Origin of the sequence: Agrobacterium sp. P15N1-A (assembly GCF_044626815.1) — a bacterium.
Taxonomy (GTDB): domain Bacteria; phylum Pseudomonadota; class Alphaproteobacteria; order Rhizobiales; family Rhizobiaceae; genus Agrobacterium; species Agrobacterium leguminum.
The window spans coordinates 7501-65171 of sequence record NZ_JBIUPF010000006.1; the positions used below are offsets into that span (position 1 = coordinate 7501).

Genomic DNA, 57671 nt, shown 5'->3' on the forward strand with positions numbered 1-57671 from the left:
TCAGCCTGAAGACTGTCGCCTTTCCCGTCCAGCACTCCAAATATGCCTTCGCCGGCTCCTTGAGCTTCGACGAGGTCGAGGAGGCGGTGCGCTCGAACGGTTCGATCCTGACGGATGGCAACGAGCAGCTGGCCGCGCTCTATTACATCGACCCACGCCGTTTCGATAATGACGACGGCGATGTCGACATTACCGCGGGCCTTGCCGCCCGTGTCGTCGAACAGAACATGTCGGTCTCGACCCCGCAGTCCGCCTCGGTGCCTGTCAAGGAATATGCCGACGACGTGATCCCTGCCCGCCAGACCGAGACCATCGAAGCCGCCCTTTTCGGCGCCGGCTATTCCAAGGTGCAGTCCTCGGAAATTGCCGGGTTGTTGTCGCCGCAAATCCAGTCGAACAATGTCGAAAGCGGCGATGTGCTGCGCGTCGGCATTATTCAGGAAGACGAGAAAAGCGATATCGTTCGCGTCAGCCTTTACCGCAAGGGCCGCCACATGGTCACCATGGCCATCGATGACAGCAAGCGCTTCATCAAGGCCAGCGAACCGCCGAAGCTCGATGCCGTGGCGACCGCTTTCGACAGCACGCCGGCGCCTGCCGCCGGACGCGATCTGCCGAGCGTTTATGACGGGGTCTACCGTGCGGCCCTTGCCTACGGCATGAACCAGGGCATGGTTTCGCAGCTCATCAAGCTTCTGGCCAGCAGCGTCGATTTTCAGGCGCAGCTCAAGCCGGCGGATACGCTGGAAGCCTTCTTCTCCGTGGAAGACGCGGATGGCAAGGCAACGGACAAGTCGGAACTGCTCTACGTCAACGCCAAATTCGGCGACAACGAGACACGTTTTTACCGGTTCCAGAACCCGGACGACAACAGCATCGATTATTTCGATGAAAACGGCAAAAGCATCCGGCAGTTCCTGTTGCGCAACCCGGTTCCGAACGGCCGGATGACATCCGGTTTCGGCATGCGCCGCCATCCGGTTTTGAAATTCAGCCGCATGCATACCGGCACCGACTGGGCCGCCGCCCGCGGCACGCCGATCATCGCGACGGGCAACGGCACTGTCGAGAAGGCCGGATGGGCCTCCGGTTACGGCAACCAGACGCTGATCCGCCACGCCAATGGCTATGTCTCTTCCTATAACCACCAGAGCGCCATCGCCAAGGGCGTCACCGAAGGCGCAAAGGTCCGGCAGGGCCAGGTCATCGGTTACGTAGGATCGACCGGTCTTTCGACCGGCGCGCATCTGCATTACGAGCTGATCGTCAACGGCACCAAGGTGGATGCGATGAAGGTGCGCCTGCCGGGCGGCAAGTCACTTTCCGGCGAGGCGCTGGCGCGTTTCTCCGACGAGAGAAAGCGCATCGACAATCTGCTGAATATTGACGAAAAGCCCAATCAGGTGGCGAGCCGCTGATCTGCGGGCAGACCCGAACGACAATCCCGGTCATGTGAAAAGGGCCCGGTCATATGAAAAGGGCTCCGTTTCCGGAGCCCTTTCATTTTATGCCGCATCGGCCGTTTCAGCTTCGGCCTCACTCTTGGCGGGCTTGACCTTGAACAGCAACCGGTCCGTGCCCGAGGTCACCTTGACCCGCGATCCATCCGGGACTTCGCCGCCGAGGATCATTTCGGCAAGCCTGTCCTGAACCGCCTTCTGGATAACCCGCTTCAGCGGACGCGCGCCGTAAGCCGGATCGTAACCCTTATTGGCAAGCCAGTTGCGGGCATCCTCATCCAGTTCGAGCGAAATCTTGCGATCGCCGAGCAGCGAGATGAGACGCTTCAGCTGGATTTCGACAATTGCACCCATTTCGTCGCGCCGCAGGCGGTGGAAGAGGATGATATCGTCGATACGGTTGAGGAATTCCGGCCGGAAATGCGACCGGACCCGCTCCATCACCAGATCGCGAACCGAATCCACATCGTCATTGTCGCCCATCTGCGTCATGAATTCCGAACCGAGGTTCGAAGTCATGATGATGATGGTGTTCTTGAAATCGACGGTGCGGCCCTGGCCATCCGTGAGGCGGCCGTCATCCAGCACCTGCAAGAGGACGTTGAACACATCCGGATGCGCTTTCTCGATCTCGTCAAACAGTACGACCTGATAGGGCCGGCGGCGAACCGCTTCCGTGAGCGCGCCGCCCTCTTCGTAACCGACATAGCCGGGAGGCGCACCGATGAGCCGGGCAACGGAGTGTTTCTCCATATATTCCGACATGTCGAGGCGAACCATCGCGGTTTCGTCGTCGAACAGGAAGCGGGCCAGCGACTTGGTCAGCTCGGTCTTGCCCACACCCGTCGGGCCAAGGAAGATGAACGAACCGATCGGGCGGTTGGGATCCTGAAGGCCGGCGCGCGAACGGCGAACCGCCTTGGAAACCGCCTGAACGGCCTCGCCCTGCCCGACAACGGACTTGGCGAGCTCGTCTTCCATGCGCAGCAGCTTTTCGCGCTGGCCTTCCAGCATCTTGTCGACAGGAATACCGGTCCAGCGGGAAACGACATGGGCGATATTGTCCGCCGTCACCACTTCCTGAACCATCGAGCCGGCACCGCTGCTATCGCGGGCTTCCGCCGCAGCCAGTTCCTTTTCGAGACCGGGAATGATGCCATAGGTCAGCTCGCCGGCGCGCTGGAACTGGCCATTGCGTTGGGCAATCGCCAATTCGTTGCGGGCTTCGTCCAGCCGCTTCTTGAGGTCGGCGGCATGGCCGAGCTTCTGCTTTTCCGCCTGCCAGCGGGCCGTCAGCGCATCCGCCTTTTCTTCCGTATCGGCCAGTTCGTCCTCGAGCTTCTTCAGCCGGTCGGCGGACGACTGGTCGGTCTCCTGCTTCAGGGCTTCGCGCTCGATCTTGAGCTGAATGATGCGGCGATCCAGTTCGTCCAGTTCTTCCGGCTTGGAATCCACCTGCATGCGAAGACGCGAAGCGGCCTCATCCATCAGGTCGATTGCCTTGTCGGGGAGGAAGCGGTCGGTGATATAACGGTTGGAAAGCGTCGCAGCCGCAACCAGGGCCGAATCCGAGATACGGACCTTGTGGTGCTGTTCGTATTTTTCCTTCAGCCCGCGCAGGATCGAGATCGTGTCCTCAACGGTCGGCTCATCGACGAGCACCGGCTGGAAACGGCGGGCAAGGGCCGGGTCCTTTTCCACATGCTTGCGGTACTCATCGAGCGTGGTGGCGCCGACGCAGTGCAGCTCGCCACGGGCAAGCGCGGGCTTCAAGAGGTTGGACGCATCCATCGCGCCATCGGCCTTGCCGGCACCGACCAGCGTGTGCATCTCATCGATGAACAGGATGATGCCGCCATTTTCGGCCTGCACTTCATTGAGCACAGCCTTCAGACGCTCTTCGAACTCACCGCGATATTTCGCACCGGCGATCAGCGCGCCCATATCGAGCGCCATCAGCTTCTTGTCCTTCAGGCTTTCCGGCACGTCGCCATTCACGATGCGCAGCGCAAGGCCCTCGGCAATCGCCGTTTTACCGACGCCTGGTTCACCGATCAGCACGGGATTGTTCTTGGTGCGGCGCGAGAGCACCTGGATGGTGCGGCGGATTTCGTCGTCGCGGCCGATCACCGGATCGAGCTTGCCTTCGCGGGCCTCTTCCGTCAGGTCGCGAGCGAACTTCTTCAGCGCATCGAAGCCCTGTTCGGCATTGGCGCTGTCAGCCGTGCGGCCCTTGCGGATATCGTTGATGACCTGATTGAGCGCCTGCGCCGTTGCGCCGGCCTTCTTCAGGGAAGCCGAAGTGGTGGCGGAGCTTTCAATCGCAAGCGCCTGCAGCAGACGCTCGACAGTGACAAAACTGTCGCCGGCCTTCTTGGCGAGATCTTCCGCAGTCGAGAACACTTTTGCGAGCGGCGCGGTGAGCGAAAGCCCGCCATTGCCGCCGGAAACCTTGGGCAATTTCGCAAGCGCCGCATCATTGGCAAGACGCGCTTCCTTGGCGTTGCCGCCGGCGCGCTCGATCAGCGATGCCGCCATGCCCTGTTCGTCATCGAGCAGAACCTTCAGAACGTGTTCGGGCGAAAACTGCTGATGGTTCTCCGCCAGCGCAAAGGTCTGCGCCGATTGCAGAAAACCGCGAACGCGCTCGGAGTATTTTTCAATATTCATAGTCGAACCTCCATAAACCGGCCCGCCCGCTTTCGGCACGGCTCCGGGTGTTAGGGTTGAGGCTCCCTCAAAGGCAAGCCCCGCTACGACAGTCGCGTTTTAAAAGGATTTCACGATCGCCGCCTCTAGAAGATCGGTTGCCGGCGAATGCGGCTTCCGTCCTTCCTGCACGAATATGGGAGGCATTTTCATCGGTTTAAAGGGGAGAAAATCCACCGTCCGGGAAATTTTCACATGATTTGACAGGCATCAATTCGACATCTGAAATCACGTGGATTGCTGGCGGAATGTTCATAACCAAGCGCCAAAAACAAAAAACTCCGGCAAGCCGGAGTTTTTCGATCACAGAGTGATTTGCGGAAGCTGCTTATTCGGCAGCATTCTCGAGCGTGGCAGGTGCAGCGTCTTCACCGGCCGGCGCATCTTCGCCTTCGGCGCCTTCCGCAGCGGCGGTGCGGCGCGGGCGGCGCTGGCGCGGTCCGGTTGCACGGCGCGTCTTCGGTGCGCGTTCGCCCGCCGGAGCTTCCGCCTGCTGCTGCTCTTCCTCGACGGCGACTTCCATGGGCGTGCCTTCGATGACGGGCTGCGGCGCCTGGCTGGCGTCATAAACCGGCGGCTGCTGTTCGGCGGCTACCTGCGGCTGGCGCGGCTGGCGCTCCTGCCTCTCGCGGCGGTCCGAACGCTCACGACGCTCCTGGCGCTGTTCGTTCCGCTCAGTACGCTCCTGACGTTCCGGCTGCTGCGCGCGCTCGGCCTGCTCGGCCTGCTGCTGCGGTGCAACGACGCCTTCATCGCCGTCGTTCACATCCATATCGTCGCCATCGGCAGCATTGTACTCGCCGCGGTCGTCGCGCTGGAAGCGTTCCTGCATCTGGGCCTGAGCCGAAGCGATGATGCGGTTATAGTGTTCAGCGTGCTGCAGATAGTTCTCAGCGATCACGCGGTCGCCGGAACTCTGCGCGTCGCGCGCCAGAGCCGCGTATTTTTCCGCTATGTGCTGGGCTGTGCCACGGATTTTAACATCGGGGCCGGAACTGTCATAAGTCCTGGTGAGCGGGTTGCCGCCCTTGCGGTTGAAGTTGTTATTGTTACCGCCACCATTGTTATTGTTGTTGTTTCCACGCCCCCGGCCGCGCTTGTTTTGCTGTCCTGGCCTCATCAATTGCTCACCTGAATTCTGTTTTGCTGACAATCTGGTTGTTTTCATGCAATTCCGGGCGGAAAACCGCTGGAAATTTTTCCTGAAATTGCTCCATCACGCGCCTTGCCGAAGATAACCCCAGGGCAAGACCTCGCGTATGACGACCGGCTGCGCAAATGCTGCACCGAGCCGCCTGCGAACAAAGTTTACTGATTCACATGCCGGAAACGCCCAGCCTTTCAGGGCTCTTTAAAGAACCCGCTTCGGGACTGACCCATACCCTGACGAATCTGCGTTCGTCCTCAGCCACCCGGCATGTGGCCGCAAACTATCCCGCTTCCCGCGGAAATCCAAGCCTTTTCTTTTGCTGTGCAAAATATCCTTGCAAAAATCCGCAGACATATCGCGAACAACTATCTCCGGAAGGTCAAAACTCTGTCGTTACCGCCATAATCCTTCACGGCGTCCAGAAGAGAGAAGCCGTGGGAAGCAAATATAGCGGAAACATCAAGCCTTTGATCGAAACCGATCTCCACACCGACAATCCCGTTTTCCACAAGAAAGCGGCCTGCATCGGCAGCGATGAGGCGGTACGGTGCAAGGCCGTCCTGACCTCCATCCAGCGCCGCCATCGGGTCGTGGATACGAACCTCCTGGTCAAGCGTTGCGACGATATCAGTCTTTATATAAGGCGGATTCGACACAATTATGTCAAAGCGGCCAGAGATTTTTTCAAACCAGTCGCTGCGGATAGCCTCGAAGCGCGCGCCGAGATCGTTTCGGGCCGCATTCCGGGCCGCCGTTTCCAGCGCATCGTCGGAAATGTCGCTGCCGATACCGGTTGCTTCGGGGCATTCCTTCAACAGCGCCAGACAGATCGCGCCGGTCCCGGTGCCCATATCCAGAATGCGGGCGCTGCCCTTGGCGGAAACGGTTTTTTTCAGCGCCGGCAACAGGGTATCGACAAGAACCTCCGTATCCGGCCGGGGTTCGAGCGTCTCCTTCGACAAAAGAAGGTCGAGGCTATGAAATTCCCGGTGGCCGAGAATACGGTGAACGGGTTCGCCATTCGCCCGTCTTTCGATCATGGCCGCGATACGGGCGCTTTCTTCCGGCGTAACGGCACGATCAGGCTTCATCACGAAATCGGTCAATGAAAAACCGACGACCTCCGCAATCAAAAGCCGCGCATCGAGAAACGGATCGGCGATCCCCGCCGCCTGCAGCCTTTTGCGGGCTGCGGCAAGCGCGCTTGCAACACTCGCTTCGGCCGCCGTGCTCAAAGCTGTTCGCCGAGCTGTGCAAGCTGTCCGGCCTGATAGTCGGCGATCAGCGCATCCACAAGTTCATCGATCTCGCCTTCGATCATCCGGTCCAGCTTGTAGAGCGTGAGGTTGATGCGGTGATCGGTAACGCGGCCCTGCGGGAAGTTATAGGTACGGATGCGCTCGGAACGGTCGCCGGAACCGACCTGGCTCTTGCGGTCGGCTGAACGTTCGCTCTCCACCTTCTGGCGTTCGATATCGTAAAGCCGCGAGCGCAGAACCTGCATGGCCTTGGCGCGGTTCTGATGCTGCGATTTCTCCGAGCTGGTAACGATCAGGCCCGTCGGCAGATGGGTGATGCGAACGGCGGAGTCGGTGGTGTTGACGTGCTGGCCGCCCGCACCCGAAGCACGCATCGTGTCGATGCGAATGTCTTCCGGGCGGATTTCGATATCGATATCTTCCGCTTCCGGCAGCACCGCAACGGTGGCAGCAGACGTGTGGATGCGGCCGCTCGCTTCCGTTTCCGGCACACGCTGTACCCGGTGCACGCCGGATTCGAATTTCAGCTTGGAGAACACCCCTCGCCCGCTGATCGTGGCGATAATTTCCTTGTAACCGCCCGCTTCGCCCTCGCTTGCGGAAAGTACTTCCACCTTCCAGCCCTTGGTCGAGGCGAAGCGCTCATACATGCGGAACAGATCGCCGGCGAAAAGGGCTGCCTCGGACCCGCCGGTACCGGCGCGAATTTCGAGAATCGCGCTTTTTTCGTCCGCCGCATCCTTCGGCAGCAGCAGAACCTGCATGTCCTTTTCAAGTTCGCCGATGCGGACCTCGACATCCGGCAGCTCCATTTCCGCCAGGTCGCGCATGTCCTTGTCGGTCGACTTGTCGGCCAGCAGCGCCTCGAGATCGGCGGCCTCGGAAACCGCTTTCTCGTAGTCGCGGATTTTCTTCACCACCGGCTCGAGTTCGGAATATTCCGAAGCCAGCTTCACATAGACATCCGCGGCAGGCCCGGCCGACATACGCGCTTCGATCTCACCGAAGCGCCTTTCCAACTCGCGCATTTTTTCGACGGGAAGCTTCGCCACCAGTCACTCCAATAATGAAACAGGTCTTTTAGAGCGTTTTCGCTTTTCTTCGAAACGCGAAAACGCTCTAACTTTTTGCTTTAACGCATTTCCGGACGGAAAACCGGGGTCCACTTTTCCTGGAAATGCTCTAAATGGGAATGGAATGCGTCGCGGCAAAGCGTAACAACACCTCGCGCGCGCTTTCCAGCGAATTATGGTCGTCCAGCGCCGCGTTCAGCTCTTCGGCCAGGCGCGCGGCATCGAGCCCGAGCAGCATGGCCTTGACCGGACCGATGGCCGTCGGCGACATGGAAACAGAACGGAAGCCGAGGCCGATCAAAGCCATGGCCGAAAGCGGCTTGCCCGCCATTTCGCCGCACAGCGTGACCGATGTATGGTGCCTTTCGCCGGCGCGGACGATATCGCGCAGAATACGCAGGAACGGCTTGCCGAGATTGTCGAAACGATCCGAAACACGCGCATTGCCGCGATCGACCGCCATCGAGAACTGGAACAGGTCGTTCGAACCGACGGAGACGAAATCCACCTCCTGCATCAGCTCATCGAGCTGCCACATCAGCGATGGCACTTCCAGCATGGCGCCGAATTGCAGCTTTTTCGGCAGCGCATGGCTGAATTTCGAAAGATGCTGCACTTCCTTTTGCAGAAGATCGCGCGCGGCGCGGATTTCCGAGACTTCTGTCACCATCGGCAGCATCATGCGCAGTTCGGCACCCGAGGCGGCGCGCAGCAGCGCGCGCATCTGCGTGCGCATCAGGCCCGGCCGGTCGAGCGACAGGCGGATCGCCCGCCAGCCCAGTGCCGGGTTTTCCTCTTCCTGACCGCGCATATAAGAAACGACCTTGTCGCCGCCGATATCGAGCGTGCGGAAGGTGACGCTCTTGCCCTTCGCCTGCCGCAGAACGGACCGGTAGAACGCCTCCTGCTCCTCGCCCTTCGGCATGTTGGAGGCGATCATGAATTGCAGCTCGGTGCGGAACAGGCCAATGCCGTCGGCGCCGGATTCGTCGAGCTGCGGCAGGTCCACCAGAAGACCCGCATTCATCTTCAGATTGACCTTCTGGCCATCCCTGGTGATCGGCTCGACATTGCGCAGCGCGCGGAACTGCTCCTGCCGACGGGCGCGCAGGCGCACCTTTTCTTCATAGGCACGCTGCAAATCCGACATCGGGCGCAGATGCACCTGGCCGTCATCGCCATCGATAATGATGGGATCGTTGTTTTCCGCCAGAGCGACGATACCGGTCGCCTGGCCGATGATCGGAATGCCCATGGCGCGCGCGACGATGACGACATGGCTCGTCACCGCGCCGTCTTCGAGCACCAGACCACGCAGTTTTTCACGCGGGTAATCGAGCAGTTCGGCAGCACCCATGGCGCGCGCCAGAACGATGGCGTCGAGCGGGAAATCCTGCTCCGGCCCACGACCGCCAAAACCGATCAACTGACGCAGCAGCCGGTTGGCGAGATCGTCGAAATCATGCATGCGCTCGCGCAGATAAGGATCGGTCAGGCGCATCATGCGCGCCTTGGTGTCGCTCTGCACCTTCTCGACCGCCGCTTCCGCCGTCAGGCCGTTGCGGATCGCCTCTTCCATGCGCCGCACCCAGCCCTGGTCGTGGGCGAACATGCGATAGGTTTCCAGAACCTCGCGATGCTCTCCCTCGGTCGGCACATCGCGGCGCTGCAACATATCGTCGATGGACAAACGCAGCGAACCGATGGCATCGGCAAGACGCCGGATTTCCGTATCGGCATCTTCATTGAGCAGATTGGTGACGACGATGCGCGGATCGTGCAGCACGACGTGGCCAAGACCGATGCCTTCGCCATAGCCGTCGCCATCGATGGAAACGGCGCGCGTCAGATCCAGCTCCACCCCGGGGCGGGTGATCTTCTTCAACTCGCCGCTCGCCACTATTTCGGCAATGAGCATCGCGGTTGTCTCAAGCGCTTCCACTTCATCCTCCCGGTATGTTCGGCTGGCCTTGTTCTGGACCACAAGAACGCCAAGAGTGCGACCGGAACGCAAAATCGGCACGCCGAGGAAGGAATGATAAATTTCCTCACCGGTTTCAGGAAGATAGCGGAAAGCGGGATGCGCCTGCGCATCGGAAAGATTGAGAGGTTGGGCGGAAGCGGCGATGGTGCCGACAAGACCTTGCCCCATTTTCAGCTGGGCAAGATGCACGGCATCCTTGTTCAGACCTTCGGTAGCGTAAAGCTCGAGCACGCTGTCGGAGCGCAGCACATAGACCGAGCAAACCTCCGCCACCATGTTGCTGGCAATCTGACGGACGATCTGGTCCAGACGGTCCTGCGGTTCAAGGTGCTCCGCCATCATTTCGCGCAGCCGCTTGAGCAGGACGCGCGGACCTGCGGAAAGGTCTCTCATCGCGTTTGCTCCCCGACACTTCCGATCCGAATGTCATAATATTCGAGAATCAAAAGGTCATTTAAAAATTTATAGCGCGAGAAGCGCGTCCCGCAAGGGACACGCTTTCATGAAACGCCACATCGGAAGAACGCAACTCCGAAGAATCGGAGCATCGGGAACCGATGTCTCGGCTTAGCTCTTATCGAGACCGTAGGCGGAATGCAAAGTGCGAACCGCAAGTTCGGCATAGGCGCCGTCGATCAGGATCGAAATCTTGATCTCGGAGGTGGTGATCGCCTTGATGTTGATGTTCTTCTCGGCAAGCGCCTTGAACGCGCTGGCGGCAACGCCGGCGTGGCTGCGCATGCCGATACCGATGACCGAAACCTTGGCGAGACCGGTCTCGTTCTGCGCGACGTCGAAGCCGATCTGGGCCTTGTTGTCTTCCAGAAGCTTGATCGCCTTGGCAACGTCGCCCGAAGGAACGGTGAAGGTCATGTCGGTGCGCGAACCGTCTTCGGAGATGTTCTGCACGATCATGTCGACGTTGATATGCGCTTCGGCGAGCGGTCCGAAGATCGCGGCGGAAACGCCCGGACGGTCGGCCACGCGGCGCAGCGAGATCTGTGCTTCATCCTTGGCATAGGCGATGCCGGTTACGACTTCCTGTTCCACGATTTCATCCTCGTCACAAATCAAAGTACCGGGCGGGTTGATGAGGTCGCCCATGCCCGGCGCATCGGGATCCTCGAAACTGGAGCGAACGAAGGTTCGCACCTTGTGTACCATGGCAAGTTCGACCGAGCGAACCTGCAGAACCTTCGCGCCGAGAGACGCCATTTCGAGCATTTCCTCGAAGGCGATCTTCTTCATGCGGCGAGCCTTGGGCTCGATGCGCGGATCGGTCGTATAAACGCCGTCGACATCGGTATAGATGTCGCAACGATCCGCCTTGACAGCAGCGGCAATCGCAACTGCGGACGTATCCGAACCGCCGCGGCCAAGCGTCGCGATGCGGTTGTCAGGACCGATGCCCTGGAAACCGGCGACAACGGCCACCTGGCCTTCACCCATGCGATGGATGATATCCGAACCGTCGATTTCGAGAATGCGGGCGGCGCCATGCGCATTGTCGGTGCGGATCGGGATCTGCCAGCCCTGCCAGGAGCGCGCATTGATGCCCATGGATTGCAGCGTGATCGCCAGCAGACCTGACGTCACCTGCTCACCGGATGCGACGACCGCGTCATATTCACGCGCATCGAAAAAGGAGGCGGCGTTGGCGCCGGCCACCTTCGCGGCGTTCTGCACCCAGTCCACCAGCTCGTTGGTTTTGCCGGACATGGCGGAAACGACCACGGCCACTTCATGGCCGGCATCCACTTCGCGTTTCACATGCCGTGCGACATTGTGAATGCGTTCGAGGTTCGCGACGGACGTGCCGCCGAATTTCATGACAATGCGAGCCATAGCCTTGACCAGTACCATCCCATTTTCCCGCCGGCTCCTTCAAAGAGCGGACGGACAAGAACAAACCCAGTCGGCTCTTCCTGACAAAGAGCCTCAAGTTGCGGGTCTCTTAGCGAAAAGGCGGGGGGCACGCAATGCCGTTTATGAACCATGCGGTACGCCTTTTTCGCGGCATCGCTCCGGAACAATGGCGGGATGAAAACGTCGACGGGATAAAGCACCCGCAAAAGAGCGTACCGCAGTGCACTGTACAAATGGGCCCATTCGCAGTATGAGCGCGGCAATGCAACCGGCCAGATGGCCGAAATGGCCTGTATCGGCTGCCCCGGAGACTTTAGGATCTATTGGTTTCGGGCGGATGCGGGCGGCTTCATATCCGAAAGACGGTAGATGACAGACACCCAGGGTATCGCCCCGGCGATCGCGCAGGCGTTGGAAAAACGCGGCTATAAAGATTTGACCCCCGTGCAGCAGGCGATGCTTGCGCCGGAACTCGCCGACAAGGATGCGCTGGTTTCCGCGCAGACCGGTTCCGGCAAGACGGTCGCCTTCGGCATTGCGCTTGCGCCAACGCTGCTGCCGGAAAATGGCCGCTTCGGTCAGGCTTCCGCACCCTTGGCGCTCGCCATCGCGCCGACCCGCGAACTGGCCATGCAGGTCAAGCGCGAGCTGGAGTGGCTCTATGAATTCGCCGGTGTCTCTATTGCCTCCTGCGTCGGCGGCATGGATGTGCGCAACGAGCGCCGGGCGCTGGAGCGCGGCGCTCACATCGTCGTCGGCACGCCGGGGCGTCTTTGCGACCACATCAAGCGCGGCGCGCTCGATCTGTCGTCCATCCGCGCCGTGGTGCTGGATGAGGCGGACGAGATGCTCGACCTCGGCTTCCGTGAAGATCTGGAATTCATTCTGGAAGAATCGCCGGAAACCCGCCGCACGCTGATGTTCTCGGCCACCGTTCCGCGCAGCATCGCCAAGCTTGCGGAAAGCTACCAGAAGAACGCCGTGCGCATCGCCACCGCTTCCGAACAGAAGCAGCATGTCGATATCGAATACCGCGCCATGCTGGTGACGCCGGCCGACCGCGAGAACGCCATCATCAATGCGCTGCGCTTTTATGAAGCCCGCAACGCCATCGTCTTCTGCTCCACCCGTGCGGCTGTGAACCATCTGACGGCGCGGCTCAACAATCGCGGCTTTGCCGTCGTGGCCCTTTCCGGCGAACTGACCCAGAACGAGCGCACCCATGCGCTGCAGGCCATGCGCGACGGCCGCGCCCGCGTCTGCGTGGCGACCGACGTTGCCGCCCGCGGTATCGACCTGCCGGGTCTCGAACTCGTCATCCACGCCGACCTGCCGACCAATTCCGAAACGCTTCTGCACCGCTCCGGCCGTACCGGCCGCGCCGGTCAGAAGGGCGTCAGCGCCATCGTGGTGCCGATCAACCAGCGCCGCAAGGCGGAGCGCCTTCTGGAAGGGGCCAAGGTCAGCCCGGCATGGGTACGTCCGCCTTCCGCCGAAGAGATCGTCGAGCGCGATGGCGCCCGGCTTCTGGCCGACCCGTCGCTGACCGAGGCCGTGGCCGAGGACGAACGCGATTTCGTCAACAAGCTGCTCGAACAGCACGGCGCGGAAAAGGTCGCCGCCGCTTTCGTTCGCCTGTACCACGCCGGACGTTCCGCGCCGGAGGACATCGCCGAAGTCTCGCTCGACAACAACCGCAAGCCGCGCCGCGACAGTTTCGAAACGGTCGAGAACAACGCGCCGCGCCGCGAACGCTCCGATTTCGCCGACAGCGCCTGGTTTTCGCTTTCGGTCGGCCGCAAGCAGAGCGCCGAACCGCGCTGGCTGATCCCCATGCTCTGCCGTTTCGGCAAGATCACCCGCCAGGATATCGGCGCGATCCGCATGCAGCAGACGGAGACCTTCGTGGAACTGGCGGCCGATGCCGTCGACCGTTTCACCTCCGCCATCGGCAAGGACATGACGCTCGAAAAGGGCATTCGTCTGAAGGCGCTGGAAGGCAAGCCGGAAATGACCGGCGGCTTCCGCGAAGACACGCGCCCGGCCAAGGCACAGCGGAAATTCAGCAAATCGGACAATGCAAGCGGCCCCCGCGACGACCGCAAGGGCGACGACAAGCCCTGGAAGAAGAAAAAGCCCTTTGGCGACAAACCGAAATACGAGGGCAAGAAGGACAAGCCTTTCGAGAAGCGCGGGCCGAAGCCGACGAAGGGCTGAGGACGCCCCGGCTTTCAGGCTTATCGAGATAAAGGTCCCGTTTGCGCGGGACCTTTTTTATTGCACCATTCTGCGACATGTCCGCTGCTACCGCTCCTGCGGTCAGTCTTTGGTCGTCACTTCGACAAGCGCCGTGACCGGCTTGCCGTCGACCAGAACAGGCCGATGGTGGTCATCTGCCAGCAGAATGCCGATAACGTGCCTGCCGTCCGGGTTTGGGCAATGTCCGAACCGTGCCTTGATGAGATCACCGCCGAAGTCGCTGTTCATGCTGTTATAGGCGCGGCCGGGAATGTTGCATGTGTCGCCCGAAGGGTCGATTTTCATATGCACATGGCCGCATTGGCCGTCTCCTCCACACTGCCCGGCGGGAAGCAGCTTGAAGCTGCTCTTGACGACGACGCCAATAGCCCGTTCGGGATCATTGCCCAATTCGATGACGTCACCAGCCTTCGGCCACACGATTTCCAGCTTTGGGCTGTCCTGCGCATGAGCGGCGACGATCGGGAAAAATGCAAATGCGAGAGTGATTTTTAGAACCGGGTGCAACATTGAAATCTCCATATCTCAATGTAATCGATGATTACATAAAGCTTCATTTCGACGCAATAAAATAATCAGTGATTACATCCCAGTTTGGTGCTACCCGATGGCCTATGGAAAAAGCTCAGGACAAGAAGACGGGACGCGACAGGCCCTACCACCACGGCAACCTTGTCGATGAACTTGTCGCGGCAACAATCGCAATCATCGAGGAACGGGGTGCTGAAAATGTTTCCGTCCGTGAGGCCGCCAAACGTGCCGGCGTCTCGCCGGGAGCGCCTTTCAGGCATTTCCGTTCAAAAACGGCCCTGATGACTGCTGTCGCGGAGCAGGCGATGAACCGGCTGACCGAATCCGTCGAAATCGCGAGAGCGCAGGCTGAGGGCGACGACCCGCTTGCCGCCTTCGAAGCCATCGGCCACGGTTATCTGCGCTGGGCGCTGGCCAACCCGACGCATTTCGAGGTCATAAGCTCGCGAACGCTGATCGACTTCAATTCGTCCGATATTTTACGGGAGCAGAACGACGCCATAAGGCGCTCGATGATAAATCTGCTAATGCAGGCGCGTGAAAACGGCCAGCTCCCCCACGGCCTCGATCTGGATCAGCTGGTGCTGGGCGCCCGCGCTCTGGTCTATGGCCTTGCCCGCATGGCGATAGACGGACATTTTCCGGAATGGCACGTCGCCGAGCCTCCTTCGGAGGCGATGCATAAAACGCTGCATCTGTTCATAGGGCAACTCACCAAAAGCTGAGGCCGCCATTAAAAAAGCCCCGCTTTGGCGGGGCTCCATTGTCTCTATCGATCAGAACACCATCACTCAGAATGTGAGCGCGCGGTCGCCGTTTTCGTCCTTGATGCGGTTCGGAAGGCCGATCTTGTTCAGGATGTTCAGGAACGGCTTCGGCGGAAGTTCTTCAACATTCGCCATCTGCTTCACGTCCCATTCGCCAGTCGCGATGAGCATGGCAGCGGCGACCGGCGGAACGCCGGCGGTGTAGGAAATGCCCTGCGAGCCGACTTCTTCATAGGCTTCCTTGTGGTCGGCCACGTTGTAGATGAAGACTTCGCGCTCCTTGCCGTCCTTGATGCCCTTGACGATATCCCCGATGCAGGTCTTGCCGACATAATCGGGCGCCAGCGAAGACGGATCGGGCAGCACGGCCTTGACGACCTTCAGCGGCACGACTTCAAGGCCTTCAGCCGTCTTGACCGGCTTTTCGGACAGGAGGCCGAGGTTCTTCAGCACGGTGAAGACGTTGATATAGTGATCGCCGAAGCCCATCCAGAAGCGCACATCGGCGCCGTCCATGTTCTTGGACAGCGAATGCACCTCGTCGTGGCCGGTCATATAGGCCTTCTGCTTGCCGACGACAGGCAGGTCGAATTCCTGGCCGACTTCGAACATCTGGTTCGTCTGCCACTCGCCATTCTGCCAGGAGTAGACGACGCCCGTGAATTCGCGGAAGTTGATTTCCGGATCGAAGTTGGTCGAGAACCAGCGGCCGTGGCTGCCGGCATTGATATCGACGATATCGACCGAAGTGACCTTGTCGAAATAATCATCCTTGGCGAGACGCGCATAGGCGTTCACCACGCCCGGATCGAAGCCGACGCCGAGAATGGCGGTAATGCCCTTTTCCTTGCACTCTTCCGCGCGCTTCCACTCGTAGTTTCCGTACCACGGCGGCGTCTCGCAAATCTTGGTCGGATCCTCGTGGATCGCCGTATCCATATAGGCAACACCCGTGTCCATGCAGGCACGAAGAACGGACATGTTGACGAAAGCCGAACCGACGTTGATGACGATTTCCACGCCGGTTTTCCTGATCAAGGCTTTCGTCGCCTCGATATCCATCGCGTCAAGCGCATGGGCCTCAAGTTTCACATCTGTCTTGAGGCTCTTCTTTTCGCGTACGGACTCGACAATCTTGCGGCACTTTCCCAAAGTCCGTGACGCAATATGAATGTCTCCCAATACATCGCTGTTCTGGGCGCATTTATGCGCCACGACCTGTGCTACGCCACCGGCGCCGATGATCAGAACGTTCTTCTTCATTTCAGGTGATGCCTCCTTTTCCCCGCAGGGATGAGCTTCGTTTCATGTTAAAAACAGGGTTTAAGACAGGCTTTGCTCGAAATCGGCAAAGTCGAATTCACGAACGGCGCGAACGGTGCCGTCCAGTTCCTTGATGGCGATGGTCGGCATCTTCACGCCGTTGAACCAGTTCTTCTTGACCATGGTGTAGCCGGCCGCGTCCTGGAAGGAGATGCGGTCACCGACCTTCAGCTCCTTGTCGAAGCGGAAGTCGCCGAAAATATCGCCCGCAAGGCAGGATTTGCCGCAGACCATGTAGGGATGCTCGCCTTCGTTCGGCGAAACCTTGGCGGTTTCGCGGTAGATCAGCAGATCGAGCATATGCGCTTCGATGGAGCTGTCGACGATGGCGAGGTTCTTGCCGTTGAACAAAGTGTCGAGAACCGTCACCTCAAGCGTCGTGCTTCTGGTGATCGAGGCTTCGCCCGGCTCCAGATAGACCTGCACGCCGTATTTTTCCGAGAACGCCCGGAGGCGATCGCAGAACTGGTCGAGCGGATAATTGTCGCCGGTAAAGTGAATGCCGCCGCCGAGGCTCACCCATTCCGCACGCGACAGCAGCGATCCGAATTTCTCCTCGATCTGCGTCAACATGCGGTCGAACAGGGAAAAATCGCTGTTTTCGCAATTATTGTGGATCATGAAGCCGGAAATACGGTCCATGACCTTGTCGACCTTGGCGACATCCCACTCGCCAAGGCGGCTGAAGGGGCGCGCAGGATCGGCAAGATCGAAGCTCGAAGAGCTGACCTGCGGGTTGAGGCGCAGACCGCGCGTGATGCCGGAGGCCTTGTCGGCGAAACGCTCGAGCTGACCGATGGAATTGAAGATGATCTTGTCCGCATTGGCAATCACCTCGTCGATTTCATAATCGGCATAGGCAACGGAATAGGCATGGGTCTCGCCGCCGAATTTCTCACGGCCGAGACGCACTTCATAGAGCGAGGACGAGGTGGTGCCGTCCATATATTGCGACATGAAATCGAACACCGACCATGTGGCGAAGCACTTCAGCGCCAGGAGCGCCTTGGCGCCGGATTTTTCCCGCACATAGGCAATCTTCTCCATGTTGCGGAGAAGTTTTGTCTTGTCGATGAGGTAATAGGGCGTCTGGAGCATGTCGTTTCACATATTGATTGAAGTCAAGGTACGTCTCGATGATGGGCCTTATAGGATGCTTGTGACAGGAAAACAAATGTCCGGCACCGAATTCCTCGAAAATCGCCCCGAGCCGAAGTGCCATCAAGAAAACCCGTCCCGTTGCGGAACCAAGCCGGCATCGGCGCGTTTGACTGACGGACAGGCGGGTGTTTCGGCCGCCTAAACGAAGCTTCACGGACGGCGGTGACGTGTCGTCGTCCTCATCAATGATGTTCAGGAAGGACCTCCCTATGGCAAGCGTGCGTAGCAACGTCAGCGACAAGATCCAGCAATCCCTCGAAAACGGCGACGCGGCCGATGTGGCAGCGCAGCTCGCCCAGCTTCGCGAAGATCTGGCTAGTCTTGCCAAGAGCGTGAAGGCGCTCGGCGTCGGCGCTTCGCATGAGCTGAAGGCGCAGGCTGCCCGTGTGGCCGATGACGCCCTTACCGCATCCGGAGAAATGGCCGACAGCGTCCGCAATGAAATCTCCACGCTCAACGATAACCTCACCGACCACGTCCAGAAGAACCCGCTCCAGTCCCTCGGCATCGCCGTCGGCGTCGGTTTCGTGCTCGCCCTTCTGACGCGTCGATAAGGCCGCGCTCATGCTTGAGGCATTGCTGGTCTATCTGGGGGAGACCCAGCGCGAGGGGCGCGTCGTTACACGGCGATTGCGCGCGACCATAATCCTGTCGGTTCTGACCGGGATATTTTTCCTGATCGCCTTCATCGCCGCTGTGGTGGCTGGGTCCATCTATCTTGCCCGGCATGTGGGTGCAGGCCCTGCGGCGCTCGTCGTCGCCGGGACCGCCTTCCTGCTCGGCGTCATCATGCTGGTGGCGCTGGCGATCGTCAAACGTCCGAGGGTCTATGCCGCACGGCCCGCTGTCGCGCCTTTGACGGCGGCGCCGGTTGCCGCAGCGCCGCTCGCCCTGCAATCGCTGCTGACGCTAGCGATCCAGGCGCGTCCCTATGCGACGCTCGCCGTGGCTGTCGCGGCCGGTTTCCTGGCCACCAGGGTCAATACGAAAAAGTCCAAGTAATTTCTTGGCGACACGACAAGGCAAACCGCGCGTCCAGACGATGGATGCGCGGTTTTTTTTATGTTACCCGCGAAGGATAGACTGGTTGATGGCGTTACCCGCCACGCCGCCCTTATTTGAACAAAGTCACATACAGTCTCGGGCAGTCTCGGCGCGTCCGTAATTTTCTGAAAGGCAATTGATGAAGAAGAAAGTCCTTGTCGTCGGCGGTGCCGGCTATATCGGTTCGCACACCTGCCTTCTCCTGTCTGAACGAGGATATGAACCGGTCGTTTTCGACAATCTGTCCAACGGGCATGAGGAATTCGTCCGCTGGGGGCCCTTCGAACAGGGCGATATTCGCGACCGGGCGCGGCTGGACGAGGTCTTCGCCAAACACCGGCCGGAAGCCGTTCTGCATTTCGCCGCGCTGATCGAAGTCGGTGAATCGGTCAAGCAGCCCGTGGCTTTCTACGACAACAACGTCATCGGCTCGCTCAACCTGCTCTCCGCCGCCATCGATGCCGGCGTCACGGCCTTCGTTTTCTCCTCCACCTGCGCAACTTACGGCTTGCCGGAACAGGTGCCGATCGACGAGACGCACCGGCAGGCGCCGATCAACCCCTATGGCCGCACAAAATGGGTGGTGGAGCAGGCGCTGAAGGATTACAGCACCTATAAGGGGCTGCGCTCCGTGATGCTGCGCTACTTCAATGCCGCCGGTGCTGATTTCGAAGGCCGCATCGGCGAATGGCACAAGCCGGAAACCCACGCGATCCCGCTTGCCATCGAAGCCGCGCTCGGCCGGCGTCAGGGTTTCAAGGTATTCGGCACGGATTACGACACGCGTGACGGCACCTGCGTGCGCGACTATATCCACATTCTCGATCTCGCCGATGCGCATGTGCGGGCGGTGGACTATCTGCTGGATGGGGGAGAAACCGTCGAACTCAACCTCGGCACCGGCACCGGCACCACGGTAAAGGAATTGCTGGCGGCGATTTCGGAAGTCTCCGGCCGCCCCTTCCCCGTTGAATATACCGGGCGGCGCGACGGCGATTCCACGACGCTGGTCGCCAATAACGACAGGGCGAAAGAGGTTCTGGGCTGGGAGCCGCGCTATTCCCTGTCGGATATCATCAAATCCGCCTGGGCGTGGCATTCGTCCCGCAATGCCGGGGATTGAACAGCCGGCGAACAATCATAAAAAAAGACACCGGCCTGTTGGCCGGTGCCTCCCGCGGGACAGCTGATTGAAGCCGGTCCCGCTCCTGCCTCCCAGGGATGGGAATTAGGGCTTGGTGGCGGACGTCGTCGTGCTGTCGGGAGCCGCAGGTGTTGCCGCATTCTTCTCGCTGGCCTTCTGTTCCAGCGTCTTGAATTCGGGAGCGGCCTTCAGCGTTTCCGCCGTTTCCGTCGTTGTCAGGCGGATGGTGCCGTCCTGCGCGTTGCGCGTCATCGTCACCTTGTCCATCGGAACGGCAACGTCCTTTGCGCCGATACCCAGGAAGCCGCCCACACCGATCACGGCCGCAACCAGACCACCGTCTTCTTCCATGATCAGGTTGGTGACGTTACCGATGCTTTCATCGGCCGCAGTATAGACCGACTTGCCGATATAATCGTTAGCGCTGACCTGCGTTTCGCCCTGTTCGGTCAGATAGGCGCCGCCCGTCGTCGTGGCCGCGCTGTCATTGGTCGAAGGAGCGGCAGGCGTCATCGGGGTGGCAGGCGGGGTTGCCGGCTCCGTCTGCGTACTCGGATTTGCCGGCGCAGGCTGGGTGGTGCCCTGAGCGATGGCCAGCGGCGCGAAAGCCGTCGTTCCCATCAGAGCGGCAGTGACGAGGATCGTAAGTTTCTTAGCCATTTCGTACCTTCCTTTCATCGTTCTCAACTGGCCGGCGGCGATGAATTTCATGTCCGCTCCTCGGCCGGTTCGTCTGGCAAACGGGTTGGTCGTTGAAATAGTTCCGATTTTTTCAATTACGCCGACGCAATTATGGCCTGCCGCAACAACCGAAGGTAAAAATCAGGCATTGCTAAAGGGGGACGGCACGGTATTATCCGTGTCGTAACAATGCCATAACTGCCGGAGTTTTTTGTATGCCTCGACCCGGCGACAGACTGAAAGACATGATCTCGGCTTTGCGTCGGCGCAGTGCGAATTTTTTCCCAACCGCCTCCATCGGTACTTATCTGGTGGTGATGGCTACCGTCATTACCCTGCCGCTCATTCTTTTCGGCGGCTATCTGATGCTGCGCCTCGAGGCGGAAAAACGCGACGACCTGCAACGGGAAACCATTGAGGATGTGCGGGTGGTCTCCCGCAATATCGACCGCCGCCTGCAGGAAATCGCCACCTCGCTCAATCTCCTGTCGCAATTCCCGGAACTTGAGAGCGGCAACCTCGCCGCGTTTCAGGGGCGCGTCGCCGACAGTCTGAAACGGGAGGGCCTTTACGCCATTCTCGCCACCAAAGATGGCCAGCAGCGTCTCAATACGCGCGTGCCCTATGGCCAGCCGCTCGGCAAAGTGCCGGCGGAAGCCAATCTGACCAGGGCGATCGACTCCCGCCGCATCACCGTCTCGGACATGTTTTTCGGCTCGACCAGCAAGGAATGGGTGTTCAACGTCACCATGCCGCTCGGCCCGGACCTGGACCCCGCGGGAGACGCCCTGATCCTGACGCAGAATACCAGCGACCTGAGCCGGCTTATCCCCACGGAAAACCTGCCGCGCAACTGGGCGGTCGCCATCATTGACGGCAACAACCGCGTTGTCGTCTCAAGCGCGCCCGAAGAGGCGGAAGTGGGCAAGCCGTTTGTCACGCCCGATGTCCTTTCGGAAATGCAGGCCTTCAGCGGCAATTTTTTCGACGGCAAGGGTAATCTCTATGCCTATGCTCAATTGCCCGGCTGGCAATGGAAGACGGTGATGTGGGGGCCGCTCGCCGCAAGCCAGGCCGCCCTGATAGACACCTGGCGGCAGATGATGATCGGCAGCCTGATGCTGGTGCTGATTGCCATTGGCGGCGCCTATCTGGTCGGCCGACAATTGCGCAGCTCCATTCGTGACCTGACCCTGATGGCCGAGCGCATCGGCGAGGGCGAGATCGTCGCACCCGTCGATACCAAGATAAAGGAGGCCAACCAGGTCGCCATCGCGCTCTCCAACGCATCCTTCGACAGAAGCCAGTCGGAAGAGCGGCTGCAATTGCTGCTGCACGAGCTGGTTCACCGTTCCAAGAACATTCTGACGCTGGTTCAGGCGATGATACGGCAATTGGGACGCGAAAATAAAAGCATTCCGGAATTCCAGAAGGAGGTCGATCACCGCCTGCGCGGCCTTGGAATGTCGATCCGGGCGCTGGCGGAGGTACAATGGCAGGGTCTGCCGATCCGCAAGCTGATCGAGACCCACCTCGATGTTTTCGGAACCGTGGCACAGCGCATCGTGCTGGTGGGAGACGATTTCATGCTTTCCCCGGAAGCGGCACAGAATTTCGGTCTGGTGATCCATGAGCTGACGACGAATTCAATCAAATATGGCGCATTGTCGGTTCCGCCAGGAAAAATCACAGTGCGCTGGCAGTCGCTTGAGAAAGACGGGCGGCAGATGATCCATCTCGTCTGGACCGAAACGGGCGGACCGCCGGCGAGAGAGCCGAGCCGCAAAGGCTTCGGCACCACGGTCATCAAAAGGCATGCGGAAGGCGCCTTCGGCGGGCAGGTGCTGACGGAATATCGTGAATCCGGCTTCGAGTGGTCGCTGGAAGCGCCGATGCGTTATTTCACGCCCAAACGGTCGGAACAGACAGGCACGCATTGAGGCCGACACTTGCGGACCTATCCGCCGTGCAGACGGCAAAAAAACCGGGCAAAAATGGCTGGTATTTTGCGCAAAGTTAAAAAAACGCATTTTTTGGGAACCGAATCCGGCCAGGCGTGTTTTTAATGCAGGCCAAGCAATTCCCCCGTCCCCGCCTGAAGCTTGGCTGAAAATAAACAGGTTTCGCCCCTGAAAACCTGTCATAAAAATAGCACGGCTCTTTCATGAGCCGTGCTTTTTGTTTTGGTTTTCATGAAATGAAAAGATGAGCCCGGCGCTGCGCGCGATCTTGAGATTTCAGGCATCCGCGCCGTCGCCGGAAGGAAATTTCAGCCGGTATACGATCCGCTCCGGCGTCAACTCGTATTCCGCGCTTCCCCCCAATGCGGACGGAACCACCTTTTCCAGCACCACACTGCCGAAGCTGCCGCGCCGGGTCTCCGCCGGCTCTTTCGACGGCACCATCGGCTCAATCCATTCAACGATGTAAAAATCGCCCTCCTGACGACATTGCAGGGATATGGGCGGGTGATAGGCAAGATTGCCGCTGTGGCTGACGGTGTTGACGACGAGCTCATGGAAGGCGAGCCCGATATAAAGCGCGCCATTCGGGTTGAGCAGCAGGTTTTCGCCTTCCATATGGATGAGGTTCGGATATTCCGGCACGTAAAGATCGAATTGCTGGCGCAGCAACTCGAATATGCGTGCACCCCGCCAGTCCGAATCCGTGATGAGATCCTGACTCTGGGCGAGAGCATGCAGCCGGCCGCGGAACTTGCGCAGAAAATCATCCTTGGTCAGGCTGAAACGGGCCGTCTGGCCGGCAAGGCTCTGGATGATCGCCAGGAGATTCTTGGAGCGGTGGCTGACCTCGCGCAGCAACGAGCGCAGAAGCTGCTCGCGCCGCCTTTCCGCCGTCACCTCGCGAATGGTGGTCTTCATCACCACCTGGTTCGTCTGGTTAAGGGTGGAATGAACCTGAAACTGGAAGACGCGGTCGTTGCCGGCATTGACTTCCAGCATGCCGCGGCTGCCCGCCGTGTTCATGTCCTTCTTGAGATCGGCCAGCCGGGCGGAGAGATCGTTGCCGAACAGAGTTTCATCAGTCGGGCGGGAGTCTGCCGGAATTTTCCATACATCCGGCAGATTGGCCACGAATATATAGTCGCGGTTCCAGTCCTGCAGCATGACTGTCTCGCCCGAATCGAGCAAGGCGAGGACGAGCGAATCGTGAAGTTCGCTTTCGTCCCTCTCCGCGTTATGCCATGCCAGCCGATGCAAATTCGTCTCCTTGCAGAAAGCCGCGGGGCAGCCCCACGACCGTAACCGCCAACGCCCGGGCACCAGACTGGTTCCCGGTCAGCCTGCGGTTTCGGCAAAATTCACGCCGCGACGCGTGAGCTTTCGTTGAAAAACAGGGCCTGGCTGATAAGCGCTTTCACCATGTCCGGATTAAACGGCTTCGTCACAAGGAAGGTCGGCTCCGGCCGCTCGCCCGTCAGAAGACGCTCGGGAAAAGCCGTGATGAAGATCACCGGCAGCGTGGTCATCTGCAGGATGTCCTTCATCGCATCGAGACCGGAACTGCCATCGGCGAGCTGAATATCGGCAAGGATCATCTTCGGCTGGGTGCGATGGAAGAGATCGAGCGCTTCCGTGTGGGTGCGGGCGATGCCCGTGACGCGGTGGCCGAGATCGGTGACCATCTGCTCGATATCCATGGCGATCAGAGGTTCGTCCTCGATGATCATGATATCGGTCGCCACCTGCCGGGCGATTTCAGACGCTGCCTCGTCGATCAGCTTGCCGACCTGATCCTCGGAGACCTTCAGAACCTGTGCGGTTTCCGAAGGTGTGAATTCTTCGACCGTGGTCAAAAGAAACGCCTGACGGGCCAGCGCCGGCACGGCGGAGAGGTTGGCCGAGGCGCGTTTTTCCCATCCCGACAGGTTTTCGTCGGTCTTAATATTGATCGTGACGGAACTAAAGATCGATACGAACAATTGATAGAGCGAAACGCGATCGCTGCTTGTCTGCGGAAAAATGCTGATATCGGCGATCAGAGCTTCGAGTGTTGCCGCAACATAGGCATCGCCCGTGGATTGTGAGCCGCAAACGGCACGCGCGAACCTGCGCAGATATGGCAGGTGCGGTGCGATGCGTGTAGAAACTGACATGGAATTCTCCCCTTTCATGCGGTCTGCAACGCAAACCCACGATAGCAACGTGCGCATCGCAAAAAAAGTTCCGGACCGCCGGAACTATTTTTTTCACCGCGCATTCTTTGCCACGACGAAAAAGGAATACCGGACGTTATGAGCATATTTCAATCGGACCAAGATCAGCCGGACAATTCGGCCGCCCCCCAGGTTCCACACTCCGGGCGGGCGGTGATTTCCCGTAAGCTCAGGGAGCTTTATGATGCCGTTCAGGATGAAGGCATCCCTGACAAATTCCTCGACCTTCTCGAAAAACTCGATGAAGCCGAAAGCAAAGCCAAAATAAAGGCTTCGGAGGAATGATGGCGAAAGAGCCGGAGCAGACAGAATACAACTTCAAACGGGAAATGCTGGCGGCGCTGCCGAACCTGCGCGCCTTCGCGATCTCGCTCATCCGCTCGCGGGACCGTGCCGACGACCTCGTGCAGGACACGATCATGAAGGCATGGGCGAAACAGGACAGCTACCAGCCGGGCACCAATATGCGGGCATGGCTGGTGACGATCCTGCGCAACGAGTTCTACAGCCAAATCCGCAAATCCGGCCGTGAGGTGCAGGATACGGATGGGGTCTATACCTCGCGCTTGTCGGTGCCGCCGGAACAGCATGGTTCGGTCGACCTTCAGGATTTCCGCGCAGCACTGGCTAAACTGCCGGACGACCAGCGTGAAGCGATCCTGCTGATAGGCGCCTCGGGTTTTGCTTACGAGGAAGCCGCCGAGATTTGCGGTTGCCCCGTCGGCACCATCAAGAGCCGTGTCAGCCGCGCAAGGCTGCGCCTGCAGGAATTGCTCGGCATCGAAAACGAAAACGAATTCGGCCCGGACGCGCAGATGAGCGCGGTCACCGCCGCCGCCACCGCGCGCTGAGAGCGCTGAATTCGGACAGTGGCGAACGGGCAGGCCTGCGTCTGCCCGTTAAAACGATGACAAAGGCCGCAAACCTCTCCTCCGTCGTGCCGGACTTGATCCGGCATCCAGCCACGGCGCCTCTGCGCCGTGAAAGGACTCTCTCGCGATCAAGGACTTGATCGCACTGGACCCCGGATCTAGTCCGGGGTCACGGTGTGCGGATGATCCGGCGAGCGCGCGCCTGCCACTGTCTCCGTGTTACCCCTTCAGATGCCGGTTTCCTTGACCGATTGCATGACCACGAAGGTCGAGGTGTTGGCGACGGATGGCAGGCTTGAGATTTTCTCGCCGAGTACCCTTCGATATTTGCGGATATCGCTGGTGCGCACCTTCAGAAGATAATCGAAGGCGCCGGCGATCATGTGGCACTCCTCCACTTCCTTGATCTTGCGCACCGCCGCGTTGAACTCCTCCAGCGCCTTTTCGCGCGTATCGGAAAGCTTTACCTCGGCGAAGGCGATGTGATCGACACCGAGCTTCTGCGGATTGAGCATGGCGCGGAAGCCGAGAATATAGCCCTCATCCACCAGCCGCTTCAGCCGTGTCTGGCACGGCGTCTTGGAGAGACCGACCCTTTTCGAGAGCTGCAGCACGGACATGCGCCCGTCTTCGCTCAGCGCCTCGAGAATCTTGAGATCGAAGTGATCCAGATCGTCTGTTTTTTGACTATTTGCCATGTGATTTAACGCCATATCTCAAAAATAAAAGTTCATATTGCCTGTTTTATCCTGAAAATAGGGCCATAGCAATTTCTGCGGTGATGATATTGTCTGCGACAGGATGACAAGCGGCGGGCGGAGGACACGCTGCCGCCGACGGTCTGTCTTCAACAGCGTTTTCAGGATTTTCAGAATGGCCGATGGTGCAAGCAACGCCGGTGTAGTGGCGAACGGTATCTTCCAGAATTTTGCGCCGCCGGTGCGTGAGCAAAGCCTGCTGCGCAAGGCGATCACCGCCGCCTATCGTCGCCCGGAGGAAGAATGCATGGCGCCGCTGATCGAGGCGGCGACGGTAACGGCTGAAGAGACGAAAGCCATTCGCGACACCGCCCGCAAACTGATCGAGGCATTACGCGCCAAGACCAGGGGCACCGGCGTCGAGGGGCTGGTGCAGGAATATTCGCTCTCCAGCCATGAGGGCGTGGCGCTGATGTGCCTTGCTGAAGCGCTGCTGCGCATTCCCGACACTGCAACGCGCGACGCGCTGATCCGCGACAAGATCGCGCGCGGTGACTGGAAGTCCCATATTGGCGGCGGGCGCTCGCTCTTCGTCAATGCCGCCACCTGGGGTCTCGTCATCACCGGCAAGCTGACCTCGACGGTAAACGATAGCGGCCTTTCGGCAGCGCTGACCAAGCTGATCGCCCGCGCTGGCGAACCCGTCATCCGCCGTGGCGTCGATATGGCCATGCGCATGATGGGCGAGCAATTCGTCACCGGTGAGACCATCGGCGAAGCCATCAAGCGTTCGAAACCGCTGGAAGAACAGGGCTTCCAATATTCCTACGACATGCTCGGCGAAGCCGCGACAACCGCCAAGGATGCGGAACGTTATTACAAGGACTACGAAAACGCCATCCACGCCATCGGCAAGGCCTCTGCCGGCCGTGGCATCTATGGCGGTCCGGGCATTTCCATCAAGCTTTCGGCTCTGCATCCGCGTTACGCCCGTGCGCAGGCGGAGCGCGTGATGGCAGAGCTTCTGCCGCGCGTTAAATCCCTGATGCTGCTCAGCAAGAAATACGATATCGGCCTCAATATCGATGCTGAGGAGGCCGACCGGCTGGAACTATCGCTCGATCTTCTGGAAGAGCTGGCGCTCGACAGGGATCTCGCCGGCTGGAACGGCCTCGGTTTCGTGGTGCAGGCTTATGGCCGCCGCTGCCCCTTCGTTCTGGACTACATCATTGATCTCGCCCGCCGCTCGGGCCGCCGCATCATGGTGCGTCTCGTCAAGGGCGCCTATTGGGATGCGGAAATCAAGCGCGCGCAGGTGGAGGGGCTGGAGGACTTTCCGGTCTTCACCCGCAAGGTGCATACGGATGTCTCCTACATCGCCTGCGCCCGCAAGCTGCTCGCCGCGCGCGATCTGGTGTTCCCGCAATTTGCGACCCACAACGCGCAGTCCATGGCGACGATCTACCATCTCGCTGGCCCCGGCTTCAAACTCGGCGACTATGAGTTCCAGTGCCTGCATGGCATGGGCGAACCGCTTTACAGCGAAGTCGTCGGCAAGAAGAAGCTCGACCGGCCCTGCCGTTTCTATGCCCCCGTCGGCACCCATGAGACGCTGCTGGCCTATCTCGTCCGCCGCCTGCTGGAAAACGGCGCGAACTCTTCCTTCGTCAACCGCATCGCTGACCCCGCCGTGCCCGTGGATTCCCTGCTGGAAGACCCGGTCGCGGTGGTCAAGGCCTATGCCGTTCCCGGCGCACGCCACGACCGCATCGCCGCCCCTGCCGGCCTGTTCGGCCCGGAACGCAAAAATTCCGCCGGCCTCGATCTTTCCAGTGAAACGACGCTCGCCGCGCTGGACAAAACCCTGAAGGCAGGTGCTGCGACGGAATGGAAAGCGTCGGCACCGCAGGCAGGTGGCAACACGCGCCCGGTTCTCAATCCCGGCGACCACAATGATATCGTCGGCCATGTGACGGAGCCGACCGAAGCCGATGTCGAAGCGGCCATGCAGCGGGCGGCAGCCTCAAGCTGGCCCTCCACCCCGGTGGACGAACGCGCCGCCTGCCTGGAGCGCGCCGCCGATGCGATGCAGGCAGAAATGCCCACCCTGCTCGGCCTCATCATGCGCGAGGCGGGGAAATCCATGCCGAACGCCATTGCCGAGGTGCGCGAGGCCATCGACTTCCTGCGTTATTACGCCGCGGAAGCCCGCAGAAACTTGAAGACTGGCGAAATGCCGCTCGGCCCGGTCGTCTGCATCAGCCCGTGGAACTTCCCGCTCGCCATCTTCATCGGTCAGGTGACGGCGGCGCTGGTTGCCGGCAATCCGGTGCTGGCGAAGCCCGCCGAAGAAACGCCGCTGATCGCGGCGCAGGGCGTGCGCCTGCTGCATGAGGCCGGCGTTCCGCAGGATGCCGTGCAGCTTCTGCCGGGCGACGGCAAGACGGGGGCCGCACTTGTTGGCTCACCCCTTACAGCCGGCGTGATGTTCACGGGTTCGACGGAAGTGGCTCGGCTCATTCAGGGCCAGCTTGCCGGCCGGGTTCTGGCCAGCGGCCAGCCGGTGCCGCTGATTGCCGAAACCGGCGGCCAGAACGCCATGATCGTCGATTCCTCCGCACTTGCCGAGCAGGTCGTCGCCGATGTCATCGCATCTGCCTTCGACAGCGCCGGCCAGCGCTGCTCGGCATTGCGCATCCTCTGCCTGCAGGAAGATGTGGCGGACCGCACGCTGACCATGCTGAAAGGCGCGCTGCATGAATTGCGCATCGGCCGCACCGACAGGCTTTCCGTCGATGTGGGCCCCGTCATTACCGCCGAGGCGAAAGGCATCATCGAAAAGCACATCGAGGGTATGCGCGGGCTCGGCCATCGCATCGAACAGATCACGCTTGCGGGCGAAACCGGCAAGGGCACCTTCGTGCCGCCGACCATCATCGAGATGAAATCGCTCGCCGATCTGAAACGCGAAGTCTTCGGCCCGGTGCTGCACGTCATCCGCTTCAAGCGCGACAATCTCGACCGGCTGATCGATGAGATCAACGCCACCGGTTACGGCCTGACCTTCGGCCTGCATACCCGTCTCGATGATACGATCCAGCATGTGCTGTCCCGCGTCGCGGCCGGCAATCTTTATGTGAACCGCAACATCATCGGCGCGGTGGTTGGCGTGCAGCCCTTTGGCGGGCGCGGCCTTTCCGGCACCGGTCCCAAGGCGGGCGGGCCGCTTTATCTCGGCCGCATGACGCAGACCGCCCCGAAGATCGATCGCATCGCCAGCCAGCAGGATCAAGCCGCCGTCGATCTCGCCCGCTGGTTGGATGAAAACGGCGAGACAGTCGCCGCCGAAGCCGCACGGCAGGCGGCAGCTCTTTCCGGCCTCGGTTTTGAGACCGAACTGGCGGGGCCCGTCGGCGAGCGCAACGTCTATGCACTGCATCCGCGTGGAAAGGTTCTGCTGGTTCCGGCAACCGAACAGGGGCTTTACCGCCAGCTTGCGGCAGCGCTCGCGACCGGAAACGCGGTTGTCATCGACAATGCTTCGGAACTGGAGAAATCCATTTACGGACTGCCGGCAACCGTGACCTCGCGCATCGTCTGGGCCGATGACTGGGCGAAGTCCGGTCCCTTCGCCGGCGCGCTGGTCGAGGGCGATGCGGAGCGTATCGTGGCGGTCAATAAAAAGATCGCCGCCCTGCCCGGCCCGCTGGTTCTCGTTCAGGCCGCGGCAACGGAAGCGCTTTCCGGGGAAAGCCAGCCCTATAACCTCGACTGGCTGGTCGAAGAAGTCTCCGTCAGCGTCAACACCACGGCCGCCGGCGGCAATGCCAGCCTGATGAGCATTGGCTGATAATATCGTCCGGCGGGGTCTCGGCCCTGCCGGTTCATGCCTTATCCGTTGGTCTCGCCACGGCCGAAGAGCTGGTTCAGAACCTGTTCTTCCAGCCTTGCGAATTCCGCCGTGCCATGACGGCGCGGACGCGGCAGCTTCACATCGAGATCGAGCGCGATGCGCCCTTCATCGATGACGACAATGCGATCCGCAAGCGCCACGGCCTCCGAGACGTCATGGGTGACGAGAACGGCGGTGAATTTCTGCTTGCGCCAGATGCGCTCCAGCAGAAGCTGCATTTCAATGCGGGTAAGCGCATCGAGCGCGCCGAGCGGCTCATCCAGCGCCAGGATTTGCGGATGGGCCACAAGCGCGCGCGCCAGCGCTACGCGCTGCTTCTGGCCGCCAGAAAGCACATAGGGCCATTCGCCAGCCCGGTCCTTCAGCCCGACCTCTTCGAGAATTGCAAGCGCCTGCTCCTGCGCCGCCTCACCCTTGGCGATGCCGGTCAGCCCCACGGAGACGTTGCTCGCGATACGCTCCCACGGCAGAAGACGCGGCTCCTGAAACATCATGCGGGTGCGGCTCGATGCATCTTTCGAGACGGTTCCGGTCGTCGGCGTGTCGAGGCCGGCCAGAATACGTAAAAGCGTGCTCTTGCCGCAGCCGCTCTTGCCGATGATGGCCAGAAACTCGCCTTCCCGCACATCGAGATCGATGCCGCGCAGAACCGGTTTGTCGCCAAAGCTTTTCGCCACATTGCGGAAGCTGAAGGCGACCTTGCCTTCTGTCGTCTTCTCGCGTTGTTCGATTTTCCCCTGCGACGGGAGGGATGGCGGAGCATCCGGGCGTCTCAGCGTCGTAACATTGCCGGTCGACATGGGTTACCTCAGACTTTCTTGAAGGCTGGATGCCATTGCAGGAAGATGCTTTCGAGGAAGCGGGCGAAACTGTCGGCCAGCTTGCCGAGAAGCGCATAGATGAGGATCGACAGAACCACGACGTCGATCAGCAGGAACTCGCGCGCCTGCATGGCCATATAGCCGAGGCCGGACGAGGAAGAGATGGTTTCAGCCACGATGAGCGTCAGCCACATGATGCCGAGCGCATAACGCAGGCCGGTGAAAATGGCGGGCAGCGCGCCGGGCAGGATGACCCGCCGGAACAGCGTGAAGGGCGACATGCCATAGGTGCGGCCCATTTCCACCAGTTGCGGATCGACACCCTGAATGCCGAGCAGCGTGTTGATGTAGATCGGGAAAAACACCCCGAGCGCGACGAGGAACAGCTTCGCCTCCTCATCGATACCGTACCAGAGGATGACCAGCGGAATGAGCGCCAGATGCGGAATGTTGCGGATCATCTGCAACGTCGTATCGGTGAAGCTGCGGGAAAATTTCGAGAGGCCATTGGCCAGCCCGAAGATGAAACCGATGGAGCCGCCAATGGCGAAACCGGCGAGTGCGCGGGCGGAACTGACGCCGATATTGGCGATAAGCTCACCCGAGAGCAGAAGCCGCCAGAAGGCTTCCGCGACAGCCGAAGGGGCCGGCAGCACATTGGCGGAAATCAGACCGCCACGCGCCGCCGCCTCCCAGCCTGCAAGAATGAGTGCGGGAAGCAGCCAGCCTGTGATGCCGCCAATCTCGATACGTTTTCCGGTGCTCATGGCATGCCCTCCGGCTCTTGCTCAGTTCGTCGCGCCCGACCAGACGGCATCCTTGATGCTGATCTGTTTCGGGATCAGGCCGAGACGATAAAAGCGGTCGGCGGTTTCCTGCTGGCTGGCGACGATCTTGTCATCGATCCTGGTAATGCCGAATTCCGAGCGGTTCGCGGCCAGCGTCTGCGCCTCCAGCGGCACGCCCGTCACCTCATGGAGCGCTGCGGCGACCTTTTCGCGGTTGGCGGCGGACCATTTCGCCGCCTCGCCCAGCGCATTAATCGTCGTGTTGATCGTGTCCGCATTGGATTTGGCATAGTCGCGATTGGCAAGGAAATAGGTGCTGACATTAAGAACATCGCTGGTGCGGGCAAGCGTCACCGGCTTGTAGCGAGTCTCCGCAATCGCATAGAACGGATCCCAGACAGCCCAGGCGTCGATCTTGTCGCTGGCGAAGGCGGCCGAGGCATCGGCGGGGCTAAGATACACCACCTCGATATCGCTGAATTTCAGGCCGTTCTTCTCCAGCGCCGCCACCAGCAGATTGTGCGCGCTGGTGCCCTTGCCGACGCCGACCTTCTTGCCCTTGAGATCGGCAACCGATTTGATGCCGCTTTCAGGCTTGGTGAAGATCGCTTCCCCCTTGCCGTTCGAAGGAAGGGCCGCGACATAGACAATGGCGGAACCAGCCGCCTGACCGAAGATCGGCGGTGCATCCCCCGTCCAGCCGACATTGATGGAGCCGACATTCAGGGCCTCCACCAGCGGCGGGCCCGCCGTGAATTCGACCCAGGAAACCTTCACGCCCTTGGCCTCGAGCGCCTTTTCGATGACGCCCTGCTGGCGGGCTATCACCGGCAGGCCGGTTTTCTGATAACCGATCTTCAGCTCTTCCGCCGCCTGCGCCTGCAGCGGCAGGACCGAGAATGCGGCGGCAACAAAAAGGCTGGCGGAAAGAGCGCGGCGGGTGATGGCTGGCATTTCATCTCCTTGTCACCAGCCCCTCTGGCCGGTTCACGATATGGAGCAATGCTAGGGTTTTCCATTAAAACGATAGAGAGACGATAATTCAATATGAGCAATATTGCGGGAATAAAATTCCGCGCAAATGCCTCTTTTCCGCAAATCGTCGCGGACGTCCTCGTCCGACCCATCGAATAGAAATGCCGGCGCGGTGGGAGCCGCGCCGGCATGGTGGATCAATTTGTCTAAAGGACGCGATTATTCGATATCGAAGGAAACGCCCTGCGCCAGCGGCAGCGCCTTGGAGTAGTTGATGGTGTTGGTGGCGCGGCGCATATAGGCCTTCCACGCATCCGAACCGGATTCACGGCCGCCGCCGGTTTCCTTCTCACCACCGAAGGCGCCGCCGATTTCCGCACCCGAGGTGCCGATATTGACGTTGGCAATGCCACAATCGGAACCTTCCGACGACAGGAACCGTTCCGATTCCTGCATGTCGCGGGTGAAGATCGACGACGAAAGACCGGCAGCGACCGCGTTATGGTCGTCTATCGCCTGATCGAGATCGCTGTATTTCATGACGTAGAGGATCGGTGCGAAGGTTTCTTCCAGCACAGGCCCCGCCTGCTTCGGCATTTCAACAAGCGCCGGCTTGACGTAATAGGCATCCGGCGCACCCGTATCCACGCGGCCGCCGCCATTCACCACGCCATCATGGGCTTTCGCCGCTTCGAGGGCCTTCTGCATGCCGTCGAAAGCCGCCTTGTCGACCAGCGGGCCGACGAGGGCCGATGTTTCCAGCGGGTTGCCGACGGAAACGGAGGCATAGGCCTTTTTCAGACGCGGCACGAGCTGGTCATAAACGCTGTCATGCACGAAGAGACGGCGAAGCGTGGTGCAGCGCTGGCCGGCCGTGCCCATGGCGCCGAAGGCGATGGCGCGCAGCGCCATATCGAGATCGGCGGAAGGGCAGACGATACCGGCATTGTTGCCGCCAAGTTCCAGAATGGCGCGGGCAAAACGTTTCGCCAGACGCGGGCCGACATCGCGGCCCATGCGGGTGGAGCCGGTGGCCGAGACGAGCGGCACCTTGGGATTGTCCACCAGAGCCTCACCCACGGCGCGGTCGCCGATCAGCAGCTGCGAGAGACCTTCCGGCGCATCGCCGAAGCGGGCGGCCGCGCGCTCGAAGATGCCCTGAACGGCAAGCGCCGTGAGCGGCGTCTTTTCCGAAGGCTTCCAGACAACCGAATTGCCGCAGACGATGGCGAGCGCCGCATTCCACGACCACACTGCGACCGGGAAGTTGAAGGCGGAGATGACACCGACGACGCCGAGCGGATGCCAGGTTTCCATCATGCGGTGGCCAGGGCGTTCGGTGGCGATGGTGAGACCATAAAGCTGGCGGGAAAGGCCGACCGCGAAATCGCAGATATCGATCATCTCCTGCACTTCGCCGAGGCCCTCGGAGGGAACCTTGCCCGCTTCCAGCGAGACGAGACGGCCGAGATCGGCCTTGAAGGCGCGCAGCTCTTCGCCGAGCAGCCGGATCAGTTCACCGCGACGGGGTGCCGGCACATTGCGCCATGTCTTGAAGGCGGCATCGGCCCGGTCGACCACGGCGGCGACACCTTCGACCGAGATGGTCTTGAGGCTCGCGACCTGTTCACCCGTCACCGGGCTGAAGGAGGCCATATCGCCGCCGGTATAGAGATCGCGGGCAACGCCCATCCTGTCGAGCAGGGCCGCGGCTTCCTGTTTCACGTCGAGCTTCGTGGTCGCATCCATGTCCATCGTCCTTTTGGCTTAAAAGGGGAGGAAAGGCCGTTTCGATACGGCGCTTTCAACTCCCGTCACTCTTCTTTCCCCGAATTTGCCATTCGTTCTGTGAAACTGGCGTTTTGCACCGTTCCATTCTTTCCCGTAATCATATATGGCCATAATGACCCTTTTCCAATGAGGAAAGCGGGTAAGTTGATGCGAGAATGGAATGGATCCGCGCAGAAGACTGGTCCCTGACATCGTTACCCTGCAGGCGTTCGAATGCGCGGCACGGCACGGCAATTTTACGCGTGCGGCGGAAGAACTCAACCTCACGCAGAGCGCGGTGAGCCGGCAGATCGGCGAACTGGAAGCACAGACGGGAATGCAGCTTTTCGAGCGCATCCGCAGACGGGTCGTGCTTTCGGAGGCAGGGCGTAAATTCCTGCCCGATGTGCGGCGCCTGTTGCAGCAATCCGAACAATTGATGGTGCGCGCGGTCTCAGCCGGAACGGCGCACGCGTCCCTGTCAGTCGCGACCCTGCCGACCTTCGGCAGCCGCTGGCTGATGCCGCGTCTCCATCGCTTCATCGATGCCAATCCGGAGATGACGATCACCATCGGCTCGCGCTCGCATCCCTTTGATTTCGACGAAGAAGGGTTCGATCTCGCCATTCACTATGGTCAGCCGGTCTGGGCGCATGGCACCTGCACATTCCTGTGCAACGAGGTGATCGTGCCGGTCGCAAGCCCCGCCCTTATGCGCCGCGCCGGCGTGAACCAGCCGCAGGATCTGACCGGCCAGCCGCTCCTGCATGTGACGACGCGGCCGAAACTATGGACGGAATGGCTGGAAATGAACGGGGTGACGGCGGAGAATGCCTATCAGGGCAGCCGTTTCGACCAGTTCTCGATGATCATCGAGGCCGCCGCAAGCGGCATCGGCTTTGCCCTTCTGCCGAAATATCTCATCGAGGCGGAACTTGCCTCCGGCCGCCTCGAAATCGTCTTCGACATTCCCCTGCAGACTGACAAGAGCTATTACGTCGCCCTGCCGGAAGGACGGCAGGACAACGCGCTGGCCCGCGCCTTTCAGGCCTGGCTGCTCGATCAGGTCGGCAAACCGGTATAATCCATCATCCGCTCAGTTCGAAGGGTGGAGGGAAACATCGTCAAGTCCCGGAAGATCGGGGCCGACCGGCACGATCCGGGTCGGGTTGAGCGCCTTGATGGAATAATAACCGCGCTTGATATGGTCGATATTCACCGTGTCGCGCACGCCCGGAATGGTCAGCACCCGCATCATATAGGCCTGCAGCGCAGGATAATCGGCGATACGGCGAAGATTGCATTTGAACAGGCCGTAATAGGCGGCATCGAACCGCACCAACGTCACGAAAAGCCGGACATCCGTTTCGGTCAGCAGATCGCCGAAAAGGAAAGGTCCGCCTGAGACGAGGCGTTTTTCGAGTTCCTGAAGTGTTTCGAACACATCGGCGAAGGCCTCTTCATAAGCAACCTGCGTAGTGGCGAAACCGGTTCTGTAAACGCCGTTGTTGAGGCGCGGATAGATGCGATCATTGAGAGCATCGATCTCATTTCGCAGCGCTTCCGGATAGAGGTCCAGGCTATTGTCGGCCAGATCGCCGAAACCGGAATTCTGCATGCGCAGAATATCGGCGGATTCGTTGTTGACGATGGTTTTCGTCTTTTTGTCCCAAAGCACGGGCACAGTGGCGCGGCCGGTATAGTGCGGATTCGCGCTGGTATAGACCTCATGCATATAGGTGAAGCCGTTGAGCGTATCGCGATCCGACCCCGGATAGTCGCCGAATTTCCAGCCCTCGTCGGAAAGCGCCGGCTCCACCACGGAAACGGAGATCACCTCTTCCAGCTTCTTCAGCTTTCGGCCGATCAGCGTGCGCGATGCCCAGGGGCAAATCAGCGCGACGTAAAGATGATAGCGACCGGGCTCGGCGGCAAAACCGCCCTCGCCCGTCGGCCCCGCCGAACCGTCAGGTGTCACCCAGTTGCGGAAGCCGGAGGTCTGGCGAACGAAGCCGCCTTTCTTGTCGGTCGCCTGCACCGGATGCCATTCAGCGGTCCATTTTCCATCCACGAGCATTTGCGGCTCTCCGTTCATCTAAAGATGAAAGCCTTATGGGCCGGGTTGCTGCCGCTTCACAAGCCGCTCTTCGGTTGACGCACTGTTTCCGATCAAGGGTGAATTCAGAGGCGATTGCGGAAAAACGGGTTCCAGCGCACGGTGCCAAGCCTCACCTTTTCGCGGATCATCGTCAGCAGTCCCGATGCGGCGATGACGGCCAGACCAAGCACGGCGACCGCATCCGGATATTCGTGGAAGAAGGCCATGCCGATCGCCACGGCCCAGAGGATTTGCGAATAATGCGACGGCGCGATCTGGCTTGCCGGCGCGATGCGGGTTGCGACCAGAAGGGTAATCTGCCCCGTCGCCGTGCAAAGGCCGATGAAGGCGAAGGCCAGGAGCTGGTGCAGGTTTGGCATGACGAAATCGGGAATGGCGGCAATACCGTTGAAGGTGAGGCCGTAGATCAGCAGCACGCCCATGATCGAGGTGCGCTTTTCCTTTCCCGCAAGCGAGCGCAGCAAAACGATGGTCATCGCCGCGAGGAACGCAACGCCGATGGCGGCGAAATGCCCCAGTTCCAGCGTCTTGAAGCCCGGCCGCACGACGAGGATGACACCGACGATGCCCGCCAGAACCGCCGCCCAGCGCCATGGGCCGATACTCTCCTTCAGCACGACGGCGGAAAGCACGGTGACGAAGAGCGGCGACAGGAAGATCAACGCATAGGCCTCCGCCAGCGGAATGGTGGTGAAGGCATAGATGCCGAAAATACCGGCGAAAAGGCCGGAGATGGCGCGCCCGTGCACGGCGAAGGGCCGGCTCATGCGCCAGAATTCACGCCACCTTTCCTCGCGCGGCTTGCTGAAGAAAATGAAGATGCCGGAAAACAGAATGCTGAAGAAGCCGATTTCGAAAACGCTGATCTGCGATCCAAGCGACTTGATGGTGGCATCGCCCATGGAAAAGGTCGCATAAGCGAACAGACCGAGCAGAAAACCCTTTTGCATTTGACTTCCCCGAACACCGACCGCAACGCAAAGCTTCTCCCGGCCGCGTGGAACGCGACCCGGACGCCCCTTTGAAGGGACAGACAGTCTGGCAGATTTGATCCTCACCCTATGGCTAGACCCGGCTACCTATGAGTGCAAGCCGGAAAAACCGCAAAATGACCCGATTGAACGCGACCGGTGCAAATGGCGGCAAGGTGCGGCAAATTTGTCCCGCCATGGCCATCACATCCCCGTCATGGAAAGAGGTTAGCCGGTGTTGATCGTGGCGCTTGGCGACGGGCATGAAGGCGGCTAAATATTATCATGCGATTTTCACCCGCCGGTTTCCCCGGCCGGTATTGCCGCGTTAACATGGCCTCGCTAACCGAAAGGAAAAAGAATGCGGATTGTGATGATCGGTTCGGGTTATGTCGGCCTCGTGTCCGGCGCGTGTTTTGCGGATTTCGGCCATGACGTGGTCTGCGTCGACAAGATGCCGGAGAAGATCGAAGCCCTGAAAAACGGCCATATCCCGATCTTCGAGCCGGGTCTCGATGTCATCGTCGCCAACAATGCCAAGGCCGGGCGGTTGAGCTTCACCACCGATCTTTCCGCAGCCGTCGCCAATGCCGATGTCGTCTTCATCGCGGTCGGCACGCCGTCGCGGCGCGGCGATGGCCATGCCGATCTCGGTTATGTCTATGCGGCGGCGAAAGAGATCGCCCATGCGCTTGACGGTTTCACGGTCATCGTCACCAAATCCACGGTTCCCGTCGGCACCGGCGACGAGGTGGAACGCATCATCCACGAGGAAAACCCCTCGGCCGATTTCGCCGTGGTCTCCAACCCCGAATTCCTGCGCGAAGGTGCGGCCATCGAGGATTTCAAGCGGCCGGACCGCATCGTTGTCGGCCTTTCGGATGAGCGCGCCCGCCCCGTCATGACCGAGGTTTACCGCCCGCTTTACCTCAACCAGTCGCCGCTGCTCTTCACCACAAGGCGCGCTTCCGAACTCATCAAATATGCCGCCAACGCCTTTCTGGCGATGAAGATCACCTTCATCAACGAGATGGCTGACCTCTGCGAAAAGGTCGGCGCCAATGTGCAGGACGTGTCGCGCGGCATCGGTCTCGATGGCCGCATCGGTTCGAAGTTCCTGCATGCCGGCCCCGGTTATGGCGGATCCTGTTTCCCGAAGGACACGCTGGCGCTCGCGAAAACCGCGCAGGATTATGACGCGCCGGTGCGGCTGATCGAAACCACCATCGCCATTAACGACAACCGCAAACGCGCCATGGGCCGCAAGGTCATCAACGCCGTGGGCGGCGATGTGCGCGGCAAGAAGATCGCCGTGCTTGGGCTGACCTTCAAGCCGAATACCGACGACATGCGCGACAGCCCGGCAATCGCCATCATCCAGACCCTGCAGGACGGCGGCGCGAAAGTGGTGGGTTACGACCCGGAAGGCATGGCGAATGCCCGCCATCTGATGGAGGATATCGAATACGCGGCCGGCCCCTACGAGGCGGCGGAAGATGCCGACGCCGTGGTGATCGTGACGGAATGGAACCAGTTCCGCGCGCTCGACCTGCCTCGCCTGAAGGCGATAATGAAAACCCCTGTTCTGGTGGACCTGCGCAATATCTACCGCACGGATGAGGTCGCCGCGCATGGTTTCATCTATGCCGCAGTCGGCCGTCCGCACGAAGGCGGTTCCGACAAGGGCGCATAGAGGTTTCATTTTCGCCATTTCATTAAAAGGTTTTCTGCGCTTCGGTCAGACCGCAAACGCACCAACGGATTCGGGATATAATCATCATGCGTTATCTGGTTACCGGCACGGCTGGCTTCATCGGCTTTTATGTTGCCAAGCGGCTCTTGGACGCCGGCCATTTCGTGACCGGCTTCGATGGCATGACGAAATATTACGATGTCAGCCTCAAGGAAAAACGCCACGCCATTCTTTCCCGCTCCAACGGCTTCCGGGCCGAAATCGGCATGCTGGAAGATACCGATGCGCTGAAGCGCGCGGCTGAGGCCGCCGAACCTGAGATCATCATCCACCTCGCCGCACAGGCGGGCGTCCGTTACAGCCTTGAAAATCCGCGCGCCTATATCGATTCCAATCTCATCGGCTCGTTCAACATGCTGGAGCTTGCCAGGAGCCTTGAGGTCAAGCACCTGATGCTGGCGTCTACCTCCTCCATCTACGGCGCCAACGAGAAAATACCCTTCGCGGAAAGCGACAAGGCGGACGAGCCGATGACGCTTTATGCCGCCACCAAAAAGTCGATGGAGCTGATGGCGCACAGCTATGCCCATCTGCACAAGCTGCCCACCACCGCCTTCCGCTTCTTCACGGTCTACGGTCCGTGGGGGCGGCCGGACATGGCGCCGATCAAATTCGTCGATGCCGTTTCCAACGGCCGGCCGATCGATATTTACGGGCAAGGCAATATGAGCCGCGATTTCACCTATATCGACGATCTGGTGGAGGGCATCGTCCGGCTGAGCACGGTTATCCCTTCCGAGGAAAACCGTGTCACGCAGGAAGGTGTCACCGACACGCTGTCGCACCACGCGCCCTTCCGCGTGGTCAATATCGGCGGCGGCCAGCCGGTGGAACTGATGCATTTCGTCGAGACGGTCGAAAAGGCGGTCGGGAAACCCGCAATCCGCAACATGTTGCCGATGCAGCAGGGCGATGTTCCGCGCACCTTCGCCTCGCCCGATCTGCTGAGGGCATTGACCGGTTACGTGCCGCAAACCCCGGTCGAAGAGGGCATCAAGGCCCTCGTCGCCTGGTATCGCGAGATGCACCCGGCCGAATTACGGGAGTAACCTCACAACGTCGCCAGCAGGCGGTTGGAGATGGTGCCGCCGGAAGCGCTCTGCATGGTGATCTTGGTTTCCACGGCCTCGATAATCGTGTCGCTGAAATCCATCTCGGTGAGATCGCGGATATTGGAAAGTCCCCCGGGCGAAAACACGTTCACTTCCAGTATCTTGTCACCGACGATATCGAGCCCGACGAGGAACATGCCGTCCTCCACCAGCTTCGGCCGCACCATTTCGGCAAGCGCCACGATTTCATCCGTCACCTTCACGGCTTCCGCCGTGCCATGGGCATGGATATTGGAGCGCAGATCGCCCTTGGCCGGCACGCGGCGAAGGGCGGCATATTTGCCTTCACGCATCAACGGGCGGCCATTCATCATGAAGAAGCGGATATCGCCATCCTTGGCGGCCGGCAGATAGGCCTGCGCGATCAGATATCCCTCAAGGCTCACCGCCTCAAAAATCTGGTTGAGATTGGTCTCCTTGCTGGAGCCGATCTTGAAGACGTTCTTGCCGCCGGAACCCTGCAGCGGCTTGACGATGACGCCCTTGGGGTGCGCGTCGGCAAAGGCGCGGATTTCATCGACATTGCGCGAAATGATCGTGGTCGGGCGGACGATTTCCGGAAAGCTCTGGAAATAGAGCTTGTTCTGCGCGAGTGCCAGACCTTCTGGATCGTTCAGCACCACGACGCCCCGCTGTTCGGCAAGCCGCCCGAACAGGATGCCGGCATGCACCGCCCATGGTCGCGTCGTCTGGTCGAGCGAGGGATCGTTGCGCAGCATCAGCGCATCGATTTCCTCCACATCCATGGTCCGCCGCTCCAGCGCCTTGTCCTGAAGCGTGGAATGGAACGTCTCACCTTTCTTGATTTTACCCTTCGGCAGCACGGTGGCGTGAATGGTCAGGCTGTCGTCCGAGCGTAATGTGAAATCGCCGGGCGTCAGATAGACCACCTCATGGCCACGATTGAGCGCCGCCATGGCAAGCAGGCCGGTCGCGTAGTTCGGTCCTTCTGTTTCGATGGAATTGACGAAAAATGCGATACGCATGAAGCCCCTCCTATAATGTCGCCAGTTCGGCAATGGATAATCCCGCCCGTATTTTTTCCAGCCGTTCATTGGCCCTGGCGGGCAGCAGGAATGCGGGCCTGACGCCCGGCGGGCGAAGCAGGCCGCGCAGGGCAAGCTCCTGCATCACCGGAAAATGGGCGGCGGCGATCTTGCCCATCCAGAACGGATCGAGCGCCCCGCCCCTGCGCAGATGGTCCAGCACTTCAGCAAGCCCGCGCAGATAGATCGCATCCTTGGAAAGACCGCCGCCGCGATAGATGCGCAGCACCATGTTGAAGGCCCCGGCCTCGTCGAAACCGTGATCGCGGGTCATGGTGCGGAAGGTCTCCACGAAGCTTGCCCCATCCAGCATGGCGGCGCAGCCGATAACGCGGCCGGCGATCAGCCGCAGGCGCTCGCGCGTCATGCCGCCAGCCAGATGTTCCGCCAGCACCGCCAGCCCCTCCTGCACGCCCTCGTAACCGGAAAGGCCGGTGCGGAAGAGGCGCAGCCCCTGAAACGAACCGTTGAAATAGGTAAGAAGATGCACGCCGATCTCATGCGACAGCAGCGCCTCGACACGGCGCTGTTCCATGACGGTGTGGCGGGAGATCAAAAGCTTCTCGCCCGTCACCATCAGGCCCGGCGGCAGGTCGTCGCGGATTTCGACGCGCGCCTTGAATTCCGGGTCTTCCGCAAGATAGGTCTCGACCATCTCCCGCGACTTCTTGGCAACCGCGTAACAATCGACCATGGCGATTTCACTGGTCTCCTCCCTGCGCGGGCAATCCGCAAGCACGCGCAGCGCCAGCTGAAGGAGGGCCGGTTCGACAGCGCCATAAAGGGCGCGGGAAAAATCGGTGAAGGTGCGATGGTGCAGATTGGCGAGCATCGTCAGTTGCAGATCGATCTCCTGCTGTTTCTCCCGGTAGAGATTATAAAGCACCGGGTCTTCCAGATGATCGAAAACGACGGAATAAAGCTTGCGTTTCTGCTCCTCCACATCGACGCCGAGCGGCCGGTAAAGCAGGCGCGGCGCGAACTGAAAGCCGCCATCGCGAAACTCCTCGAAGGCCCGCCGGGCATTGATGGGCGTGACGGAAAGCAGAAAATCGAAGGATGAAACAATATCGTCGACGGACCGGTCGGCACGCCTGACCGCATCGACGAAGGCCTTGCGCCCCAGCGCCCGATGGCTGGTAACCTTGAGCGCGTCCTTGCCCGAAGCGAAGGATGAAAAAGCCTGCAGGCCGGCATCGAAAAGATCGGCGATCATCGTCACCCGCAGGCCCGGATAATCCGCACCGGATTCCGGCTGGCGGTAGATCGGCGCAAAACGCACGCTGATACAGGGAAAATCGAGGCCCGCATTCTTGAACCGCAGAACCGGATCGGCATCCGGCTCCGGCCGGGTGATGCGCGGCGTGCGAAAACGCACTTCGGCATCGCAAACCGCCTTGATGAAGACCCTGCGGGCATTCTGCGTCTCTGGCTCAGCCGTCGCCGAAACGGAAACCTCATAATGCGGGAGGAAAGGCGAATCGTCGGCCAGCAGGATGTCATGCTCCAGCTCGCCGATATCGAGGATCATGAAAGCGCCGAAACGCTGCCGCATGACCGTGCCAACGGCCTCGATCAGCGGCGCAGCCTCCTGAATGGTCGACGCGATCAGATAGGAGGCATGGGCGGCGGCGATATCGCGGGCAGCGAGATTTTTCGTGCCGCCCGTCAGATGCAGGCAGAGGAACGGCAGCGGCCGGTCGATATGCAGGCGGCCGTCTTTGCCGACATCGCGGCGGATGGCCTTGCCAGCCTCGAGGCAGGACACGACGTCATCGACCAGATCGGCGATGGGAGACGGTGCGCTGCGGGCGGAGGAGAGGTTCATCGCCGCGACCTCAGGCATTCTTCGAGCACCGGCTGAAGTGCTGCTATCGCTTGGCGAATATCCGCCACCACACGCGCATCCGGCTTTCCCGTCCACTCGTCCATGAAAAATTTCTTGAACTCGACCGCAATGGCGCAGCCATTTTCGGCGAACCTTTCGTGGATGAAACGGGTCTGTTCCCCCTTGCCCTGAAACGCCACGTTCTCGCGAACATCGAGGCGGCGTCCGCCGATGGTCGCTGACGCGAAATGATGCCCGACCGCGCTCACGATATCGCCCCAGCGGCTGCGATCCATGGAAAAGGTGCCGATATTGATATCGGGCGCCTCCGCCTGCGCCGTCGGCGGCGCGGCGGCGCCCTGCCGGCGATGATTATAGCTGTGCACATCGAGCACCACGAAAGCGCCATGCCGCCTTTCGATTGCAGGGAGCACGGTCTCCAGCATCGCATAATAGTCGGCGTGAAAAGCGAGCGATTGCCGGATGGCTTCCTGCGCCGGCTCCTCTTTCCAGACCTCAAGCCCCCAGGATTGTTCCGGCTTCAGATAGATCGCCTGATCGGCCGCACGGTTGAGATCGATTTCAAAACGCGAATGGTGAACGACGATGCGGTTCGTCAGTCCCGCGACCATCTCACCGGTGAAAGGGTCTTCCTCCCTCAACCGCTGTTCCGGGGAAAGGGCGATGAGCCCGGATATGTCCGGTCTAATGCGATGACCGTCATGAATGGCCGTGCCGATAACCGGTGAATTGCCGAAATCGATCGACCAGAAACCCTTGTTGTCGTTGTTACCGTGGTATTCGCCGTCGCTTTGTCTGGCTGCCATGCTGCCTCCCCTGCATCGGGGATAAAACAGCGGGACATGCCCGTTTGTTCCGGTAAAAAATTGCGCGCGATACATTCGGCACCGGCAACGAGGCCGCCAAAAAAACTGCGGAACCTTACCGGAAAGCTCACGTTGTTCCAGCAGGAGGGGCCGCCGTGTCAAACGGACGCGATGGCGCTGAAGAACATCGGGATTTTTCCGTTTTCTCCCGGTGGCCAACGAAATGGCAGCCGAGATTCTTACCCATCCGGCACCCCTCCGTTCCCGCTTTCCACGCACAAGGAGCCGCGACATGGAAAAGACCGAAACTCGCAAACTTGCGGAAGAATATTTGCGTCTCGGCGGCACGCGTCAGGTGATGATCGATGACAACAAGACCTTCGTGCGCCAATGGCAGCACGAACCGGCGGAAGCCGAACGGTTCTGGCAAACGCATATCGAAAATCTCGACGCGAAGCGCCTCAAGGACGTGGAATTTTTCCTGCCCTCCATGAATTCCGACAAGGACAAGTGAACCCAGAAGGAGACAGACATGACTGCCATCAACGCTGCAAAAATCCTCATTCTCGCAACCGACGGCTATGAGCGTTCCGAATTGCGCGTGCCCTATGACCGGCTGAAGGCCAAAGGTGCGAACGTCAGGATCGCCTCCATCAAGGAGGGCGAGATCAGGAGCTGGGACAAGAAGAACTGGGGCGACAGTATCGCCGTCGACCTTCCCGCCAAGGCCGTAAAAACGGAAGATTTTGACGCGCTGGTTCTTCCCGGCGGCCAGATCAATCCGGACGTTCTGCGCCATGACGAGGATGCGATGCGGGTGGTCCGCGATTTTGTCAAATCCGGCAAGGTGGTTGCCGCCATCTGCCATGCGCCGTGGCTGCTGGTCGAAGCGGACGCCCTGCGTGGCCGCGACGCCACCTCCTATTGGTCGATCAAGACCGACCTCAAGAATGCCGGCGCCAACTGGAAGGATGAAAAAGTGGTGACCGACAAGGGGATCATTACCTCCCGCAGCCCTGACGATCTCGATGCCTTCGTCGCCAAGATCGTGGAAGAGGTCGAGGAAGGCCGCCACGAACGCCGCGCCGCTTAAGGCACGTACCATATTCGTGCCGCCGGCTTCCCGGCGGCACTTCTATTTGGGAGGAAGACATGAAAAGCAGATTGCTGGCAAGCGGCGCGGAGCGCACCTTCATCCTCGTCATCGATCCCGAGGAAGAAGCCTTCGAGGCCATCAGGCGCTTTGCCAGGGCCGAGAACATCAACGCCGCCTCGGTTACCGCAATCGGTGCCTTCGCCACGGCGACACTCGCCTTTTTCGATCTTTCGACAAAGGACTATAAGGAAATACCGGTCACCGACCAGAGCGAGGTTCTGAGCCTGCTCGGCGATATCACCCTTGACGAGAACGATACGCCCAATCCGCACCTGCATGTGGTTCTGGGCTTTGCCGATGGCTCCACGAAGGGCGGCCATTTTCTGAAGGGCATGGTGCGGCCGACGCTGGAAGTCGTCATCCGCGAAACACCTGCGGAATTGCGGCGCAGCTATCGCCGGGAATTCGGCATCGCTCTCATCGATCCCGCGAAATAAACGCACGGAACCGGAAAAACGCCATTGCGTTATCGCTTTGGACAGGGGGCGGCATGGTGACGGCGATCAATCGAAGAGATGCGGATGATGATGAGGTCGGGCAATTTCTGATCGGTCTCGCGCGCGGCACGGCGGGTGCATTGCTGTTTGCCCTGCCCATGCTGATGACCATGGAAATGTGGTTTCTCGGCCTTTACGCCAATTCCTGGCGGCTTCTGCTGCTCTGCATCCTCAACCTGCCGCTGCTGCTTCTTCTCGCCCGCCGCATCGGTTTCGAGAATATTCACTCCTGGAGCCAGGCGCTGCGCGATGCGATAACGGCCTATGGGCTGGGCATCGCCGTCAGCGCGGCCGTGCTCTTGCTGTTCGGCATTCTGAACGACCAGATCACCGCCTCCAACATCGTCGCCAAGATTGCCCTGCAATCCGTTCCAGCCAGCATCGGCGCGCTGCTCGGACGCAGCCAGCTCGGTCAGCATTCCGACGCGGAGGATGAAGAGGAAGGCGAATATTCCGGCGAGACGGGTTATCTGCACGAACTGTTCATGATGGTTGTCGGCGCGCTTTTCCTCAGCCTCAATGTCGCGCCGACGGAAGAAATGATCCTGATCGCCTATAAGGTGACGCCCTATCACATTCTGGCGCTTTGCCTGCTGTCGATCGCCATCATGCATGGCTTTGTCTACGCGCTTCACTTCAAGGGCTCGCACCAGCTGCACGAGGGACAGAAGTGGTGGCAATCCTTCATCCGCTTCACCCTGCCCGGCTATGTCATCGCCATCGCCATCAGCATCTATACGCTCTGGACCTTCGAGCGCCTCGACCACACCTCGCTGTCGCAGATCATGAGTGCCGCCGTCATTCTCGGCGTTCCCGCCTCGATCGGCGCGGCCTCCGCCCGGCTGATCCTGTGAGGACAAGATGACGATATCCAAGGGCCGCAAACATACGGAAAGCTCCGAGCCCCACTGGGTGGAATGGCTGACGGGCATCATCTGCACGCTTCTTGTCGCCGCCATGCTGGGCTGGATCGGTTATGACATTTATCGCTACAGGCCGGAGGATGCCCGCTTCGAAATCGCCGTTACCGGTGTGGAGGCGCAGGCGGGGCAATACCGGGTGCGGTTCGATATCCGCAACCTGTCCATGACGACGGCGGCGCAGGTGCAGGTGCGTGGCGACCTGCAGCAAAACGACGCGACACTGGAGAGCGCCGATGTGACATTCGATTACGTCGCCTCGGAGTCTCTCGACACCGGCACGCTTTTCTTCCGCAACGACCCCCGCAGCGCAACGCTCACCATCAATGTCGCCGGTTATACAGAGCCGTGACACCTTTCAGGATGATTTCATGCCGACATCGGAACTGACGAAAGAACGCGACCTCAGGGATTCAAAGCCCGTGTGGGCGGATACGCCGCGCATCGGCGTCCGCAGCAGGCATACGCCGGAAGCCGACCACTACGACACGATCGTCGTCGGCGCCGGTATCAGCGGCGCGCTGGTGTCCCATGCCCTGCAACGGCCGGGTCAATCCATGCTGATCGTCGACCGGCGCGAGCCGGTAATGGGCAGCAGCGTCGCCAGCACCGCGATGATCCAGCACGAAATCGACACGCCGCTGACACAGCTTCGAAAGATGATCGGCAGGCACGCGGCTGACCGGGCATGGCAGCGTTCCGCCCGCGCCGTCCTGCGGCTGGAGGAAATCGTTTCTTCGCTCGACATCTCCTGCAGCATGAGGCGCAAACAGGCCCTTTATCTGGCTGGAGACGAAATGGGATCGCGGGCGTTGAAGGCCGAAACGGCAGCCCGCAAAGAAGCGGGCATCGAGGCCCGTCTTCTCACGGCTGCGGAACTGAGAGAGCAATACGGCTTGCACCGGACCGGGGCCATCCTCAGCGATATTTCGGCCTCCGCCAATCCCGCGCAGCTGACGGCCGGCCTGCTGCGCCACACCGCGGGCGCCGGTGCCGAAATCGTCTCCCAGCTTGAGATCACCGATCTCAGAAACCTCGGCGACGAGGTTGTCCTTGCCACCGCCGGCGGCAAAATCCTTTCAGCACGCAATGTCGTTTTCTGCACCGGCTATGAATTCCTGAAAATGCTGGAGAGCCCGAAACACCAGATCATTTCCACCTGGGCGCTGGCGAGCAGAAAGGGGCTCGACCTACCCGACTGGCTGGAGAACCATATCGTCTGGGAGGCCTCCGATCCCTATCTCTACCTGCGCACCGACCGGGAGGGGCGGATGATCGCCGGAGGCGAGGACGAGGAAAACCCCACCGCCTACCAGTCGGAGCGCAAGCTCGCCGCCAAGGCGGAGACGATCCGCCGCAAGATCGAGAAGCTTCTCGGTATCGATATGGGAAAGCCGGAATATCGCTGGGCGGCGGCCTTCGGCTCGACCACCACCGGCCTGCCGCTGATTGGCGCGGTGCCCGGAATGAACAACGTCTATGCCGTGATGGGTTTCGGCGGTAACGGCATCACCTTCAGCCAGATCGCCGCTGAAATCGTGACCGCCGCCATCAATGGCGGCAAGGATCCCGACGCCGATCTTTTCCGCTTCGGCTGATCTCGTTCATTCCTCCTTGATGCCCGCCGCCACCTGTATGCGGCGCAGCGTCCACAGGACGACAATGCCCATTCCCGAGGCAAGAAAAGCAAGCGGCCACATGCCAAGACCGGCAGAGAGGCCGATTGCCGCCGAAAGCCACATACTGGCGCCCGTCGTCAGGCCTTTGACATCGCCCCGGGTATATACAACCACACCCGCCGCGAGAAAGGCGATGCCCGCCGTCACCGCCTCAACCAGGCGGATGGGATCGAGCCGCGCGGCCTCATGACCTTCCGCCATCGTCTCCATCATGTGAATGGTGATGACGCAGAAGGTAACGGCGGCAAGGCCGATCAGCATGTTGGTGCGCAGGCCGGCGGTGTTCTTGTGAAACTCCCGCTCCAGACCGATCAGGCCACACAGGATGACCGCGCCGAACACACGCACCAGCAGCACCTCGAAGGGGATGGAAATATTCATGGAAAATTCTTCTGCAAGGCTCTGGGGCACTGTCGCGTCTCCTCCCGAAATTTCTTCACACTAAGTTCGCAGAGGCGTGTTGGTTCCGCGCGGCAATATAAACGTTGCGCGCAACCGAGCCGGAACCATGGGCGCAGCAAAGGGTTTGTCTCCCGTGCGCGTGGGCGCACGTCATGTATTTTCACACATGGGAGAAGGACCAATGGCCGAGAAGAAACTCGATGATCTGTTCTACGACACGCTGAAAGATATCTATTACGCCGAACGGCAAATCCTGAAAGCCCTGCCGAAGATGGCACGGGCGGCGACCGATCCGAAGTTGAAACAGGCTTTTGAAAAACACAAGGAAGAAACCCAGGGGCACGTCGAACGCCTGCAGGAGGTGTTCGAGATCATCGGCAAGCGGGCGCAGGGCAAGACCTGCGAAGCCATTCAGGGCATCATCGCCGAGGGCGAGGAAATCATGGAGGACTTCAAGGGCACGCCCGCCCTCGACGCCGGTCTGGTTTCCTCGGCACAGGCGGTCGAGCACTATGAGATCGCCCGTTACGGCACGCTGAAGGCATGGGCGGAAAAGCTGGGCCACACGAAAGCAGTTTCGTTGCTGGATGCCACGCTCAAGGAAGAAGCGAAAACCGATGATGCGCTGACCGCGCTCGCCAAGACTTCGGTTAACGCCGCCGCCGAGAAAAAGGCGGCTTGATACCCTCTTTTGCAGCAAAAACCGGAATGGTCGCCCATTCCGGTTTTTTTGTATCTTGAAACCTGCAGAGATTACGGCAGGGTATAAGCGATCACATAGTCACCCGGTTTGGTTCCGACGGAGCCGTGGCCACCCGCAACCATCACCACATATTGCTTGCCGTCATCCAGCGCATAGGTCATCGGCGTTGCCTGGCCGCCGGCCGGCAGGCGCGCTTCCCAAAGCTGTTTGCCGGTCGTCAGGTCATAGGCGCGCAGATAGTTGTCGACGGCCGCACCGAGGAAGGCGACGCCCCCCTTGGTGATCATCGGCCCGCCAATGCCCGGCACACCCACCTTGAAGGGCAGCGGCAGCGGCGTCATGTCATGGACCGTGCCGTTCTTGTGCTTGTAGGCGATATCGCCGGTGCGCAGGTCAGCACCCGCGACATAACCCCATGGCGGGGCCTGGCAGGGAATCTGCAGCGGACCGAGGAACGGACCCATGAACACGCCGTAGGGCGCGCCGTCATTGCGGTTGAGGCCCTGTTCGCTACCCTTTTCGTCCTGACCCTTCGGCGGAATGTCGGCGCGCGGCACGAGCTGCGAGGTGAAGGCGAGATAGGTCGGCATGCCGAACATCACCTGGCGTTCGGGATCGACCGCCACGCTGCCCCAGTTGAAGGTGCCGAAATTGCCGGGATAGATGATCGAGCCGGTGAGCGAAGGCGGCGTGTAGCGGCCCTTGTAGTTCAGCTGATGGAAGCGGATGCGGCAGGCGAGCTGATCGAACATGGAGACGCCCCACATGTCCTTTTCCTGCAACGGCTCCGGTTTGAAGGACAAGGCCGTCGTCGGCTGCGTCGGGGAGGTGAAATCCTCCGGGATGGCGCCGCCCGGCGCGGGCTCTTCGGTGATCGGCAGAAGCGGCTCGCCGGTGCGCCGGTCGAGAACGTAGATATCGCCCTGCTTGGTGGGGCCGACGAGGGCCGGCACGGTCTGGCCGTCCTTGGTGATGTCGAGCAGCACCGGCTGGGCCGGCACGTCCATGTCCCAGAGATCGTGATGAACCGTCTGGCGCACCCAGCGATCCTTGCCGGTGTTTATATCCAGCGCGACGATGGAGGAGGAATATTTCTCCACATTCTCGCTGCGGCCCATGCCGAGCTGATCCGGCACCTGATTGCCAAGCGGGATATAAACGAGGCCGAGGCCCTCATCATAGCTGAAGACCGACCAGCTGTTGGGCGAATTGGTGGTGTAGGTTTCACCCGCCGCAATCGGTTCGGTTTTCGCCGGGTTGCCGGAATCCCAGTTCCAGACGAGCGCGCCGCTGTTCACATCGAAAGCGCGGATGACGCCGGACTGTTCCTGCGTGGAATAGTTGTCGTTCACCGCGCCGCCGATGATGATCTTGCCCGCCACGATGACGGGCGGCGAGGTCGAATAATAATAACCGGCAGGATTGTATTTCATGCCCTGCTCAAGATGCAGCACACCCTGATCGGCAAAGGACGTGCAAACCTGACCGGTGGCGGCGTCAAGCGCGATCAGCCGCGCATCCGAGGTCGGCAGGTAGACGCGCTCGGCGCAGGCCGTGCCCTGAGCGGCATTCGGCTCGGCATAATAGGAAACGCCGCGGCATGTCTGGTGCTGGCGATCCGGATTGAGACCGACATTGGGGTCGTATTTCCACTTTTCCTTGCCGGTGGCGGCATCGATGGCAATCGCCCAATTATGCGGCGTGCAGATATAAAGCGTATTGCCGATCTTGAGCGGCGTCACCTGATAGGTGGTTTCACCCACATCATCGGGCAGCTTCACATCGCCCGTCTGGTAACGCCAGGCTTCCTTGAGCTGCGAGACATTGTCGACATTGACCTGGGTCAGCGGCGAATAACGCTGGCCATAGGGCGTGCGGCCATATTGATGCCAGTCACCGTCAGGCACATTGCCGCCATAGGCGGGCGTGGCCGAGACCGTTTCCTGAGGCAGGGAACCTGCCGTATCGTGCGGATCCTGCGCCATGGAATATCCGGCGACGACGATGGAGGCGAGGACGGAAAGGGCAAGCGGCCAGGCGTTCGGCCCGTAGCTAAGCCCGGTCGGGCTCGAAAAACCAAGCGGCTTTCTGACCCATGGAACCAGAAGCCAGAGGCCGATGAGAATGATGATGCCGCCGCGCGGGCCAAGCTGCCACCAGTCGAAACCGACTTCCCAGATGGCCCAGGCGAGTGTGGCGACAATGAAGACGGCATAGACGTGAAGAGCTGCGCGATTGCGCCTGAACAGCAGAATGGCCGTCAACAGAAAGGCCAGTCCGGAAAGCACGTAATAAAAGCTCCCGCCCAGCATGACGAGCTGAGAGCCGAAACCGAACAGCGCAAGACCGATCAGCGTGAGAACAACTGCAGTGACGGTGACTGCCATCAATGAAACCCCCGATTCCTGTCACTTTGCGTGAAATGAAATCGGGCGCGATCTGGTTCCATGAAAATCATCATCATCGCGAAAAAACTTCACGCCATGGTGGTCATGGGTTTTGCGGCGCTCCGGTCGAATCCTGCGGCGTGGGATTTGTTTCTGTCGAGGACGGCGGTTGGGGACGGCCATTTGCCGGATTGTTGTCGAAGCTTCCCGCTCCGGATGGCTGCTGCGGCACGGGCGCTGTCTCGGTCTGGGGGTTCTGCGGCAGGTTCTCGTCGGGTTCGAAAACCGAATATTCGACAACGGCCCAGACCACCAATGCAAGAAACACGCTGACGATCAGAATGACAAGGACGGGACGTCCGCGCGATCCCTGCCGCGCGCGCGTTGCCGTTTCGCTTTTTGGAGCATCCCGACTGTCGGGATAGCTGGCATTTTCTCTGGCCATGTCTTTCACTCCCTGTAACCCTGTTGATCTAATCCCCGGGGTCAGGGTTTTGTTCCAGATCGCCGGAGAACGGCTCACCTCACTCGGCCGGCAAACGCGCCCTGTCACAGTCCGCTACATCCACCGCGCTGAAGCTTTGCCCGAGGCCGAGCCAGGAGACCGGCAAACGTGCTCCGCCCTCATCCGTTTCCCATGGGTCGTCTGGAAGGTCGTCAAAATTCGCCGACGGCAGGGGTGATGGCCGCCTGTGAAATCCGGCGCCGGAAAAGGAGAGGTGTTGTTTCAGCTCATGGCGCCATTGGCGACAAAGGTTCAGAAAAGCGAGGATTCTCAACATCATGATTGTCAGGCAATATATTGATAAAAATAACCAGCCCTGTTTGGCACGTCTGAAAGACATGCGCATCCCCATCGCGCCGCAACCGCAGCGAATGGTCGGATTGTGCCAACAAACCGTCATAAAGTGTCAGAAGGGCACCCCTAAAAGCGTGGTCAGCGGCCGAGTTGCACGATCCAGCGGGTCCATTCCGCGCTATCCGGCTTCAGAATATCCGACGTGAGGTCACGGTTTTCCGAAGCGAAATGCCGCATCTGACGCGGCGAAAGGCCGAAGGCCTTCTTGAAGACGCGGCTGAAATTTTCCGGATTGGTGAAACCATAGGACGCCGCCACCTCGGCAATCGTCATATGCGCCGACTGCGGTGCCCGCAGGAAATCCATCGCGCGCTCGAGACGCCGATGGGTGATGCAGGCTGAAAACCCTCCCAGCGGCTCGAAGAGCCGGTAGACGGTGCGTCGCGACACGCCAAATTCGTCCATGACCTTTTCCACCGACAGGGCCGGATCGAGAAGGTGATTGTCGATATAACGCCGGATGGATGCCCTGAGCGCCCGCTGCACGCCCTGCGCATTGTCGTGCCCGACATGGTTGTTGATGGCTGCCGCAGCCAGTTCCAGAAGCGGCGAGACCGTCGCTGCGCCCTCGCTGGCGTTCATGACATCGAAATGGCGATAGATGCTCGTCATTGTTTCGCGCAGCAGCGATACCAGCGGCAAACCGGCCGGCAGCACGCGTTCATGATGATTGCCGGAACCGCCAAGCCTGCCTTCCAGCAGCCGGCGCGGCACCACGAGGCTGAGATGGTCGTGGTCGGTCGTGGCGGTGGCAAGCGGCTGCGCCATGTCGATGAGATAGAGGTCGCCGGGCCCTGCGGTCTCGCCCGATCCGCGCCGCGACATGCTTTGTCCGCTGGCGTAGAATTGCAGGAGAAAACCGTCCATGCCGTCGCGGGCAAGCTTGTGGCGCGAACGGTCGAAATCCTGCGCCGAGGACTGGGTGCGGCCGAGCGCGACATTGCCAATGAAAGCGGCATCCACGCTGGCGAAGAAGCCGTCATCCTGCGAGCGGCGCAGGCGGGCATCGAAAAGCACGTTGATCGAATCCCGCCACAGCCCCATGGCGTCGCGTTTCGGCACCTGGCGCGTATCGAAGCGCGAACGCGCCAGCGGCGCTTCAAAAGACCCTGTGTTCATCATGACGCTTTTCCATGAACACGGCGCTGAACCCCCGCCGTCCACGAAAACTATACAGGATTGAAACCGCTCAACAATGCCGGAAGCCGGTGAGACAGTTCGCTTAAAGCGCGTGCGTGAAAATTATTTCGCGGTCCAGCCGCCATCGATGGAAATGGTGGTGCCGGTGATGGAGCGGGCCATATCGCCCGCGAGATAAAGCGCCATTTCCGCTACTTCTTCCGGTTGCACAAACCGTCTGGTCGGCTGCGGCGCGAGCATCACCTTTTTCACCACCTCCTCCTCGCTCATGCCATGCACGCGCGCCTGGTCGGCAACCTGGGCGGCGACAAGCGGCGTCCAGACATAACCGGGGCAGATGGCGTTGCAGGTGATGCCGAGTTCGGCCACTTCCAGCGCCACGCTTTTCGTCAGCCCCACCACCGCATGTTTGGTCGCTACATAAGGCCCCTTGAAGGGCGAAGCGCGCAGGCCATGCGCGGAAGCGATGTTGACGATGCGGCCCCAGCCCCTTTCCTTCATGCCCGGCAGGGCCGCGTGGATGGTGTGAAACGCGCTGTCGAGCGAGATGGCGACGATGCGGGAGAAATCGGCGAAATCGAACTCGTCGATCGGCGCGACCTTCTGAATGCCGGCATTGTTGACGAGGACGTCGATATGACCGAATTCGGCGATGACGGTTTCCGGCAGATGGGCGCTTTCATCATAATTGGCGAGGTTGGCGGCAAAATAGACCGGCCTGTGACGCGCCACCTGCGCAACCATCTCCAGGGCCTGCGTCGCCTCCTCCGTCGTCTCTATGCCATGTACCGCGACCAGATACCCCGCCTCGGCGAAACGCTTGGCGATGGCGAGCCCGATGCCGCTGGTGGAACCCGTGACAAGCACGGTCTTCGGTTGATCCTCCATCGGCCTAGTCCTTCAGCTGCGGCAGGTTGCGGAAAAGTTCGAGCGCTTCGGGATTGGCGAGCGCATCGGCATTCTTCACCGGCCGGCCGTGGATGGTATCGCGCACCGCGATTTCGGAAATCTTGCCGGAACGGGTGCGGGGAATGGCGCTGACGGCAATAATCCTTGCCGGCACATGCCGCGGCGTGGCCCCGGAACGGATGCGGCTGCGGATGGTCTTTTCCAACTCCTCCGTCAGGGCCGCACCTTCCTTCATGCGCAGGAAGAGAATGACCCGCTGGTCGCCCTCGATATCCTGCCCCACGGCAATCGCCTCTTCGACTTCAGGCACGGTTTCCACCTGCCGGTAAATTTCCGCAGTCCCGATGCGAACCCCGCCGGGATTGAGCGTCGTGTCCGAACGCCCATGAATGACATAGCCGCCCGACGGGCGCATTTCGGCGAAATCGCCATGCGCCCAGATGCCGGGGAACCGGTCGAAATAGGCTGCCCGATAGCGCGAACCATCCTCATCGCCCCAGAACTTCACCGGCATGGAAAGGTGCGCATTGCGGCAGACGAGCTCGCCGGCAACGCCGCGAACGGAACGGCCCTCATCGTCCAGCGTGTCGATATCCATGCCGAGCATCGCACCCTGCAATTCGCCTCGATGAACCGGCTGCAAAGGGTTGCCGCCAAGGAAACAGGCGCAGATATCCGTGCCGCCGGAAATGGAGGCAAGGTGCACGTCTGCCTTCCAGTCGCGATAGATATAATCGAAGGATTGCGGGATGAGCGGCGAGCCGGTGGAGAGAATCGTCCTCAGCGACGAAAGATCGTGGCTTTCGCGCGGTTTCAGCCCGGCCTTCAGGCAGGCATCGATAAACTTCGCCGACGTGCCGAAAGTGGCGATCCGTTCGGCGTCGATGAGATCGATCAGCCGCGCGGATGTCGGATAACCGGGATTGCCGTCATAGGTGACGAGCGTTGCGCCGAGCGCCAGACCGGAGACCTGCCAGTTCCACATCATCCAGCCGCAGGTGGTGAAATAGAAGAAGCGCTCGCCCTCCTGAATATCGCATTGCAGCTTCAGTTCCTTCATGTGCTGAAGAAGCAAACCGCCGCCGGAATGGGTGATGCATTTCGGCTTGCCGGTGGTGCCGGAGGAATAAAGGATCGCCAGCGGCGCCTTGACGGGCAGACGATTGAAGGCGATCTCGCCCGCCGCGTAAGGCGCGACGAAATCCGTAAGCGTCACGCAGCCGAGATCGGCAAGACTTTCGGGAACGGCACCGCCGATCAGCACGATCCTTTCAGGAGCCGCACTTTCCGCCACGGCGCGGATGGTCGGGCCGACATCGATGCGTTTGCCGGCATAACCATATTCCGGCACGGCGATGAGGATTTTCGGGCCGATCTGCGACAGGCGGTCGGAGGCTCCCGCCGGGCCGAAATCCGGCGAGCAGGACGACCAGATCGCCCCGATGGCGCTGACAGCCAGATAGCTGACGATCGCCTCGATATCATGGGTGACGATGGCACCGACGCGGTCGCCTTCGCTCACACCTGCATGGGTAAGCGCCTGCACCATGCGGGACACTTCGTCGTAAAGCTCTCTGCGGGTAATCTCCCGCCTGGTGCCGTCGTCGCGATGGGCGATGATGGCCAGCCGCCCGTCGGCATCGCGCAGCAGGTTTTCGGCGTAATTGAGACTTGCGCCCGGATAGAACTCGGCCTCCCGTATGGTCTTGCCGGGCTTGAATGCCGTATCGCCGCGCGTGCCGATAATGCCGAGTTCGTCCCACAGCGCATCGTAAAATTCATCCGGCGCGTTGATGGACCAGCGCAGCAGGCCGGCATAGTCATCGGCGGCCTGCCCGTGCAGCTTTGCCGTTTTCGTCGCGAAGGCGAAAAGCGCCGAGCGCTCCAGCCTCTTCTCCGGCGGTACCCATAAGATGTCGGATGGCGCGGCGTCCGTCATGCCTCGCCCCCGCGCAGCATTTCGACGATGGCGGAGAAATCACGCCCGCCGCTTCCTTCGCCGACGAAGTTTTCATAAAGCGCCGCCGCCGCCGCACCGAGCGGGGTGGAAGCCCCGGCGCCCTTCGCCGCCTCCTGCGAAAGTTTCAGATCCTTCAGCATCAGGGCCGCCGCAAATCCGGGCTGGTAATCCTTGTTGGCGGGCGATGTCGGCACCGGTCCCGGCACCGGGCAATAGGTGGTGAGCGACCAGCATTGGCCCGAAGACGTAGAGGCGACATCGAACAGCGCCTGATGCGAAAGCCCGAGCCTTTCGCCGAGCACGAAGGCTTCGGACACCGCAATCATGGAAATGCCGAGGATCATGTTGTTGCAGATCTTGGCCGCCTGGCCGTTACCGCCCTTGCCGCAATGCACGATCTTCTTGCCCATCGCCTCCAGCACCGGCTTTGCCACAGCGAAAGCCGCAGCCTCGCCGCCGCACATGAAGGTCAGGGTGCCCGCCGCAGCCCCGCCCGTCCCGCCGGAAACGGGTGCATCGACCGAGGGGCAACCGGCGGAAGCGGCCAGCTCATGCGCCTTCAGCGCGCTTTCCATATCCACCGTCGAGCAGTCGATGAGCAGCGTGCCGGCAGGAATTTTCCGAACCAGATCGCCATAGACCGAGACGACATGTTCGCCCTTCGGCAGCATGGTGATGATCACCTCAGCCGCTTCGATAGCCTCGGCGGAATCTGCCGCTACGGGAATGCCCGCCTCTTTCGCCGCCGCGCGGCAGGCTTCGGAAAGATCGTGACCCCTGACGGCATATCCGGCCTTGACGAGATTGGCGGCCATGGGCAGGCCCATATGTCCCAGCCCGATAAAAGCGACGGTCTTCATCGGAGCGCTCCTTTCAGCGATTATCCGCAAGGATCATGTCGGCGGCCTTTTCGGCAATCATGATCGTCGGGGAATTGGTATTTCCGGATGTTATGCGCGGCATCACCGATGCATCGGC

At 60.4% G+C, this 57671-nt stretch carries 50 protein-coding genes (2 of these 50 only partly in view); 20 read left to right on the plus strand and 30 right to left on the minus strand.

Translation table 11 applies throughout. From position 1 onward, the window contains the following. A protein-coding gene (locus ACIK7D_RS19460) for a M23 family metallopeptidase (protein WP_137005340.1) crosses the window boundary here: on the plus strand, window positions 1-1418 show its 3' portion. 529 nt of this gene lie to the left of the window's left edge; only the last 1418 of its 1947 coding nucleotides appear in the window; the start codon falls outside the window, past its left edge; its stop codon occupies window positions 1416-1418. Between the two features lie 87 nt (window positions 1419-1505). Here ACIK7D_RS19460 and clpB read toward each other — a convergent pair whose 3' ends face one another. From clpB to ACIK7D_RS19490, 6 genes are all read right to left on the minus strand, one after another. Further along, on the minus strand, window positions 1506-4130 hold the full coding sequence (gene clpB, locus ACIK7D_RS19465; protein ID WP_400157128.1) for an ATP-dependent chaperone ClpB: 2625 nt from the start codon (window positions 4128-4130) through the stop codon (window positions 1506-1508). A 367-nt stretch (window positions 4131-4497) separates the two neighbouring features. Then, window positions 4498-5289, minus strand: a complete 792-nt coding sequence (locus ACIK7D_RS19470; protein WP_400157129.1) for a DUF4167 domain-containing protein — start codon at window positions 5287-5289, stop codon at window positions 4498-4500. Window positions 5290-5684: 395 nt separating this feature from the next. Continuing rightward, window positions 5685-6554, minus strand: a complete 870-nt coding sequence (gene prmC, locus ACIK7D_RS19475; RefSeq protein ID WP_400157130.1) for a peptide chain release factor N(5)-glutamine methyltransferase — start codon at window positions 6552-6554, stop codon at window positions 5685-5687. Further along, entirely contained in the window at window positions 6551-7630 is a 1080-nt protein-coding gene (prfA, locus tag ACIK7D_RS19480; RefSeq protein ID WP_065657303.1) for a peptide chain release factor 1, read from the minus strand. Before prfA ends, prmC begins: the two co-directional genes overlap by 4 nt. Window positions 7631-7760: 130 nt before the next feature. After that, complete coding sequence (gene ptsP / locus ACIK7D_RS19485) at window positions 7761-10028, minus strand: phosphoenolpyruvate--protein phosphotransferase (RefSeq protein ID WP_080820072.1); 2268 nt, start codon at window positions 10026-10028, stop codon at window positions 7761-7763. A 174-nt stretch (window positions 10029-10202) separates the two neighbouring features. After that, window positions 10203-11480, minus strand: a complete 1278-nt coding sequence (locus tag ACIK7D_RS19490; RefSeq protein WP_003522538.1) for an aspartate kinase — start codon at window positions 11478-11480, stop codon at window positions 10203-10205. Between the two features lie 390 nt (window positions 11481-11870). Between ACIK7D_RS19490 and ACIK7D_RS19495 the strand changes: the two genes are divergently transcribed. Beyond that, a complete protein-coding gene (locus ACIK7D_RS19495) occupies window positions 11871-13718 on the plus strand; it encodes a DEAD/DEAH box helicase (RefSeq protein ID WP_137453327.1) in 1848 nt (615 codons plus the stop codon). Window positions 13719-13820: 102 nt separating this feature from the next. Here ACIK7D_RS19495 and ACIK7D_RS19500 read toward each other — a convergent pair whose 3' ends face one another. After that, window positions 13821-14270, minus strand: coding sequence for a hypothetical protein (locus tag ACIK7D_RS19500; protein WP_400157131.1), 450 nt, complete (start codon window positions 14268-14270; stop codon window positions 13821-13823). A gap of 104 nt (window positions 14271-14374) precedes the next feature. Between ACIK7D_RS19500 and ACIK7D_RS19505 the strand changes: the two genes are divergently transcribed. After that, complete coding sequence (locus ACIK7D_RS19505) at window positions 14375-15016, plus strand: TetR/AcrR family transcriptional regulator (RefSeq protein WP_400157132.1); 642 nt, start codon at window positions 14375-14377, stop codon at window positions 15014-15016. Between the two features lie 66 nt (window positions 15017-15082). Here ACIK7D_RS19505 and ACIK7D_RS19510 read toward each other — a convergent pair whose 3' ends face one another. Next, window positions 15083-16321 (minus strand): saccharopine dehydrogenase family protein, encoded by a 1239-nt coding sequence (locus ACIK7D_RS19510; RefSeq protein ID WP_400157133.1) that lies wholly within the window; start codon window positions 16319-16321, stop codon window positions 15083-15085. Between the two features lie 60 nt (window positions 16322-16381). After that, on the minus strand, window positions 16382-17479 hold the full coding sequence (gene nspC / locus ACIK7D_RS19515) for a carboxynorspermidine decarboxylase (protein WP_080820065.1): 1098 nt from the start codon (window positions 17477-17479) through the stop codon (window positions 16382-16384). Between the two features lie 272 nt (window positions 17480-17751). Between nspC and ACIK7D_RS19520 the strand changes: the two genes are divergently transcribed. From ACIK7D_RS19520 to galE, 3 genes are all read left to right on the plus strand, one after another. Beyond that, a complete protein-coding gene (locus ACIK7D_RS19520; RefSeq protein WP_120947720.1) occupies window positions 17752-18096 on the plus strand; it encodes a YqjD family protein in 345 nt (114 codons plus the stop codon). 10 nt (window positions 18097-18106) lie between these two features. Beyond that, entirely contained in the window at window positions 18107-18544 is a 438-nt protein-coding gene (locus ACIK7D_RS19525; protein WP_400157134.1) for a hypothetical protein, read from the plus strand. Between the two features lie 181 nt (window positions 18545-18725). After that, the gene (gene galE, locus ACIK7D_RS19530) at window positions 18726-19709 is read left to right on the plus strand and encodes a UDP-glucose 4-epimerase GalE (RefSeq protein WP_135398518.1); all 984 of its coding nucleotides are present in this window, start codon (window positions 18726-18728) and stop codon (window positions 19707-19709) included. Between the two features lie 105 nt (window positions 19710-19814). Here the strand turns inward: galE and ACIK7D_RS19535 are convergent, their stop codons facing one another. Further along, complete coding sequence (locus tag ACIK7D_RS19535; RefSeq protein WP_080821033.1) at window positions 19815-20390, minus strand: PRC-barrel domain-containing protein; 576 nt, start codon at window positions 20388-20390, stop codon at window positions 19815-19817. A 236-nt stretch (window positions 20391-20626) separates the two neighbouring features. Between ACIK7D_RS19535 and ACIK7D_RS19540 the strand changes: the two genes are divergently transcribed. Further along, a complete protein-coding gene (locus ACIK7D_RS19540; protein ID WP_162936906.1) occupies window positions 20627-22351 on the plus strand; it encodes a sensor histidine kinase in 1725 nt (574 codons plus the stop codon). A gap of 297 nt (window positions 22352-22648) precedes the next feature. Here ACIK7D_RS19540 and ACIK7D_RS19545 read toward each other — a convergent pair whose 3' ends face one another. Further along, the gene (locus ACIK7D_RS19545; protein ID WP_127757888.1) at window positions 22649-23632 is read right to left on the minus strand and encodes a sensor histidine kinase; all 984 of its coding nucleotides are present in this window, start codon (window positions 23630-23632) and stop codon (window positions 22649-22651) included. A 101-nt stretch (window positions 23633-23733) separates the two neighbouring features. Next, on the minus strand, window positions 23734-24528 hold the full coding sequence (locus tag ACIK7D_RS19550; protein ID WP_400157135.1) for a response regulator: 795 nt from the start codon (window positions 24526-24528) through the stop codon (window positions 23734-23736). Between the two features lie 138 nt (window positions 24529-24666). Here ACIK7D_RS19550 and ACIK7D_RS19555 point away from each other — a divergent pair, with 138 nt between their 5' ends. After that, window positions 24667-24873, plus strand: a complete 207-nt coding sequence (locus ACIK7D_RS19555) for a NepR family anti-sigma factor (RefSeq protein ID WP_080820056.1) — start codon at window positions 24667-24669, stop codon at window positions 24871-24873. Further along, window positions 24873-25439 carry an RNA polymerase sigma factor gene (locus ACIK7D_RS19560; RefSeq protein WP_003508744.1) on the plus strand — a complete coding sequence of 189 codons (567 nt, stop codon included), beginning with the start codon at window positions 24873-24875 and terminating at the stop codon, window positions 25437-25439. Before ACIK7D_RS19555 ends, ACIK7D_RS19560 begins: the two co-directional genes overlap by 1 nt. Before the next feature lie 248 nt (window positions 25440-25687). On the opposite strand, the gene ACIK7D_RS19565 is transcribed toward ACIK7D_RS19560, so the two are convergent. Next, window positions 25688-26158 (minus strand): Lrp/AsnC ligand binding domain-containing protein, encoded by a 471-nt coding sequence (locus ACIK7D_RS19565; protein WP_003522526.1) that lies wholly within the window; start codon window positions 26156-26158, stop codon window positions 25688-25690. 175 nt (window positions 26159-26333) lie between these two features. On the opposite strand from ACIK7D_RS19565, the gene putA reads away from it, so the two are divergent. Then, entirely contained in the window at window positions 26334-30008 is a 3675-nt protein-coding gene (gene putA / locus ACIK7D_RS19570) for a trifunctional transcriptional regulator/proline dehydrogenase/L-glutamate gamma-semialdehyde dehydrogenase (RefSeq protein ID WP_400157136.1), read from the plus strand. A 41-nt stretch (window positions 30009-30049) separates the two neighbouring features. Here the strand turns inward: putA and ACIK7D_RS19575 are convergent, their stop codons facing one another. From ACIK7D_RS19575 to ACIK7D_RS19590, 4 genes are all read right to left on the minus strand, one after another. Continuing rightward, on the minus strand, window positions 30050-30871 hold the full coding sequence (locus ACIK7D_RS19575) for an ABC transporter ATP-binding protein (protein ID WP_400157137.1): 822 nt from the start codon (window positions 30869-30871) through the stop codon (window positions 30050-30052). Between the two features lie 8 nt (window positions 30872-30879). Continuing rightward, the gene (locus ACIK7D_RS19580; protein ID WP_400157138.1) at window positions 30880-31659 is read right to left on the minus strand and encodes an ABC transporter permease subunit; all 780 of its coding nucleotides are present in this window, start codon (window positions 31657-31659) and stop codon (window positions 30880-30882) included. Between the two features lie 21 nt (window positions 31660-31680). Beyond that, complete coding sequence (locus ACIK7D_RS19585; protein ID WP_080820047.1) at window positions 31681-32634, minus strand: aliphatic sulfonate ABC transporter substrate-binding protein; 954 nt, start codon at window positions 32632-32634, stop codon at window positions 31681-31683. A 240-nt stretch (window positions 32635-32874) separates the two neighbouring features. Further along, window positions 32875-34404 (minus strand): aldehyde dehydrogenase family protein, encoded by a 1530-nt coding sequence (locus tag ACIK7D_RS19590; protein WP_400157139.1) that lies wholly within the window; start codon window positions 34402-34404, stop codon window positions 32875-32877. Between the two features lie 202 nt (window positions 34405-34606). On the opposite strand from ACIK7D_RS19590, the gene ACIK7D_RS19595 reads away from it, so the two are divergent. After that, window positions 34607-35509 (plus strand): LysR family transcriptional regulator, encoded by a 903-nt coding sequence (locus ACIK7D_RS19595; RefSeq protein WP_400157140.1) that lies wholly within the window; start codon window positions 34607-34609, stop codon window positions 35507-35509. Between the two features lie 12 nt (window positions 35510-35521). On the opposite strand, the gene ACIK7D_RS19600 is transcribed toward ACIK7D_RS19595, so the two are convergent. Next, on the minus strand, window positions 35522-36502 hold the full coding sequence (locus tag ACIK7D_RS19600; protein WP_400157141.1) for a glutathione S-transferase family protein: 981 nt from the start codon (window positions 36500-36502) through the stop codon (window positions 35522-35524). A gap of 104 nt (window positions 36503-36606) precedes the next feature. Then, a complete protein-coding gene (locus tag ACIK7D_RS19605; protein ID WP_400157142.1) occupies window positions 36607-37494 on the minus strand; it encodes a DMT family transporter in 888 nt (295 codons plus the stop codon). 382 nt (window positions 37495-37876) lie between these two features. Between ACIK7D_RS19605 and ACIK7D_RS19610 the strand changes: the two genes are divergently transcribed. Both ACIK7D_RS19610 and ACIK7D_RS19615 read left to right on the plus strand, forming a co-directional pair. Continuing rightward, window positions 37877-39208: a UDP-glucose dehydrogenase family protein gene (locus ACIK7D_RS19610; protein WP_400157143.1), complete on the plus strand. Its 1332-nt coding sequence runs from the start codon at window positions 37877-37879 to the stop codon at window positions 39206-39208. An 86-nt stretch (window positions 39209-39294) separates the two neighbouring features. Continuing rightward, a complete protein-coding gene (locus tag ACIK7D_RS19615) occupies window positions 39295-40317 on the plus strand; it encodes an NAD-dependent epimerase (protein WP_078052651.1) in 1023 nt (340 codons plus the stop codon). A gap of 2 nt (window positions 40318-40319) precedes the next feature. Here the strand turns inward: ACIK7D_RS19615 and ACIK7D_RS19620 are convergent, their stop codons facing one another. Genes ACIK7D_RS19620 through ACIK7D_RS19630 form a run of 3 tightly spaced genes read right to left on the minus strand, consistent with a single transcriptional unit; the run spans window position 40320 to window position 44081 of the window. Continuing rightward, window positions 40320-41366 carry a glutathione synthase gene (locus ACIK7D_RS19620; protein WP_080820039.1) on the minus strand — a complete coding sequence of 349 codons (1047 nt, stop codon included), beginning with the start codon at window positions 41364-41366 and terminating at the stop codon, window positions 40320-40322. Window positions 41367-41376: 10 nt separating this feature from the next. Further along, window positions 41377-43254: a flavohemoglobin expression-modulating QEGLA motif protein gene (locus ACIK7D_RS19625; protein WP_400157276.1), complete on the minus strand. Its 1878-nt coding sequence runs from the start codon at window positions 43252-43254 to the stop codon at window positions 41377-41379. Then, window positions 43251-44081, minus strand: a complete 831-nt coding sequence (locus ACIK7D_RS19630; protein ID WP_400157144.1) for an N-formylglutamate amidohydrolase — start codon at window positions 44079-44081, stop codon at window positions 43251-43253. Before ACIK7D_RS19630 ends, ACIK7D_RS19625 begins: the two co-directional genes overlap by 4 nt. Window positions 44082-44373: 292 nt before the next feature. Here ACIK7D_RS19630 and ACIK7D_RS19635 point away from each other — a divergent pair, with 292 nt between their 5' ends. From ACIK7D_RS19635 to ACIK7D_RS19660, 6 genes are read left to right on the plus strand one after another with little or no spacing between them, the layout of a single operon-like run. Continuing rightward, entirely contained in the window at window positions 44374-44595 is a 222-nt protein-coding gene (locus ACIK7D_RS19635; protein ID WP_080820035.1) for a hypothetical protein, read from the plus strand. Window positions 44596-44613: 18 nt separating this feature from the next. After that, window positions 44614-45174 carry a type 1 glutamine amidotransferase domain-containing protein gene (locus tag ACIK7D_RS19640; RefSeq protein ID WP_080820033.1) on the plus strand — a complete coding sequence of 187 codons (561 nt, stop codon included), beginning with the start codon at window positions 44614-44616 and terminating at the stop codon, window positions 45172-45174. Window positions 45175-45233: 59 nt separating this feature from the next. Then, window positions 45234-45674, plus strand: a complete 441-nt coding sequence (locus ACIK7D_RS19645) for a PPC domain-containing DNA-binding protein (protein ID WP_400157145.1) — start codon at window positions 45234-45236, stop codon at window positions 45672-45674. A 53-nt stretch (window positions 45675-45727) separates the two neighbouring features. Next, window positions 45728-46588: a TIGR02587 family membrane protein gene (locus ACIK7D_RS19650; RefSeq protein WP_135398542.1), complete on the plus strand. Its 861-nt coding sequence runs from the start codon at window positions 45728-45730 to the stop codon at window positions 46586-46588. A gap of 7 nt (window positions 46589-46595) precedes the next feature. Continuing rightward, window positions 46596-47006: a TIGR02588 family protein gene (locus tag ACIK7D_RS19655; RefSeq protein WP_400157146.1), complete on the plus strand. Its 411-nt coding sequence runs from the start codon at window positions 46596-46598 to the stop codon at window positions 47004-47006. Between the two features lie 19 nt (window positions 47007-47025). Further along, entirely contained in the window at window positions 47026-48252 is a 1227-nt protein-coding gene (locus ACIK7D_RS19660; RefSeq protein ID WP_400157147.1) for an NAD(P)/FAD-dependent oxidoreductase, read from the plus strand. A 6-nt stretch (window positions 48253-48258) separates the two neighbouring features. Here the strand turns inward: ACIK7D_RS19660 and ACIK7D_RS19665 are convergent, their stop codons facing one another. After that, the gene (locus ACIK7D_RS19665; RefSeq protein WP_035239298.1) at window positions 48259-48744 is read right to left on the minus strand and encodes an MgtC/SapB family protein; all 486 of its coding nucleotides are present in this window, start codon (window positions 48742-48744) and stop codon (window positions 48259-48261) included. A gap of 172 nt (window positions 48745-48916) precedes the next feature. Between ACIK7D_RS19665 and ACIK7D_RS19670 the strand changes: the two genes are divergently transcribed. Next, complete coding sequence (locus ACIK7D_RS19670; RefSeq protein WP_065657331.1) at window positions 48917-49417, plus strand: ferritin-like domain-containing protein; 501 nt, start codon at window positions 48917-48919, stop codon at window positions 49415-49417. A 71-nt stretch (window positions 49418-49488) separates the two neighbouring features. Here the strand turns inward: ACIK7D_RS19670 and ACIK7D_RS19675 are convergent, their stop codons facing one another. From ACIK7D_RS19675 to ACIK7D_RS19705, 7 genes are all read right to left on the minus strand, one after another. Further along, window positions 49489-51825, minus strand: coding sequence for a glucose/quinate/shikimate family membrane-bound PQQ-dependent dehydrogenase (locus ACIK7D_RS19675; protein ID WP_400157148.1), 2337 nt, complete (start codon window positions 51823-51825; stop codon window positions 49489-49491). A 103-nt stretch (window positions 51826-51928) separates the two neighbouring features. After that, window positions 51929-52270, minus strand: a complete 342-nt coding sequence (locus tag ACIK7D_RS19680) for a hypothetical protein (protein WP_400157149.1) — start codon at window positions 52268-52270, stop codon at window positions 51929-51931. 492 nt (window positions 52271-52762) lie between these two features. Next, window positions 52763-53806 carry a helix-turn-helix domain-containing protein gene (locus ACIK7D_RS19685; protein ID WP_400157150.1) on the minus strand — a complete coding sequence of 348 codons (1044 nt, stop codon included), beginning with the start codon at window positions 53804-53806 and terminating at the stop codon, window positions 52763-52765. A 120-nt stretch (window positions 53807-53926) separates the two neighbouring features. After that, on the minus strand, window positions 53927-54712 hold the full coding sequence (locus ACIK7D_RS19690; protein WP_080820020.1) for a 3-hydroxybutyrate dehydrogenase: 786 nt from the start codon (window positions 54710-54712) through the stop codon (window positions 53927-53929). A 4-nt stretch (window positions 54713-54716) separates the two neighbouring features. Beyond that, window positions 54717-56672, minus strand: a complete 1956-nt coding sequence (locus ACIK7D_RS19695; protein WP_400157151.1) for an acetoacetate--CoA ligase — start codon at window positions 56670-56672, stop codon at window positions 54717-54719. Then, a complete protein-coding gene (gene mmsB / locus ACIK7D_RS19700; RefSeq protein ID WP_400157152.1) occupies window positions 56669-57553 on the minus strand; it encodes a 3-hydroxyisobutyrate dehydrogenase in 885 nt (294 codons plus the stop codon). Before mmsB ends, ACIK7D_RS19695 begins: the two co-directional genes overlap by 4 nt. 13 nt (window positions 57554-57566) lie before the next feature. Beyond that, window positions 57567-57671: the 3' portion of a GMC family oxidoreductase gene (locus tag ACIK7D_RS19705; RefSeq protein WP_400157153.1), read on the minus strand. 1491 nt of this gene lie beyond the right edge of the window; the window shows 105 of its 1596 coding nt (coding positions 1492-1596); its start codon lies beyond the right edge, outside the window; it ends in the stop codon at window positions 57567-57569.

Excerpts from the sequence above, each read along its gene's own strand:
- ptsP (WP_080820072.1), bottom strand. The coding sequence starts at position 10,028 with ATGAGAGACCTTTCCGCAGGTCCGCGCGTCCTGCTCAAGCGGCTGCGC.
- ACIK7D_RS19565 (WP_003522526.1), bottom strand. The coding sequence starts at position 26,158 with ATGGCAAATAGTCAAAAAACAGACGATCTGGATCACTTCGATCTCAAG.
- ACIK7D_RS19525 (WP_400157134.1), top strand. The coding sequence starts at position 18,107 with ATGCTTGAGGCATTGCTGGTCTATCTGGGGGAGACCCAGCGCGAGGGG.
- clpB (WP_400157128.1), bottom strand. The coding sequence starts at position 4,130 with ATGAATATTGAAAAATACTCCGAGCGCGTTCGCGGTTTTCTGCAATCG.
- ACIK7D_RS19680 (WP_400157149.1), bottom strand. The coding sequence starts at position 52,270 with ATGGCCAGAGAAAATGCCAGCTATCCCGACAGTCGGGATGCTCCAAAA.
- ACIK7D_RS19620 (WP_080820039.1), bottom strand. The coding sequence starts at position 41,366 with ATGCGTATCGCATTTTTCGTCAATTCCATCGAAACAGAAGGACCGAAC.
- mmsB (WP_400157152.1), bottom strand. The coding sequence starts at position 57,553 with ATGAAGACCGTCGCTTTTATCGGGCTGGGACATATGGGCCTGCCCATG.
- ACIK7D_RS19495 (WP_137453327.1), top strand. The coding sequence starts at position 11,871 with ATGACAGACACCCAGGGTATCGCCCCGGCGATCGCGCAGGCGTTGGAA.
- ACIK7D_RS19605 (WP_400157142.1), bottom strand. The coding sequence starts at position 37,494 with ATGCAAAAGGGTTTTCTGCTCGGTCTGTTCGCTTATGCGACCTTTTCC.
- ACIK7D_RS19635 (WP_080820035.1), top strand. The coding sequence starts at position 44,374 with ATGGAAAAGACCGAAACTCGCAAACTTGCGGAAGAATATTTGCGTCTC.
- ACIK7D_RS19560 (WP_003508744.1), top strand. The coding sequence starts at position 24,873 with ATGGCGAAAGAGCCGGAGCAGACAGAATACAACTTCAAACGGGAAATG.
- ACIK7D_RS19685 (WP_400157150.1), bottom strand. The coding sequence starts at position 53,806 with ATGATGAACACAGGGTCTTTTGAAGCGCCGCTGGCGCGTTCGCGCTTC.
- ACIK7D_RS19585 (WP_080820047.1), bottom strand. The coding sequence starts at position 32,634 with ATGCCAGCCATCACCCGCCGCGCTCTTTCCGCCAGCCTTTTTGTTGCC.
- ACIK7D_RS19645 (WP_400157145.1), top strand. The coding sequence starts at position 45,234 with ATGAAAAGCAGATTGCTGGCAAGCGGCGCGGAGCGCACCTTCATCCTC.
- ACIK7D_RS19625 (WP_400157276.1), bottom strand. The coding sequence starts at position 43,254 with ATGAACCTCTCCTCCGCCCGCAGCGCACCGTCTCCCATCGCCGATCTG.
- ACIK7D_RS19660 (WP_400157147.1), top strand. The coding sequence starts at position 47,026 with ATGCCGACATCGGAACTGACGAAAGAACGCGACCTCAGGGATTCAAAG.
- galE (WP_135398518.1), top strand. The coding sequence starts at position 18,726 with ATGAAGAAGAAAGTCCTTGTCGTCGGCGGTGCCGGCTATATCGGTTCG.
- ACIK7D_RS19675 (WP_400157148.1), bottom strand. The coding sequence starts at position 51,825 with ATGGCAGTCACCGTCACTGCAGTTGTTCTCACGCTGATCGGTCTTGCG.
- putA (WP_400157136.1), top strand. The coding sequence starts at position 26,334 with ATGGCCGATGGTGCAAGCAACGCCGGTGTAGTGGCGAACGGTATCTTC.
- ACIK7D_RS19500 (WP_400157131.1), bottom strand. The coding sequence starts at position 14,270 with ATGTTGCACCCGGTTCTAAAAATCACTCTCGCATTTGCATTTTTCCCG.
- nspC (WP_080820065.1), bottom strand. The coding sequence starts at position 17,479 with ATGCTCCAGACGCCCTATTACCTCATCGACAAGACAAAACTTCTCCGC.
- ACIK7D_RS19630 (WP_400157144.1), bottom strand. The coding sequence starts at position 44,081 with ATGGCAGCCAGACAAAGCGACGGCGAATACCACGGTAACAACGACAAC.
- ACIK7D_RS19520 (WP_120947720.1), top strand. The coding sequence starts at position 17,752 with ATGGCAAGCGTGCGTAGCAACGTCAGCGACAAGATCCAGCAATCCCTC.
- ACIK7D_RS19470 (WP_400157129.1), bottom strand. The coding sequence starts at position 5,289 with ATGAGGCCAGGACAGCAAAACAAGCGCGGCCGGGGGCGTGGAAACAAC.
- ACIK7D_RS19610 (WP_400157143.1), top strand. The coding sequence starts at position 37,877 with ATGCGGATTGTGATGATCGGTTCGGGTTATGTCGGCCTCGTGTCCGGC.
- ACIK7D_RS19490 (WP_003522538.1), bottom strand. The coding sequence starts at position 11,480 with ATGGCTCGCATTGTCATGAAATTCGGCGGCACGTCCGTCGCGAACCTC.
- ACIK7D_RS19505 (WP_400157132.1), top strand. The coding sequence starts at position 14,375 with ATGGAAAAAGCTCAGGACAAGAAGACGGGACGCGACAGGCCCTACCAC.
- ACIK7D_RS19650 (WP_135398542.1), top strand. The coding sequence starts at position 45,728 with ATGGTGACGGCGATCAATCGAAGAGATGCGGATGATGATGAGGTCGGG.
- ACIK7D_RS19590 (WP_400157139.1), bottom strand. The coding sequence starts at position 34,404 with ATGGATGCGACCACGAAGCTCGACGTGAAACAGGAAGCCGCGGCCCTG.
- ACIK7D_RS19580 (WP_400157138.1), bottom strand. The coding sequence starts at position 31,659 with ATGAGCACCGGAAAACGTATCGAGATTGGCGGCATCACAGGCTGGCTG.
- ACIK7D_RS19510 (WP_400157133.1), bottom strand. The coding sequence starts at position 16,321 with ATGAAGAAGAACGTTCTGATCATCGGCGCCGGTGGCGTAGCACAGGTC.
- ACIK7D_RS19535 (WP_080821033.1), bottom strand. The coding sequence starts at position 20,390 with ATGGCTAAGAAACTTACGATCCTCGTCACTGCCGCTCTGATGGGAACG.
- ACIK7D_RS19655 (WP_400157146.1), top strand. The coding sequence starts at position 46,596 with ATGACGATATCCAAGGGCCGCAAACATACGGAAAGCTCCGAGCCCCAC.
- ACIK7D_RS19615 (WP_078052651.1), top strand. The coding sequence starts at position 39,295 with ATGCGTTATCTGGTTACCGGCACGGCTGGCTTCATCGGCTTTTATGTT.
- ACIK7D_RS19595 (WP_400157140.1), top strand. The coding sequence starts at position 34,607 with ATGGATCCGCGCAGAAGACTGGTCCCTGACATCGTTACCCTGCAGGCG.
- ACIK7D_RS19575 (WP_400157137.1), bottom strand. The coding sequence starts at position 30,871 with ATGTCGACCGGCAATGTTACGACGCTGAGACGCCCGGATGCTCCGCCA.
- ACIK7D_RS19640 (WP_080820033.1), top strand. The coding sequence starts at position 44,614 with ATGACTGCCATCAACGCTGCAAAAATCCTCATTCTCGCAACCGACGGC.
- ACIK7D_RS19695 (WP_400157151.1), bottom strand. The coding sequence starts at position 56,672 with ATGACGGACGCCGCGCCATCCGACATCTTATGGGTACCGCCGGAGAAG.
- ACIK7D_RS19550 (WP_400157135.1), bottom strand. The coding sequence starts at position 24,528 with ATGTCAGTTTCTACACGCATCGCACCGCACCTGCCATATCTGCGCAGG.
- ACIK7D_RS19690 (WP_080820020.1), bottom strand. The coding sequence starts at position 54,712 with ATGGAGGATCAACCGAAGACCGTGCTTGTCACGGGTTCCACCAGCGGC.
- ACIK7D_RS19670 (WP_065657331.1), top strand. The coding sequence starts at position 48,917 with ATGGCCGAGAAGAAACTCGATGATCTGTTCTACGACACGCTGAAAGAT.
- ACIK7D_RS19540 (WP_162936906.1), top strand. The coding sequence starts at position 20,627 with ATGCCTCGACCCGGCGACAGACTGAAAGACATGATCTCGGCTTTGCGT.
- ACIK7D_RS19600 (WP_400157141.1), bottom strand. The coding sequence starts at position 36,502 with ATGCTCGTGGATGGAAAATGGACCGCTGAATGGCATCCGGTGCAGGCG.
- ACIK7D_RS19555 (WP_080820056.1), top strand. The coding sequence starts at position 24,667 with ATGAGCATATTTCAATCGGACCAAGATCAGCCGGACAATTCGGCCGCC.